This is a genomic window from Marinobacterium sp. xm-a-152 (assembly GCF_013282965.1).
GTDB lineage: Bacteria > Pseudomonadota > Gammaproteobacteria > Pseudomonadales > Balneatricaceae > Marinobacterium_E.
On record NZ_WBYI01000004.1, the window covers coordinates 57,672 to 115,342 of the forward strand.

Sequence of the window (57,671 nt, forward strand, 5' to 3'; positions counted from 1 at the left end):
GTTAATTGATCGTTTAAAACATGCTGTATTTGTCCAGTCCACGATCCCGATGTGTAAATATCACAATCATATTGCTCCCCAGTAGTTGTGCAAACTTGATATGTTCCAGACTGAGAGTCGTCACAGCTTCCATCTTCTTGAACATAACACGCTGTTATATAGCCACTTGGAAATTGATCTGTAGAACTTAAGATTGCATTAGAAGCGGATAACCCTATGCTAGAAGCAGCAGCAACTGCGCCGGAGACAGAACCAGAAATTGAGATTTTCGAAGCTGAAACTGTTGCAACCCCAATAGAAACAATTTGATTTGGACAATTCTTAGAACCTTCTATATCCAAACAAACATAATCTCCTTTATTACCTAAAAAATTATTAAATGCAGCACCTACCACACCCGAGAATAAACTAGTGTACTCAGAATTATTAATTGCTGATGACGTGGCTTGTAGCGGAGTAGTGGTACTTTCGGCCAACACGAAATTGTGCCCTGCAACCCTGTCAGGTTTGTCCGACCCATAGCCATAAATATCGCCAGGTTCAAGACCTTTTGAGATTAAAATTAAATTTCCATCATTATCAAATAGTGCTCCCCCATCACCGAAAGCAACCGAATATCCACGGTAAATTCTTTGGTTATTGTCTGCCCATTCTGGAGACCGAGAATCCAAATTAGTTACATTGCACAATATAGGATTATAACTCGCATCACTTGTATCACAGGTCGGGTCACCCACTACAGATTGTGAAGTATCCGAGCCTATAAATATAGGAATGTTCCCGTACCAACCACCGCCAAAGAAACACACATACTCGATAAATAATCCATTTACACCATTTTGTATTGGCCCTTTTGGACATACACCAGTATCAGAGGGTTTGATTACAAAATTAGAGTCATCTGGCGAAACATCGATCTCATCAAGAACGTAAACGATACCTCGAACTTCCGCAAAACCTGCAGAGTCAGTTGTAACTAGCAACTCTTTTTCTTCACCATTGATAGTCGAAATTAAACGAATTTCATTAGATCCTTCAGCTTGTGAAACAACCACGTTTTTAAGTGTCACACCAACTGGTAGCACTCCTCCTGGTGCGTCGTCACCATAACTTGCATTGCCGGTTGGCGGATTAATATTTGTTCCCAACCCACTAAGATCAACTCCAGTAACAGTACCACCAACCAAAGAAATATCGAAAGCATCAGCAACTACTACAGTAGAAAGGTTGATGTTATTTTCTGAATCGCATTCAGAGCCACCCCAGTAAACGTTAACAACTCCCATAACAGAATCAGTAGTTGTGTCAGGGGTTAATGTTCCATTGATTGAAAAAGTTTCGCTCGATCCATTAACGATTTCACATGCAACTTCTGATGGCCAAGACCATGAAGAGGTTCCAAGTGATGCTAACTCAGCCTGCCCAGAAAGCTCTCTAAGCTTATCAATCTTTGCTTGAGCTAATAGAAGAGCCTCAAATCTTGCCTTCGTATCTGTGGATTCAGAAAACAGAGTTGTTGTGAAAAATGCCACGCCAAGCAGCCCAACAGCTGATACAACAAGTGCTATTAGGGCTTCAATAAGAACAAAACCACTACCTTTCTTTTGATGTAACATTACCAATCTCTCCAGCTGCCGACTAATGTCGATGCACTAGCGCCATCTCCCAATCCATTTGTGTAATTAGAATCAAACTCTATATTTATTCCTCCATTACCCATATCTACTGCGCCATAAGAAATAAGTGAGCCTTTAAATTTAGGACTATCAAACGACCCACCATTACCATTGAACTTGTCAACATTTCCCGAAACGAAAACTAAACCCGTTATAGCTGGTGGATTTCCAGCTGACCAGTCATCGTCAATTACGATTACTTTTTGATCTACTCCTAAATCTGTCGAGCTAGGAATACTCACTCCCGTCGTACCTGTCTCTTTAGTGTTTTTGAGGCAAATAACGCTACCGGCATTTTCAATTGCTTCTTTAAAGGTTTCAAAGCCATTAAATGTACTATCGTCATTTTCATCAATAAAATTCTCTTCACCTCCACAGAAAGTTACGATTTCTGACCCCAGAAATGCCTCTTCAAACTCGGTTTTATCCAAAGTGCTTAGAGCTGGATCATTTTCAATTAAATCACTACCTCTGACATTCTTATTGGAAGATTCGATATAAGTACCAAGTTCACTTGGGTGAGGTACATAGCTACTCCAAGTACCTCCACCTGATGAACCTATATCAACAGAATCACCACTCCATATGGTAAAATTCCCGGAGTTGTTTTTTATTGTAAAGTTCCCAGAAAGAGTAGTACCGCCTGCGGCAACAATAGGAACTTTCGGCGGGTTTAATTTCTGATAGCTAATTACGGCACTAACTATCCGCGAAACAGATCCATCACCACTATCACCTTGTGCGTATAACTTTAAAACATCCCCCTCAAATTCACCCCAATAAGCCCAAGTTGAACCTGTTGTATCAAGAGAGCCAGAAGTTCTTTCAGAGTAACTTGGCAATTCCATTGTTTCTCTGAAAGCAGATACACCCAGTGACAAACCAGACTGCGCAGCTTCAAAAGCAGCGATAGCACGTTGCTCATCTGCCACCACTTGTTTTTCATTGATAATAGAAGAAGAAATCGTGAAAGCTGTAATAGTTGTAGCCATTAGCAGAACGATAACTGTAACTAGTGTCGCTATGCCTTTTTGATTTTGTATTCGGTGAGAAATGATCATGTTCAGTCCTCAACGTAGTTGTTAGGTATTAATACAGAGACTGATTTTGTAGAGCTTATTGATTCAGTCGCATGAGATGCAGCAATAGATATATCTACCGATCGAGAGTAGACGGTAACGCTACCGTTAGCTGTGGACACGGTATTCAAAGTAAACGTTAGGTCACTAATATTCATAACCGTTTTATCTGTAAAAGCAGTCCAATCAGAATCATCACAACCGTCCAATGATCCTGACTTTGTATAAATGACGTTATCTAATAACTTAAAGCCCTTTTGATCAGGTAAAACCTTTGGATCAGATGAAACATTGGTCTCGTCATCTGAATTAACATCGTAACCATACAAAATGCAGTCTCCACTCACATTAACATCTAGAGCGGAGCTAGTTGTCTGGTAGTAACTATTACTACCTTGAGCCGAATAGCCATGACGACGAATCTCGCCGCTCATAGTATCTAGAAGAATGCTCAATTCTCGGTTGAGTTGAGTAGAAGCTAGGGTTGTTTTACTCACATTAAATATCTGCAGGTAGAGAAACAGCGCTCCAGAAAGAACGATAAGACCCACCGCCATACCGATCATCAGTTCAATCAAGGTATAGCCAGACTGAAACTTCATTCTCAATCTACTCATCTACCACCCTAATCAACTGATTATTGGAAATGAATATTTTTCGAGAGTCACCGTTTGCACCAGTGACTGGAATAGAGACTGACGCAGCTGACAATGCCGGCATTACAAACGCTGTACTTACTCCGGTTGAAACCGTGACGCCAGGGTAATCACGTCCGTGAGCATAGATCGGGGCATCAGACGATGCACATGTTGCATTACTCACACTGGATGCATACGCACACCAGTCACCCGAATCATCGCTGACAAAGAAGTATCGAGTGCCATTGTTCGATACAGCTTGGCGCCTAGCCAATATAGCCTGACTGTAGATTGCCTGAGCTGCACCTAACAAACGCTCTCTAGCGATGTAATCTTGGTATGAAGGTATAGCGATAGCCGCAATGATTCCGATAATGGCGACAGTCACCATTAATTCGATTGCACTGACTCCTTTTTGATACACAAAATAAGACATTGCTATCTGCCCCAACAGTCCAAATCAACGTAGCTACCAGCTCCAGAAGTCGGGCCATTTCGATTGACGGCAAAGGGCTCTTCACATTCGTCATCAACATGTCCTGCAACGGCCTTTATCTCAAACGAACTAGTTGAATTACTGACTACAGTTAAAGTGTAATAACCATCGTTAGAGGAAATACTATTAGTCCCCCAAAGTTCTAATGAATCAGCAAATTCGGTGTTATTGGCTCTAAACTTTTCTTGATCAATTCGCGCTTGAGATAGCGAGTTCATAGCGTCTGACCTCTTAGCCTGTATGGCATAATCCTGATAAGCCGGATAAGCGATAGCCGCAAGAATTCCGATGATCGTCACTACGATCATCAGTTCAATCAGAGTAAAGCCTTTTTGGTGACGCATTGAATCCCTCCGTTACATTCATTAAATATAGCAGAGGAACAGAAAATGGAGGGGGTTTTACTGAATATTCAGAACCTGAACTTCGAAAAGAATCGTTTTTCCTGCAAGAGGGTGATTGAAATCAACCTCCACACGCTCGTCATCGAACTCGACGATGACACCGGGCAGTTCGCCACCGGGCTCTTGGAATGAGATGACCAAGCCTGGCTCTAGCTCCATATCTTTGAAGTCTGAGCGTTTCATGGTTTGGATGTTGCTTGGATTGTGCTGACCAAAGCCGCGCTCTGGATCGATGGTTAGATCGAGATGATCGCCCACTTTCAGCCCAGACAAAGCGGCTTCAAAGCCTTCGGGGATATTACCATCGCCCACTTCGAATTCGACAGGAGCACCTTCGAAGTTCGAGTCCACGATCTGTCCATCGGTGAGTTTGATCGCGAAGTGCATGGTCACTTTACGGCCCTGTTCAATGGTAAGTTCGCTCATCTATTAGCTCCGGTCTTTTGATAAAAATAGTGCATCAACAATCAATGCGATGGCGCCAAGGGTGATACCCACATCGGCGATATTAAAGGCTGGGAAATACCAACCTGCGTAGTGAAAGGACAAAAAATCCACTACATAACCGTGAACAATACGGTCAAAAAGATTGCCCAGAGCACCGCCTAAAATAGCGGCATAGCCAAAGGCCTGTATCTTTTTCTGTGGCTCCGTTTGGCGAAGCCAGTGAACGATCAACCCACTCACGACAACCGCAATGGCCACAAACAGCCAGCGCTGCCACCCTGCTTCACTGGCTAAAAAGCTAAAGGCTGCGCCCGTATTATGCAGCAGTCTTAGATCGAAGATGGGAAGAATAGCGATCGGCAGGTTGTAGCTCAGCATACTGGATGCCAACGCTTTACTGCCAAGATCAAGCACTACAATGGCTAGGCTGAGCCATAGCCACTGCAGTGCTGAAGGGTTACGCGTAGTGACGCTGCTCACCTTCGCCCTCTACGTTATCGACACAACGTGTACACAGCTCTGGGTGATCGGCGTTTTGACCGACATCTTCACGGTGGTGCCAACAACGAGCACACTTCGCCTCTTCCGACGCTTTAACTGCGACTTTAAGGCCTTCAACCGCCGTTTCACGAGCGTCTGCACCATTCGCTAGCGGCTCAATGCTGGCAGTCGATGTGATCAATACAAAACGAAGTTCATCACCTAGGCGATTCAGATCGGCTGTGATCTGCTCATCGGCATAGAGTGTTACTTCAGCAGCTAACGAGGCTTTGACTAGCTTCTCGTTACGCGCCTCTTCCAGACACTTGTTAACCGCCTGTTTAACCTGCAGCACACGCTCCCAGTATTCACGACCAAAGGCATCATCTGCAGTCATCTCAAACAAGCCTTCGTACCAGGTCGTTAGCATGGCACTTTCAGGGTTGTTACCTGGCAGCACTTCGATGATCTCATCAGCGGTGAAGCTCAAGATCGGTGCAATCCAGCGAACCAATGCCTGCGCAATATGGTAAAGGGCTGTCTGACAAGAACGACGAGCCAAGCTATCTGGCTTAGTCGTGTACTGACGATCTTTAATAATGTCTAGGTAGAAACCACCCAACTCTTGTGCACAGAAGTTGTGAACTTGCTGGTAAACATCCAAGAAACGGTAGCTGTTGTACGCATCGATCACTCGCTGCTGCAAACGGTAAGCAGAATCAACTGCCCAACGATCCAGCGCCAGCATCTCTTCTGGTTTTACGCTGTGCGCTTCTGGGTCAAAGCCGTTTAGGTTCGCCAATAGGAAGCGCGATGTATTTCGGATACGACGGTAGCTGTCTGCCGTACGCTGAAGAATCTGATCCGATACAGCCATATCACCCGAGTAGTCGGTAGAGGCAACCCAAAGTCGAAGAATATCCGCACCTAGTTTGTCATTCACCTGCTGTGGTGCAATGACGTTACCCAGTGACTTAGACATCTTGTAGCCCTTCTCATCGACAGTAAAGCCGTGAGTCAGAACCTGCTTGTACGGTGCACAACCGTTAATCGCAATCGATGTTTTCAGTGACGACTGGAACCAACCACGATGCTGATCCGACCCCTCTAGGTACATATCAGCCGGGAAGTGCAGGCTCTCTTTGGTACGCAGAACTGAGTGGTGCGTGACACCCGAATCGAACCAAACGTCCATGGTATCGGTCACTTTATCGTAATCCGCTGCTTCTTCACCCAACAGCTCTGCTGGATCTAGATCAAACCATGCGTCGATACCGGTCTCTTCGATACGCTGCGCAACCTGCTCGATCAACTCAGTCGTGCGTGGGTGAAGTTCACCTGTCTGCTTGTGAGTGAATAGCGTAATCGGCGTACCCCAAGTACGTTGACGTGATACACACCAATCTGGGCTCTGACCAACCATCGCTTCGATACGTGTCTGACCCCAATCTGGGAACCACTGTACGCCCTTGATCGCATTCATTGCGTCCGCTTTCAGGTTCTCTTTCTCCATAGAGATGAACCACTGCGGCGTTGCACGGTAGATCAGTGGCGTTTTGGTACGCCAGCAGTGTGGGTAGCTGTGTTGGAAACGTTTCAGGTGCACCAATTTACCTTCACGCTCTAGCGCTTCCGTCACTGGTGCATCCGCTTTGTAGACATGGATGCCAGCAAACTCACCTGCCGCGTCAGTGTAGACACCATCCGCTTGAACAAGGTTTAGGGTTTTAAGGTTGTAGCGGTTACCGACAACGAAGTCGTCCATACCGTGATCAGGCGCCGTGTGAACCGCACCGGTACCTGCATCGGTTGTAACGTGATCACCCAAAATCACAGGCACCTCACGATCAAACACAGGGTGTTCAAGTTGAAGCAGCTCCAGCGCCGCACCGTTTACACGGCCTAATACTTCAAACTTATCTACGCCCCAGCGCTCCATGATCGACTCAACCATTGACTCGGCTAGAACCTGGTAATCGACACCGCTCTCAAGGTGCACTTCAACCAGGGCATACTCCAACTCACCGTTAACCGATACCGCTTGGTTAGCAGGAATGGTCCAAGGTGTGGTTGTCCAGATGACGAGTGAAACATTCTGTTTGTCGGTACCGAACAGTGCATTCACTTTGGCTTGATCGACAAAGGTGAAGCGCACATCGATTGCAGTAGAGGTTTTGTCTTGGTACTCAACCTCAGTCTCAGCCAAGGCTGATTTACCGACCACACTCCAGTAGACCGGTTTGTAACCTTTCACTAGATGGCCACGTTCTGCAATTTTACCCAATGCACGAACGGTATTCGCTTCGGTTTTGAAGTTCATCGTTAGGTAAGGGTCATCCCAATCACCCTGAATACCTAGACGAATAAAGTCCTCTTTCTGACCGGCGATCTGCTCAGTCGCATAGGAGCGACATTTAGCACGGAAATCCGCGTAAGAGACTTTCTCGCCCGCTTTACCGATCAATGTCTCAACCTTGTGCTCGATCGGTAGACCGTGACAGTCCCAACCTGGCGTGTAAGGCGAGTCAAAACCACTTAGGGTTTTGGATTTGATGATCATATCTTTGATGATCTTATTCACCGCGTGACCAATGTGAATACTGCCGTTAGCGTAAGGAGGGCCATCGTGCAGAATAAATTTTGGTCGACCTGCGCTCACTTCACGAATTCGTGCGTAAAGATCCATCTCTTTCCATTTAGCAAGACGCTTAGGTTCAGCAGATGGCAGGTTGCCGCGCATTGGGAACGCAGTTTCCGGCAGGTTTAGAGTCGGTTTGTAATCGGTCATCAATCCAGTCCCAGTTTAGGTATTTGCGGCAGCGAACCAAGCGCGCGCTGCAGCGATATCTTTTGCGATCTGTTCTCGCAAAGCATCCAATCCATCAAAGCGTTGCTCCGCACGCATTGGATGTAAAAATTCAACACTGAGCAGCTCACCATAGAGCTGCCCCGAAAAATCTAGCAGGTGCACTTCCAATACAGGACGCACACCATTGAGTGTCGGCCGACTGCCAACATTGCAAATCGCGTTGTAGGCCTTACCCGCCAAGTGCGCCCTTACCGTGTAGACACCTCGCATAGGGCAGGCGTACTTGTGCATGCGTACATTAGCTGTCGGAAAGCCGAGCTCACGACCCACTTTTTGCCCATGTTGTACACGGCCGGTGACGCGATAGCGACGCCCTAACAGACGAGCAGCTAAGGATAAGTTGTTAGCGGAAAGTGTTTCACGCACGCGTGAACTGCTGACGCGCTCATCCTCTAAAATCAGTGTCGGTGTATCGGCAACGGTAAAACCGTGCGACTCGCCCGCCGCCTTCAACAGTGTGTAATCGCCACGGCGATCACAACCAAAACGAAAATCGTCACCCACTACAAAGTGCTTTACATCCAAGCCTTTCAGCAGCAGCTCATCAATAAACGCCTCAGCTGACAGCGAACGTAAACGCTCGTTGAAGCTCAGGCACAGCACGCGATCAACCCCTTCAGCTTCTAACAGGCGAAGCTTCTCGCCGAAACGGGTTAGGCGAGGTGGCGCTGACTCTGGCGAAAAAAATTCACGTGGTTGCGGTTCAAACACAATCACAACAGAGGGCAACCCCAGTTGTTGCGCTTTTTCTCGCACACCCGACAGTATCATCTGATGACCTAAGTGAACGCCGTCAAAGTTACCGATCGTCGCAACGCAGCCGCGATGATGATCGCGTAAATTGTGAAGCCCTCGAATCAGTTCCATTGCGTTATCAGTTTCACCCAAGCATCAGACAAATAATAAACGCGCGATTATAGCGCATGCAGGCCCCTCTAATTAAGACCTAAAGCGCTATGTTTGAAGGAAATTGTTGGCTTTAGCCACGCAAATGACGAATTCGTACACCGGAAAGGATCAAAGAGACGCAGTAAACCAGAACAGCACCCGCCACGAGCAGGAACATCCACTCGACTCTCTGCCATAAACCAGCCGATAACCAGTCGGTAGCAGCAGGTGCGAACAGCAGAATAACCGCCGCCATCAATGCATTGGCAAACAACAACTGCATAGACCACCTTAACCAGCCAGTTTGCCACTTGAAGACACCCTGTTTAATTAGGCCATGCAACAACCAACCCGCATTCATGAAGGCCGACAGCGCGGTTGCTAAAGCAAGCCCTGCATGCGCCAGAGGGAAGATAAGAATCAAGTTGAACACCATATTCACCACCATCGCTTTAACAGCGATTTTGACGGGGGTTTTCGTATCTTGGCGAGAGAAATAGCCCGGTGCCAGCACCTTGATGAGCATAAACGCGAGCAGACCTAAGCCATAAGCACGAAGACTCATGGCGGCCATGCTGACATCGCGACCGGTCATCTCACCGTAGTGGAACAGCGTCGTTAACAGAGGTTCCGCCAACAGAATCAGAGCCACAGCCGAAGGAATGCCGATCAAAAGCACCATTCGCACCGCCCAATCCAACATTTTGGCGAACTCTTCCCCTGACTTTTCAGCGTGCTTACGAGAGAGGCTTGGCAGAATCACCGTCGCAATCGCGATACCAAATACCCCCAAGGGTAACTCTGCCAGACGATCTGAGTAGTAGAGCCAAGAGACACTGCCCGTCTGCAAGAACGAGGCAAGCACGGTATCCAGTAGCAGATTAATCTGTGCAACCGATACACCAAATAGAGCCGGCAGCATCAGTTTCAGGATGCGCCGAACCCCTTCATCCTTCCAACCGGCTTGCGGCACGGGCAACAGACGCAGTCGCGCTAAAAACGGCAACTGGAACAGCAGTTGGACGGTACCGGCCATCAACACACCCCAAGCCAGCGCCATAATGGGCGGATCAAACAGGGGGCTTAGGTAGACCGCTGAACCGATCAGACAGACGTTCAGCAACACTGGGGTGAACGCGGGCACCGCAAATCGCTCATAGGAGTTCAGAATGGCACCACAAAATGCGGTTAGGGATATCAGCATCAGATAGGGGAAGGTAATGCGCAGCATGTCAGCCGCAAGACCAAAGCTCTCGGAGTCTGACATATAGAACCCAGGCGCAAACAGCATCGCTAACAGTGGTGAACCCAGACTACCCACCAGCGTGACCAGCAACAACACCGAACCCAAGCTGCCGGCGGTGCGATTTACGAGAAATTGAACCGCTGTTAAATCACGTTGCGATCGATACTCAGAGAGCACCGGCACGAAAGCCTGAGCAAAAGCCCCTTCGGCAAAAAGACGTCGTAAAAAGTTAGGGATTTTAAATGCGACAAAAAAAGCGTCGGATGCACCGCTGGCACCGAAGTAACCTGCAACCACCACATCACGAATTAATCCCAGCACTCGCGAGATCATGGTCATGATGCCAACTACAGCACTTGAGCGCAGCAGACCGCCGCCAGATGTCGCTTTTTGACTCAACTTTTAACCTCAAAGTGCTGAATTAATCCGTCGATTATCGCCTACCTAAGAAGAAGGTCAACTAAAAGTGCATTTCTTCTGTGTTTAATGCTTGACAGACGGCAACGATATCGGAATAATTTCGCATCCAATTTTGAGAGACACTTGTCTCGTTTGTTTAACTCAAATTTAAGGAGCTCAGCTGTGGCAAATTCCGCAGGATCTCGTAAACGTGCTCGCCAGGCGGAAAAGCGTCGTCAACATAACGCTAGCCTGCGCTCCATGGTACGTACTTACATCAAGAAAGTACTAAAAGAAGTTGCTGGTGGTGACCAAGCTGCTGCTAACGAAGCATTCAAAGTTGCTCAGCCTATCCTAGATAGCTCGGTAAACAAAGGAATCTTCAAGAAGAGCGCTGTTGCACGCACTAAGAGCCGCCTAAACGCACGAATCAAAGCGATGGCTGCATAAGCGACTGCTAAAAGCTTTTCTAAAAACCCGCTACTTAGCGGGTTTTTTGTTGCCTAAAATCTGGAAGATGCTGACAGAGCACATACCGGTGACAGTAATTTGCTCCTGCAATTACTGTATACATCACATCCGTGTGCTTAACAGGCTTTAGCCTGTCATCCGCTGGTAGACATTACTGACAGTCTGGAAAACACCGATAAAGCAGATGACAGGCTGAAGCCAGTCACTGGTGCTTTTAGATAAACTCTAATAAATACCAATCGCGGCCTTTCAAGACCGCTCCAAAAGTGCCTGATTCTAATCTCGTGCCAGTCGTCCACGTCCGATCGAGACGTGAGTACGATGATTTTTCACGGTTAAGAGTTCAATCGGCTGAGGCCCGGATGGCCGAAGTCTGCAACGGAGGCAGGAGCCGACTTAGTGCCATGGAAGGCATGTATTCCGTTAATGCAGGAGCAATTAACGGTTTGCAGTGTCCTATTGGACTTCAGTGAAAAATCATTGAACGGAGCGTGCCGCAGGCCGAGTGAGCGTGGTCAGTTTGATCCACAGGATGTGGTGAATACCGAAAGTGCAGGAGCACACTTTGGGTGCTGCTTACTTTTTGCTGACCAAAAAGTAAGGCTGGTCGCCTTTAGGCGAGTAGAAAGCTTTTGATCTAGATTTAAAATGATCGCGACCTCTGCGAGATCGCTCCTACAAGATAAAAATCGTGGCCTTTTCAAGACCTCTCCAACGGTTTAGGCCAACGCCATATTATCGCGATGGACTAGCTCTGGATCGGTGATGTGACCGATAAGGGACTCTATCTCTTGGCTGGCGTGACCTTTGATACGGTCCGCCTCATCGAAGGCGTAGTTAACCAAGCCGCGTGCGATAACCTCACCGCCAGTATCGACCAGCTCGACCATCTCACCCCGTGAGAAATCACCCTCTACTTTGACAACACCCGCAGGCAGCAGTGATTTGCCACCCGTTTTAAGCGCTTTCACCGCGCCAGCATCCAAGACTAGACGACCACGCGCCTGAAGATGCCCTGCAATCCAGTGCTTACGCGCAGCTTGGCGACCGTGATCAGGTACTAGCAGCGTACCAATCTCTTCACCCGAGAATATTCTTAGTAGCGCACTCTCTTCACGACCGCTAGCAATAACCGTTACGGCACCTGAACGAGCCGCAAGTCGAGCTGCACGCACTTTGGTTGCCATACCACCACGACCCAACTTACCGCCACCACCGGCGATCTGCAGGAAGTGATCATCTTCAGCACGTCCTTCAGCAATTAATTCAGCATTAGGGTTAGAGCGAGGATCCGCAGTGAACAGCCCTTTTTGATCCGTCAGCAGGATCAGCGCATCGGCCTCAATAGCATTAGCCACCAACGCACCAAGCGTGTCATTGTCACCAAACTGAATCTCACTGGTCACGACCGTGTCATTCTCATTAACAATGGCTACGACACCCAGATCGATCAGGGAGCGCAAGGTCGAGCGTGCATTTAGATAACGTTTACGGTTAGAGAGGTCATCATGAGTCAGCAATACCTGAGCGGTATGAAGGTTGTGTTGCTGAAAGCTAGATTCATACGCTTGAACCAAACCCATCTGACCGACAGCGGCGGCAGCTTGTAGCTTATACATCTCGCTTGGGCGTTCTGACCAACCCAAACGATTCATCCCCTCTGCCACAGCACCTGAAGAGACAAGAACCACCTCAACACCCTGCTGCACTAGTTTAGCGATCTGCTCAACCCAACCAACAATCGCTTGTTGATCCAGACCTTTACCATCATCCGTCAGCAGCGCACTGCCGATTTTGACGACCCAACGACCCTTTTCTGTTAACCGTTGACGTGATGCAGACATGTTACTTTACGTACTCCACTTCAACATCGTAATCGTCATCATCGAAGTCATCCCAATCATCAGCTTCGCCCGCTTCACGACGCGCACGCATTTCGGCACGCATACGTTCAAGATTTTCACGCGCTTCACGGTCAATCTGCATCCGTAGCTCACGCTCTGCATCCACCAATTCTGGATTCTCAGCAAGCGCCTCTTTCTTCTCATCAAGATAGTCTTGCAGCTGATGAACCAAAAGATCAGTGCCTTGCTTGTTGATCGCAGAGATACGGAATACCGGACCATCCCACTCCAACGCATCGATGACTGACTGACAACGCTCTTCAAGCTCCTCTTCTGGCACCATGTCGATCTTATTCAACAACAACCAGCGAGGCTGATCAGCCAAGGTAGGCGAGAACTTATTCAGCTCATTAACTGCAGTGACCGCTGCTTCAGCTGGCGTTACCTCGTCCCAAGGCGCCATATCAACCAGGTGCAACAGTACACGGTTACGCGCCAAGTGTTTTAGGAAGCGAATACCAAGACCGGCACCCTCTGCGGCACCCTCAATGATTCCAGGGATATCGGCAACGACGAAGCTGCGGTGAGCTTCGGTGCGCACAACACCTAGGTTAGGTACCAAGGTAGTAAATGGGTAATTAGCCACTTTAGGCTTAGCGGCTGAGATCGAACGAATCAGCGTCGATTTACCGGCATTTGGCAGACCAAGAAGGCCGACATCAGCCAGGACACGCAACTCCAGACGAACGTTACGCAACTCACCCTCGGAACCTTTAGTCGTTTGACGAGGTGCACGGTTCACACTGCTTTTAAAACGCGTATTACCCAAACCGTGCCAACCGCCCTGAGCGATCTTTTCGACCTGACCGACAGCCGTCAGATCCGCCAACACCTCATCGGTATCCACATCCACAATGGTGGTACCGACTGGCACTTTAAGCACCAGATCTTCACCTTTGGAACCGGTACACTGACGACCCTGACCGCCCTCACCGTTTTGTGCTTTGTAGTGACGCGTAAAGCGGTAATCGATTAGCGTATTAAGACCTGAATCGGCTTCGACAAAAATAGAACCACCATCACCACCGTCGCCACCATCTGGGCCACCTTTTGGAATGTACTTCTCGCGACGGAAACTCATACAGCCGTTTCCGCCTTTACCGGCTTGTACGGTAATCAGTGCTTCATCAACAAACTTCATCTCTTTCTCCTAAATGGAGGAAAAATAGGGCCAGATCGTCTGTCAAACCTAACGACATGATCCTATTTTCCCTCAGTGGGCTGATTTTACTCTGGTAAGAATCAACCTTACATGCTTTTTTGAACTTAATAGCTTTTCAAGCCCTGTCTGGCTTCAGCCTGACACGCTGACACGGCCTAAAAAACAAAAAAACCCGCCTAAGCGGGTTTTTTACGTAACAACGAAACTTAGGCAGTTTCGATGCTAACGAATTTACGGTTGTAAGGGCCTTTAACTTCGAACTTAACAACACCGTTTGCTTTCGCAAATAGAGTGTGGTCTTTGCCGATGCCTACGTTTGTACCAGCGTGGAATTTAGTACCGCGCTGACGAACCAGGATGTTACCCGCAAGTACTTCCTGACCACCAAAACGTTTAACGCCTAAGCGTTTCGACTCCGAATCGCGTCCGTTACGCGTTGAGCCGGCTGCCTTCTTATGAGCCATTCTCTAATCTCCTAGATTCGTTGATCAGCCGTTAATGCCAGTGATTTTAACTTCAGTGTACCACTGACGGTGGCCCTGACGCTTCATGTGGTGCTTACGACGACGGAACTTGATGATTTTCACCTTGTCACCGCGACCGTGTGATACCACTTCAGCAGAAACTTTAGCACCTTCAACAACTGGCGCGCCAACTTTAACGTCGTCGCCGTTGCTAACAAGTAGTACGCGATCGAAATCAACGTTTGAACCAGCTTCAACCGCTAGCTTTTCTACTTTAAGGGTCTGACCCTCTTGTACGCGGTACTGTTTACCACCGCTTACGATTACTGCAAACATCTGTGTTCTCCAATATTTTGCTTACCCGGCTACTAATACGAAACCTGCTCTGAAGGGCTGATGTCTTACGACACCCTCGCACAGGGAGCGTTATTTGGACAAGCTAGGGCGCAGAATAATACAGAACCCCCCACTCAAACTCAACCCTTATTTACACTAAATTGAGGCATTGGAAGGCCTATACACCAGAGTCATATTGACACCCCCGCTCTCACCCCCTAGCATCCGTCTGTCATTTATAAGTAGTAACCAAAATGCAACCACACCAACTCAACCCACTGATCGAGCCTCAATTCGATGCCGTTACGGATTACATCCTTAACAATCTTGGCTCCAATGTCCCTCTAGTAGAGAAGATTGCACATCACATTGTTGAAGGTGGCGGTAAGCGCTTGCGTCCGTTGTTGGTTCTACTGGCTGCCAATGCCGCTGGCTATAAAGGGGAACAACACATTCCACTGGCAGCGGTCATCGAATTCATTCATACGGCAACACTGCTGCATGACGATGTGGTCGACAACTCTGAGCTACGTCGCGGTAACGCCACCGCAAACGCTCAGTGGGGTAATGCGCCGAGCGTATTAGTCGGTGACTTCCTCTACTCTCGCTCATTCCAGATCATGGTTGAGATTGGCCGCATGGAGATCATGCAGGTCATTTCACACGCCACTACGATCATTGCCGAAGGCGAAGTTCTGCAGCTGTTAAACCAGCGCAACCCAGATACCAGTGAAGAGTCTTACCTTCAGGTCATTCTTGGCAAAACGGCCATGCTGTTTGAAGCAGCAACAGAGGTCGGAGCAATTCTAGCGGACAGCTCTGCAGAGAATCGTGAAGCCCTAAGACTTTATGGTCGCCACCTTGGCATCGCCTTCCAAATCGTCGATGACCTACTCGACTATCTATCTGATAGCGAAACCATGGGTAAGAACGTTGGTGATGACCTCGCTGAAGGCAAAGCCACACTGCCACTAATTCATGCAATGCGCGTCGGCAGCGATGAAGATAGAGAGTTGATTCGACAAGCGATCCGCAAAGGCGGACTGGATGATTTATCACCGGTACTCGAGATCGTGCAACGCAATGGATCGATAGACTACTCGCGCCAAAAAGCAGCCGAAGAGATCGATAAAGCGAAAAACGCGATCGCCTCTTTACCAGACACTTCGTTTAAAGAGACGCTGAATCAGATAGCTGATTTGGCTATCGCAAGAACCCAGTGAACACTTAGGTGACAGGCCTTCAGCCTGTCATCCGCTTTCCAATAACATGAAATATCTGGAATACGCCGAAATAGCCGATGACAGACTGAAGTCAGTCACGGTTCTTGGCCGGTGACTGGCTTTCAGCCTGTCACCTAAATTGATTCGACCTATCGACGCACCAACCGATAAACCACTTCACGCTGATTTTCAAAACGCCCTTCACTTAGATCAGCGCTATCAAGCTCTTCAATCTCAAACTCAGCAGAGAATAGACGTTGCACTTCATCACCTTTTACTGAAAAAGGTGGTTCGTTTCTAGGATTGTCATACTCGAGCGCAATCAACAAAATCTGATCGCCTACCACTGTGAGCCTTGCGATGTGCGCGGCGTAGTCGATTCGCATCTCGGGCGGTAGTGCTATTAGTGCCGCTCGATCGTAGATGGCTCGTGGGTGATTAAGCGCAGCGCGGGTGGTTTTAAAGACATCACCAGCCAACAGAGAGATTCCATCACGCTCACGACGGTGAAAAGCACCCTCATCAATGGCATCGATATCGACACCCTGCTCTGCAAAAAAGTCACGGCACGCCAGATCACTCAACTCAACACCGGTCACCTTATGACCCTGTTCACGCAACCAGAGCATGTCACGGCTTTTACCACAGAGCGGGACAAAGACAGACTCCTCTCCAGAGAGCTCAAGTGTGGACCAATATTTCGTCAACCAATGGTTAAAATCTGACTGGTGAAAACCGATGCGATTTTCAGTCCAGCGCTCATGCCAGAAGGCGTGTTTCATAGGGGTTTTTCCTTAAAATGGGGTGATTCGGGTAATTTAACTGATCGATGTCGTGCTTAGCGAGCCCTAAAAAGGTATAATCCGGCAAATTTTTGTAATTAAGACTGTGAATTAGAACACCATGACTAGACAATCATCTTTTAACCGTGACGAACTTCTAAGCTGTGGCCACGGCGAAATGTTTGGCGAAGGCAATGCCCGCCTACCTGTTGGCAACATGCTTATGATGGACCGTATTACCAAGATCTCTGCTGAAGGTGGTGAGCACGGTAAAGGCGAAATCATCGCTGAACTAGATATTCGTCCAGATCTTTGGTTCTTCGACTGTCACTTCCCTAGCGATCCTGTTATGCCTGGCTGTCTTGGTCTAGACGCAATGTGGCAGATCGTTGGCTTCTACCTAGGCTGGAAAGGCAACCCAGGTCGCGGTCGCGCACTGGGTTCAGGTGAGGTTAAATTCACAGGTCAGATACTACCGACTGCTAAGAAGGTCACTTACAACATCCAGATGAAACGCGTGATTGAGCGTAAATTGGTTATGGGTATTGCAGACGGTTCGGTATCAGTGGATGGTCGCGAGATCTACACAGCAACGGATCTTAAAGTCGGTCTATTCACCAGCACCGAAAACTTCTAAGAGCGTTAACGCTTAGAAACACAATTAGAGAGAGAGTAAACATGCGTCGAGTAGTTGTTACCGGAATGGGTATCGTTTCTTGTCTAGGTTCTGACAAAGAGAGCGTTCTGGAATCACTAAAAGAGGGCAAGTCAGGCATTAAATTCCAGCAGGAATACGCTGATCTTGGCTTCCGTAGCCAGGTTGCAGGCAGTATTGATGATCTGGATCTGGATGAACTGATCGATCGTAAACTGCGCCGCTTCATGGGTAATGCAGCAGCTTACTCATACATCTCAATGGAACAAGCTATTAAAGATGCGGGTCTATCAGAAGATCAGGTTTCGAATGTACGTACTGGCCTGATCGCAGGTTCTGGTGGTGCTTCGTCGGCTGACATTGTTGAAACCGCTGACATTCTTCGCGATAAAGGTGTTCGTCGTGTCGGTCCATACCGTGTGACTCGCACCATGGGCTCTACCGTATCAGCCTGTCTTGCAACCCCATTCAAAATCAAAGGTGTGAACTACTCAATCACCTCTGCTTGTGCGACCAGCGCACACTGTATTGGCAACGCGATGGAGCAGATCCAACTCGGCAAACAGGACATTGTCTTTGCCGGTGGCGGTGAAGAGCTACACTGGTCTTTGAGTGTCATGTTTGATGCCATGGGCGCCCTATCAAGCAAATACAACGAAACACCAGAAAAAGCGTCTCGCGCTTACGATGCAAACCGTGACGGTTTCGTGATCGCAGGTGGCGGCGGCATGCTGGTTCTTGAAGAACTAGAGCACGCTAAAGCGCGCGGCGCGAAGATCTACGCTGAATTGGTCGGCTACGGTGCAACCTCAGATGGTTACGACATGGTTGCTCCATCCGGCGAAGGCGCTGTTCGTTGTATGCAACAGGCTATGAGCACGGTTGATGGCAAGATCGATTACATCAACTCACACGGCACTTCGACACCCGCAGGCGATATTCAAGAGCTGAAAGCGATGAAAGAGACCTTCGGTACAGAGATGCCACCGGTCAGCTCAACTAAGTCACTGGCGGGTCACTCACTGGGCGCTACAGGCGTACAGGAAGCGATCTACTGTCTACTGATGCAAGAGAACAACTTCATCTGTGCCTCAGCGAACATTGAAGAGATCGACCCAGAAGCTGAAGGCCTACCAGTTGTGACAGCACGCAAAGATGGCGTCGACCTACAACGCGTGATGTCGAACAGCTTCGGCTTTGGTGGTACCAACTCGACTCTAGTGTTCGAGAAGTACAACGGTTAATCGCCTCGCCACTCAATAAGAAAGCGACCCAGGGGTCGCTTTTTTTGTACCTATTAACCACAACTCAATCCATGCTATAACTAAAGCTGTAAATAACTGGAGATAAAAATGGTTACAGCGATCATATTGTTAAAAGTTCAAAGACAAAAAATTCAAGAGACCGCTACGCTTCTCGCTGGAATGGAAGGTTTTACAGAAGTTTTCTCTGTCAGCGGAAATTTTGATTTAGTTGCGATGGCTCGTGTTGAAAATAACGAGGCGCTATCTGATCTGATTACCAACAAATTAGCTGAGGTTGATCATATTGAAGAGACTGAGACGATGCTGGCTTTTAAAGCCTATTCAAAACACGATTTGGAGGCAATGTTCGGCCTAGGCTTTGAATGATTAATGTAAATAGATGGGCCGTACTAACTCTACGACCCACTGCTGTCTATTTGTCTCGTCCTCGATTAATAGAGATTCATTAGAGTAGTGTTTCAACTCCACTAGACCGTCGGTACGAGTCTCCAAAAGCTTATCGCGCTCAATTAGCATCACTACATCATCATCAAGTTCGCTAATAAAAGAGACGAGCTCATGATCAACAATGACCCCATCTCTATTAATCTCAACTTCAACAATATCTGGACCTGACCTTTCCAAGTGATCAAGCAGATCATTCCAGTGAGTCTTGGGAAAAATGCCTCTAAACACTCTTAGTTAAACACCTTTAATAAATTTACTGAGTTATACGCCCAACCACTGCTTCTGGACTTCGGTATTGGCCTTAATCTCTTCCGGTGAACCTTGCCACACGATCTGTCCTTTACCCACCACACTGACATCATCGGCTAAGCTAACCGCAAAGCCAAAATTTTGTTCAACCAAAATAATCGTCAAACCTGTCTCTTTTAGGGACTTAAGCTGAGCATGAATCTGCTTTACGATGATTGGAGCAAGCCCCTCTGTTGGTTCGTCAAGAATAAGCAGCTTAGGGTTCATTAAAAGCGCACGAGCAATCGTTAGCATTTGCTGCTCACCGCCCGACAACTCATTACCAAAATTGTTAGCACGCTCAGACAGACGCGGAAAAACGTCAAACACTCGTTCAATCGTCCAACGTTTCTGCCCACCATTGTCAGCGTCAACATAACGTTTAGCGGTTAGCTCTAAATTTTCGAGCACGGTTAAAGAGGGAAATATATCACGCGTTTCAGGCACGTAGGCGATGCCTTTTCCAGCAACGGTATAGGGCTCCAATTTTTGAATTTCGGTCCCTTCCAAAGCGATACGACCCTGCTTGGGTTTAACAAGTCCCATTATGGTTTTAAGGGTCGTTGACTTGCCCGCACCATTTCGACCTAGTAGAGCATGAACTTTGCCCGCTTGAGCTGTAAACGACAAGTCAAAGAGAACCTGTGTCTCACCGTAGCCGGATTCTAAACCTTTAACATCAAGCATCTTCAAAAGTCCCCAAATAAATTTCTTGCAGTAAAGTGCTTTCGCGGGCTTCATCAGGACTCCCTTCAAACACCACTTCACCATAATTAAGAACCGTCATGCTATCAGCCACATCAAATGCCAAGCCCATATCATGCTCTATGATAACGATGGTTAGCTCCTCTGGCAGACGCTTTAAAAGGTGATGAAATGCGCCAATCATTTCAGGCCCAACACCAGACGTAGGCTCATCCATCAGCAACACACGTGGTTGAGTAGCAAGGGCAATACCAACCTCTAGCTGACGACGAATACCATAAGCCACATCAGAAACACGCTTATTCAGATGCTCTGTAAGATCAACTTGAGCAGCAGTCTCTCTTACTAAGGCTCGCACGTCAGGAGAAGTGAGCGAGTCACGCCAAAGTGTGGTTGATTTTTTAGTTTTAACGGACGCTGCTAAGCCTAGATTTTCAGCAATAGTTAGACCATCAAACAAAGTATTTTGTTGATAGCTTCGACTCAAACCAAAATTAGCGCGTTTCGCTACACTCCAGGAGGTCACATCTTCGTTATTGATTTTGATACTTCCTGAGTCTGGCATAAATTCACCGACCAACTGATTGAACAGAGTTGTTTTACCCGCACCATTCGGCCCTAGAATGACTCTTCGCTCACCTTTGGCAACACTCATAGACACATCACGTGTCACATGAAGAGCACCAAAGTGCTTAGATAAATTAGTTACCTCAAGCATGATTACTCCTCGCTCAACACTTTTCGTGGACCAGCCGCTTTCGTTCTGCGCTGCTCGATATAACTTTCCAACATGCCGTAGATCCCTTTGGCACCGCCCATAACAACCAAAATGAGAATAATGCCAACAATCAAATGCCAATGGTCGGTGTAATTACTAATCTCATGTTTCAGCACGACAAAGGCAGTTGCGCCAATAATTGGGCCTACCAGGGTTCCCAATCCACCCAGTATGACTACAACTAGCACCTCACCTGAGTGAGTCCATGAGAGTAGGCTGGGCGATATAAACATAAAGTGCTGTGCAGATAGGGAACCCGCTAGACCTAACACAATACCTGAAAGCCCAAATATATTGGCCTTAATCAGCGTGACTGGCTGACCCAGCGCTCTAGAACGTTTCTCGCTGTACATGATACCTACCATGCTTCGACCCAAGCCTGAGGAGAGTACTTTAGCGACAAAAAGATAGGAGATAGCCAAACAAAACAAGCAAAACAGAGCAAAGTTGGTTGAGTCGAATAGATCGATACTGATGGGCGTAAGGTCTAGGCGAGGGATACCTGCCATACCGTTGTCGCCCCCTAAGTAACTTGACTCAAATACAAAAGAGTAGGCCATTTGACCAAAAGCCAAAGTTGCCATAATGAAATAGATGCCATGGGATTTTGAACAGATCAGGCCGATTAACCAAGAGACCATCCCAGTCAGAACACATGCTATCAGTACCGATTCTAAAGCCCCAAAACCCAACTTAGTACACAAAGTTGCAAAGACATAGGCACCTAGACCGGCCAGAGCACCGTGACAGAGCGACACCATGCCGCCGAACCCTGCAACCAAATCAAGCGCCAGAGCGATCATCGCTAAGATGAGCAATTCAGTGAGTATCTCGACACCAAAATAGTCGGCTGTCATTGCGATGTACGCGCAAATCAATAGATAGCCAATCATTATAAAATTTCTTAAAGGCGTTTGAAAAAACATGATTTACCCTCCTTTTGCTGGGAACAGACCAGCAGGTTTGGTGACCAAAATAAACGCCAAAAGAAGGTAGATAACAACTGACGCAAACTGAGGAGCAAAAACAGAGCCAAAGGTTTGTACAAAACCATATATAAGCGAGCCAGCAATAGCCCCTTTTAAAGAACCCAATCCGCCAATAACAATAACGATAAGCGTGGGTATAAGAATTTCTAATCCCATCTCGGGAACAACCGATAGCAAGGGAGCCGCCACTGCGCCTGCTAGGCCTGCCAAGGCACAGCCCACACAGAAGACTAAAAAGAATAGACGTTCAACGTTGATCCCCAAGCAAGAGGCCATCTTATCGTTATCAACCCCCGCACGAATCATGGCGCCAATTTGTGTTTTATTTAGCACTAAATTAAGAATGATAAGTGCAGTCAAGCCAACCAGCATCACAAAGAAGCGATAGGCAGGATATTCAACACCTAACAGCGACACTCGGCCGGAAAGAATCTCTGGCACATCCAGAGCCAAGGCTAGGTCACCCCAAATAATTCGAGTAATATCCAATAATGCGAAGATCAACCCAAAGGTCACCAAGACCTGAGCCATTGGACCACTGGAGCGCATACTTTTGATCAAAAATTGATAGAGTACCAACCCAAGAACAGCGACGGCTAAAGGCGCGACAAACAGCCCTACCCAATAACCCATGCTGGCTGCGATCGTAGCAGCAACATAAGCACCGAAGGCATAGAGCGCACCGTGCGCAAGGTTAACGAAGTGCATTAGACCGAAAATTACGGTCAAACCCACTGACAAAAGAAACAAAAGCATCGATAGCTGCAACGCATTCAGCAATTGCAGAATCCAAAAACCGGTATCCATTGGAAGGCCTCGAAATGAGCTGGGCTTGCGCCCAGCTTTTATTGCAAATTGAAACGAAATTAGAGTGAACAACTACCCGCTGGGTCACGTTCACTCGGAAGTTGAGCAACAACTTTCTGAGTCAATTTTTCACCATCTTTTACGGTTTCATACACGTAAAGTGGCTGCACAATGTTGTTTGTCTTAGGATCAATAGAGACTTCGCCACGTGGACCCGAGAACGAAACTTTCGAGATGGCTTCTGCAATAGAAGCACGATCATCTGCACCGCCTTTGAGTGCAAGCGCTAGAGCCTGAGCAGCGTCATAACCCGCCACAGCAAACTCAGATGGGGAACGACCATCGTTCATTGATTGGAATTTTTGAACAAAGGCATTGTTCACATCAGTGTCAATCGTTGGCGCGTAGTGCAGAACGGTTGTAACACCGACAGCAGCATCACCCTCAGCCTTCACGTAAAGTGGTGAAGTCAGGAAGCCTGAGCCGTATAGTGGCATAGTCTCATCTAGACCGAAGCTATCGTATTGCTTAACAAAAGCAATGGCTTCACCGCCAGCATAGAAGCTGTAAACAGCATCTGCACCCGACGCTTTGGCTTTGGCCAAGTACGGACCAAAATCTTTTGTCTTGCGGAATGGTGTGTATTCGCCACCAACGACTTCGCCGCCTGCAGCCTCAAACGTACCAACAAAACCTTCAATCATTTCACGACCCGCTGTGTAGTCAGGTGCTAGTGTGTACACTTTTTTAATGCCATTTTCTGCCATCCATGTACCCATTGGACGGTTGATTTGGCCATTAGAGAAAGAGAAGCGAGAGATGTAAGGGCTACACTTCGCACCAGTAACAGAGTTATCACCCGCGTTAGTGATTAGAAGCGGGACTTTAGCACCATGAACAAAATCACGAAGCGCACCAGCAACGGCAGAAGAGACCAAACCAGTCATCACATCGACTTTATCTTGAAGAACCAGCTTACGGGCCTTGGCAACTGATTTACCTGGATCAGCTTCAGAATCCTCACGAACATATTCTATGTCTAGACCTGAACCAAACTCTTCCATACCCAATGCAAAACCTGCATCTATCTCTTTACCCAGTGCCGCATAAACACCGGAAAAAGGAAGAAGAACGCCAACTTTAGTCGTCTCAGCTGACGCAATTGAGGCACTTAGCACACCTGCAGTTAATGCCGAAATCATTGCTGTTTTTTTCATGATTGACTCCTTTTTTTTATTGTCATCATTAGACCTATGTGTGCCTGACTAAAAACGGTCAACTTCTAGCCAGGTAGAATTCAGTGAAGGAAAGCTCCTGCCGTTTTTTTAAGTTCTGCTAAACACTCGGATTCAGTTCGGCCTGTCGTATCAAGAGTATAATCAGACAGTTTGTAGCCCGATTCACGCTCTTCTAAGATCAGTTTAAGATCCTCTATCGCCTCTTTAAGACCAGCCATTGGACGAGTATCACCTTGATCCATAACTCGAGAAAGATGCTCTTCTGGCGAAGCTTTAATCCAAACCGAGAAGAAGTTATCGAGGAGTAATTTGAACGACTCAGTTTGAGAGACCAGTGAACCACCCGTTTCTAAAATAACCGGTTCATTCAGGTTTAAAACATATTCAAGCGCTTGCGCTTCAATACGACGGAATTTCTTCTGCCCACCAAGATCTAAAATCTCTCCGATAGACATATTTGCGAGTTCTTCGATTAGAGCAGTCAGGCGGATGAAGCGAACATTCATCTCTTTGGCAAGCAGTTGGCCCAAAGTGGTTTTACCTGCTCCGCGAAGGCCAACCAATGCAACACCATGCCCCGATGCTAAGCTGCTTGCGAAATGTCGTTTCAAAAGCTGTAAAGCGCTATTTTGTTGCTCCTCAGTCAAAGAGGATACAAAGCTAGCAAACAGTGGATTAATACCGTCACGGCATTGATCAGGAATAATCTCTGAAAACGGAATATCAAACGCCTCAGCGACTCGCCACAAGACACTCAGTGTGATGTTAGCTTTACCCGTCTCCAACTGAGCAAGATAACGTTCAGAAACGTCAGAGTGCTTAGATAAACTCTTACGAGTCATGCCGCGCTTAGCTCTGAGAGATCTGACTCTATTACCAATCTCTTCTATGTATTGTTGCAACGCAAGTTCATCGAATTGGGTATCAATATCTGAGTTATTCATCAATACCTCCACAGGCCTGCACATAAGACTCGAGTCGCTTACGATACTTTTCAGGAATATCGATCTTGGTCATCGACTGATTGTTGACGAACACGTTGACCGTTTCAGCAACCACACACTTTAAACTTTCATCATTCAAAATGGTGACGTGAAACCCAACAGAGGTTTGTCCCACCTTGTTTACAAGAACTTTACAGTGGAGATCAGATCGAGGGGTCAACGGTGAAAATATATCGTATTTGACCGAAACAAAAGGCGTACCAATGTGCTCATCTATATTGAGTTCAAACCAGGGCATCTCTAACACCTCACGCATGAAGTGATCGATCGCTTCTAAAATGTAATCAGCAATCCGGCCTGTAAAGACTATTTGAGCAGCATCTGTGTCGCCCCATTGGGGGCGACGCTTATAAATCAGAGGAGCATTCATTGGAAAGACTCTTAACGAATTAATAGGTCTCTATATGATACCTACCTTCCGATTTAAGTGACGAACGAATTTCACTCCAATCCATGCCATTATCTGCACAGATCTGTGTAAAGCTAGATTCAACACCCTCTTCCATGCCTTTCAGACCACAGATGTAAATTTGAGTGTTGTTATCTTTAAGAAGTGCTGCAACATCGTCTGAACGCTTCAACATACGATCTTGAACGTACTCTTTATCGTTCTCATCAAGTCGGGTCATTCGTGAGAAAACAAGCTCTTGATCAAGAAGGTCTGCAGGAACCTTTTGTAGTGGCCCGAAATAAGGTAACTCGCTAGCGGTGCGGGCCCCAAAGAACAGCATCATCTTGCCTTTGCCATTGGCAGCTAAACGACGACGGCGCTCTGTCATACCGCGGAATGGTGCCGCGCCTGTACCTGTACAGATCATCATTAGATTCGCATCCGGATCATTAGGCATTAGGAAGGTACTACCAAATGGTCCAGTTACTTGAACCTCATCGCCTTTCTGTAGGTCACACATGTAACCTGAACCGACACCTTGACGTGATTCGCCATCAACATCGAAAGTAACGCGCTTAATAGTAAGCGCTAGATTGTTGTAACCAGGACGCTCGCCGTCACGGGCACTCGCAATTGAGTAGAGCCGAACCAAATGCGGCTTCCCTTTATCATCTACGCCCGGTGGAATAATACCAATTGACTGTCCCTCTAAAACAGGGAAACTCTGCGAACCAAAATCCAAAACAATGTGATGGATATCAGACTCTGTACCCTCTTCAGTAATACGCATATTACCTGTTACCTTAGCCTTAGCTGGGTTATCACGGGTCCAGAGATTAATCTGTGGTTTTGATGCTGTTGCTGGAGCTGGCACTGCGCCGCTAGAAGCGTGGGCAACATCAAGAATATCATTAGCTTCAGACTCTGATGCTTCAGACTCCGAATCAACATTAACAAGCTCAATCTCTTCAGGCAGCTCATCCCAAGAGTACTGTTCCTCTAGAGAGTAAGGCACATTAACTAGTTGCCAACTATCAATTGCACCTGTAGGGCAAGGAGCTATACAGCTCATACAGTTGTTACAAAGCTCGGCATTCACAACGTAGTTATCATCGTTATGCTCGATTGCTCCATCTACTGGGCAGTTCTCTTCACAGGTATTACAACGAATACAAACTTCAGGATCGATAAGGTGCTGTCTAAGTGAAGTCATGACTGATTGCTCTTGTTATAAGTGAATAAAATGCCCGGTTCTGTTGGAACCGGGCAGAGTGAGTTACGCTAGTTTTACGTACTCAAAGTCAGACGCTTGCTGGTTTACGCCCACTTTCGGAGGAGCAATCCAGTTTGCATACTTGCCTGGCTCAGTACACTGAACCATGAGGCTGTTGATAAACTCTAGATCAGAGTCATTAGGCAACCAGTTAGCAAGGTTTGCCTCAAACGTCTGCGCATCAACAATTTCACCAGATGGGGTAACATTGATATCAGCGAACGTACCAATCTTACGGTTGAAGGCTTTGTGTGGTGGTACCAATTCGAACTCAATACCAGCTTTAGCAATCGCCTTGTTCCAACGCTTAATGCCGCTCGTCGCATCTTTGATGTAATCATCAAGTAGACGACCGTTAATAGCTGAAATTGCGTCTTCCTCAACCTCAACTAGCTGACCATCAACAACTTGAAGTACTGGATACTTCTCATTGTAAAGCTGGTGATCGTCATCAAGCTTTTCTTCCATGTAACGACCTTTGATACCTGCTTCGAAGGCAGCAGCGCCGTTAGTCGACAGCTCAGCACCGAACAGATCCAGTGTAACCGCCATATGGAAGTTCAGTTTTTTCTGAATAGTCGGCAGATCGATTACGCCAAGTGCGCGCACAGCTTCGATATCGTTAGGATCAGTAATGCCCGCTTCCTTCATCGCTGCACAAGTACGCTCTAACACACGCATAACACCCGACTCACCAACAAACATGTGATGCGCTTCTTCAGTCAACATGAATCGACACGTACGTGACAACGGATCAAAACCAGACTGAGCTAGGGATTCAAGCTGCATCTTACCGTCGCGATCAGTAAAGTAAGTAAACATGAAGAATGACAACCAATCTGGAGTCTCTTCATTGAAGGCACCAAGAATACGTGGTTTGTCTTCGTTACCAGAGTTACGCTCTAGCATCATCTTAGCTTCTTCACGACCCTCTTTGCCAAAGTACTTCATTAGAAGGTAGACCATTGCCCAAAGGTGGCGACCTTCTTCAACATTGATCTGGAAAAGGTTACGCATATCATACAATGATGGTGCCGTAGAACCGAGATGGCGCTGCTGTTCAACTGAAGCCGGCTCAGTATCACCCTGAACAACAATCATTCGACGCAACAGTGAACGGTATTCAGCTGGGACTTCTTGCCAAGCAGGCTCGCCTTTATGTTTACCAAATGGAATGGTACGACCCTCAACTTGAGGTGCTAAAAGCACACCCCAACGATACTCCGGCATTTTAACGTGGCCAAATACAGCCCAGCCTTTAGGGTCAACACCAACAGCTGTGCGCAGGTAAACTTCTTTATCATTGAAGCCGTCTGGACCAAGATCGCCCCACCACTCAAGGAATTTAGGGTGCCACTCTTCAAGCGCCTTTAAAAGACGACGGTCACTTGATAGATCAACATTGTTTGGAATTAAATCGTCGTAGTTAACTTCTACGCGGACGTTTTCAGTAGTCATTTTTATACTCTCCAACACTTCGTTCAGTTATACACGTTTAAAATCATATTCAGCACGGGTACCCGTACCGTAGAGCTTCAATGCACCGCCCTCGGCAACTGCATTTGGACGCTGGAAGATCCAGTTTTGCCATGCTGTTAAGCGACCAAAGATTTTAGTTTCCATTGTTTCAGGACCCGCAAATCGCAAGTTAGCTTCAAGGCCTGTTAATGCATCTGGTGAGTAACTGGCACGTGATTGAATGACATGAGGGACTTCATCTTCCCAGTCAATGTCATCAAGCGCGTCCGTTACAAGACCCAACACAGCACAAGCAGCTGCGTCTAAACGGTTTCCTATTGTTGCTTTTGCTTTTTCAACAGATTCTGGCTCACCTAAAAATCGCGTATCCAAACGGGAAATATCATTACTCATTGGCAGTGTTCCAAAGTTCATCGCACTCAGCTCAATAGAGGCTTCTGGGGTATCATCACCCTCAAACTGACCTTCAAGCATGTAAGTACGATCTGACGCAAACATCAGTTCCGCTAGGAAGCCACCAAAACAGCTTCCTGGCTCAACAAGCGTCACAAGAGTACGTGAGGTCATGTCAACACGCTTCATAACGCGTTTGAAGTAGGCGGTCACTTCACGAATGAACCAATGATCAGCGTTTGCTTGCAAGAAGGCATCAGCTGCCATTACGGCATCCAAATCACCTTGGGTTTTCAGAGATAAAACGCCCTGCTCTAGCTCGTTAGCACGCAAGTGAAGGATGGCATCATCCAATTCACGAGTCATACGAAGAACCCAGAACTCAGCACCTTGAGCTAGCGCAGCATCGGCTGTAGCTGGCATAGATGAATCGTTTGTTTTGATGGTAATTTCTGCTGTGCGTGCATCGCGGTCAACGGCAACAGAGACAGTAGAGTACTCAACTGCATTATCAGAAATAGTGCGGTTAAGCTGAGTCAAATCACAACCCTGACCACCTGGACGATCTGACAAAGAGGCCAATTCCTTCGCACGCACATCGACTGCCTCAGCGAATTTAGAGCGAGGCACAGCAGCATCCACCAAACGCCAATCGACTGCTTTCTGACCAGCAGCACCCTCTTCAATAGAACAGAAAATATCAGCACGGTCACGACGCACTTTACGCTTATCAACGACACGAGTTAGACCGCCAGTACCTGGCAGAACAGCTAGGAGCGGCACTTCAGGCAGTGAAACAGCTGTACTTCCGTCATCAACCAAGTAGATTTCGTCAGCAGCAAGAGCCAATTCATAACCACCGCCTGCAGCAGTGCCAGAAACCGCACACAAGAACTTAAGACCAGAGTTCTGACTAGAGTCTTCGATTGAGTTACGAGTCTCATTAGTAAATTTACAGAAATTTACTTTGTGTGCATGAGTAGAGAGACCTAACATTTTAATGTTAGCACCGGCACAGAAGATCTTATCATTACCTGATGCAATGACAACCGTCTTAACTTCAGGATGCTCAAAACGGATGCGCTGCAATGCGTCATTTAACTCAATATCAACACCTAGGTCGTATGAGTTCATTTTAAGCTGGTAGCCCTCTGCAAGAGTTGCATCAGGATTAACGTCCATAATCAGGCGACAAACATCACCTTCAAATTCTAGTTTCCAGTGATTGTAGTCGGCTGGTTTGGTTTGAAAATCGATCATCTGTCCTTTCTCCGGATACACTTATTATCGTTTTGTCCATTCAATAAATGCACTATAGTTCATCTTTTATTGATTTACTACAGTTTTTTATCATTTATTTGAATTAAATTTCTGATAATAGAAATGAAACCGGAACTCTAGTTCATTAAGCACACTAGACTCTCTCGATAATGGCAGCAATACCCTGCCCCACACCGATACACATGGTACACAGTGCATATCTACCTCCGCTACGCTCAAGCTGAGTCATAGCAGTTGTGACAAGACGTGCACCGCTCATGCCAAGTGGATGACCCAACGCGATAGCACCACCCTGAGGATTAAGTCGAGTATCATTGGGATCAATATCGAGTCCCCTCAATACGCCCAATGCCTGAGAAGCGAAGGCCTCGTTTAACTCAATAAGATCCATTTGATCCAATGTTAGACCAGATAGTTTCAGTACTTTATTGACTGCTTCGATTGGGCCAACACCCATGATTCGAGGATCGATACCAGCGGTTGCCATAGCAACAACACGCGCTCGAGGTGTTAACCCGTTAGCAGCGGCACCGGATTCGCTGGCCAGCAGCACGGCACAGGCGCCATCATTTATGCCGGAAGCGTTGCCCGCAGTCACCGAACCATCACCACCATTAACTGTTCTTAATTGAGCTAACTTCTCGAGTGATGATTCACGCGGGTGCTCATCGACATCAAAATAGCTAATGTTGCCGCGACGGTCTTTAATTTCGATTGGTACAATCTCATCAGCAAAAAGACCCGCTTTTTGAGCAGCCGCTGTTTTAGCCTGACTGTTAAATGCAAACAGATCTTGCTCTTCACGGCTGATACCATATTCAGCCGCTACGTTATCAGCCGTTTGTGGCATGGTATCAACGCCATACATCGCTTTAAGCGCAAGGTTAGTAAATCGCCACCCCATCGTGGTGTCTTCTAAAATTTGAGAACGCCCAAAAGAAGTTTCAGACTTACCCATAACAAAGGGAGCTCGCGTCATCGATTCGACGCCGCCAGCAAGTGCAACATTCAGCTCACCCGCTTTAATGCCTCTAGCCATGGTACCAATGGCATCCAAACCAGAACCACATAGGCGGTTGATGGTTGAAGCAGGAACCGAAGTGGGCAAACCTGAGAGCAATACTGACATGCGAGCAACATTTCGATTATCCTCACCTGCCTGATTAGCACAGCCCATCAGCACATCATCAATTGACGCTGTATCTAAAGAGGGAACCTCAGCCAGAGTTGCTTTAATAACCTGAGCTAATAAGTCATCAGGGCGAACGGTGGCCAGTGAACCTGCGTAACGACCAATAGCAGAGCGTTTTGCTGCACAAATAAAAGCTTCAGCCATGTTTAAATCCTTGTTTAATCAATCTGATGAAAAGGGGCATTTACGAATGCACGCTGGAGCAGCGCAGGCGATACTCGGTAACGATCATCGCCATAATATAGGCTGATGTTATCCAACACATCGGCTACGAAACTGGTGCCTAGCTTATCGGCCCATGCTAATAGACCGGTCGGATAGTTCACACCTGCCTGCATAGCGGCATCTATTCCAGCGGCATCAGCAATTCCTAAATGAAGCGCATCAGACGCTTCATTAATAAGCATAGCGACTGTTCGCATCACTATCAGACCTGGCAAGTCCTTTACAACCCGAGTTTTGACACCCAAGAAATCGAACATTGCATAGACTTCAGTCCAAACCTCTTCAGGCATTTCCGGATGTGTTGATAGCGCTAGAGATTCACATGTCGAATAGTCGATAGCGAGATCCATTTGAATAAGGTTGCGATTATCTTCAGCCAGAGAACGCTCTAGGGTTGTGCGACCATCCGTCAAAACCAGTGTTGCGCCGTTAGCAAACACGATTTCGCCCTCATCACCTTCAGTCTCGGTAGGAATCTCTATTCCACGCGCCTTAATTCTATCAATAAGCGACTTAATCGCGGGTGATACCACAGCACTGCTAATATTAAAGAACCCACCAAAACGGATATCATCCCACTCAAGGTTTGGGACTAACTGTTTACCCTCAGGGTACTGATAAAAGCCACGACCACTCTTACGTCCAAGCCAACCGGCATCAACTAACTCTTTTTGCATGAGCGATGGTTTAAATCGAGGATCAAAATAGTAAGATTCAAATACTGAGCTCGTCACTGCGTAGTTAACGTCCTGCCCGATAAGATCAGTCAACTCGAAAGGCCCCATACGAAAACCGCCGGCTTCTTTTAATAAAAGATCGATTCGCTCAGGTTCAGTGACACCCTCTTCAGCCATTCGAAGCCCTTCAGCGTAAAAAGGACGTGCTACTCGGTTAACAATAAAACCTGGCGAGGATTTAGCAGCCACACCCACTTTGCCCCACTGCTTAGACAGTGCAAGTAATGTTTCAACAACCTTAGCGTCGGTCGCCAAGCCATGAATCACCTCAACCAACTTCATAATAGGTGCAGGATTAAAAAAGTGCAGACCTGCTAAGCGAGCAGGATCTTTCAACGCCGATCCAATAGCAGTCACGGAGATTGAGGAGGTATTAGTTGCTAAAATAGTTTGGTCTGAACAGATCGACTCCAGTTGTTGAAACAGCTGTTGCTTAATGTCCAAACGCTCAACAATAGCTTCTACAACCAGATCGGCCCGTTCCATAGAGTTGATATCATTGACGTAGGAGATTCGATCGCAAATGCCCTGTGCATCTTCCTCACTGAATTTACCGCGTGAAACCAGCTTATCCATCGATTTTTTTAGATTCGCTTTTGCAGCCTCGAGTACCGATTCACTCAAGTCAAAGAGCACTACATCTAAACCAGCTTGAGAAGCGACCTGAGCGATTCCTGCACCCATAGTGCCTGCACCAACTACGCCCACCTGTTTAATTTGGTCAACCGTTTTGTATTGTGTGGTCATATCATTACTTCTTATCTAAAAATTGCTGAACTTTCTGCCAAAATTCCGGATTGCGACCGGCTAGCTTCTGGCATTGACTTTCCAGTTCCAGTTGAGCGGCAAAGTCATTATCAAAAGCGCGATAGAGGCTACGTTTAATGAGCTCCAAGCCCAACTTAGGCTTACCCTTTAAGTTGGAAACAATATTATCTACCTCTGATGAGAACTGATCCTCTTCTACCGCTTTCCAGATGAGTCCATATTCAGCTGCCTCTTCACCCGTAACAACCTCACCGAGCATGGTAATAGCCATAGCTTTAGCCTGACCGGCATTCCTCACCAGCGTCGCTGTTGCACCAGCATCAGGCACCAAACCTAAATGACTAAAAGGAAAAGTGAACTTTGCCTGTTTCTTTGCAATAACAATGTCACAAGCTAGCGCGAGCGATGCACCAGCTCCAGCAGCGACACCATTAACTGCAGCAATGACAGGAACAGGCAGATTTCTCAATCTAATAACCAGAGGACTGTAGGTGTTTTTTAGAGAGTCCCCCAAATCAGGCTTGGGTTCTCCATGAGGAATACGACGCTCCTCAAGGTCCTGCCCTGCACAGAAACCACGACCCTCGCCTGTCAAAATGAGACAGCGTAAAGACTCCAAACGCTCAATCTCTCTAAGAGCTACTTTTAACTCTGCGTGCATAGTTTTACTGAACGCATTGAGTCTGTCAGGACGGCTCAATTTTAATTCAACAACACCATCTGTCTCTGTAACTTGAAGACATTCGTAGTTATTTGATAAAGACATCACTCACCTCTTAACGCAGTTGCCCGCGCTAGATTAGTCTGCACAGCAGTTGTCACATGGTAGAAGTCTAATCCTCGTAAACCACCTAATTCTTGACCACCGCCTGCACGACCCGGGCCACCGTGAATACACATCGGCATCACATTGCCATGACCTGAATGACCGCGACTAACACTGTCATCAACAATCAAAAGACGCCCATGAGTCGAGCCGAGCTCGACCACTGCGTTCATAGCAAATTGATCATCGTTAGTGAAAATTGAACTCACCAATGAACCTCCACCTCGGCGCACCAACTCGAAAAGTTCTGTTTCGCTGCTGTAAGGCATCAGTGTTGCAACAGGACCAAACACTTCTGTTTCATGTACTTGAGTAGCTGATTTAGGGTCCTGACACACCAATAGTTTTTGCGTGACGTAAAAACCAGATGATTCGCCATCTAATGTTCCAATATCACCTTCAAAAGCTATCTCTGTCTCACTTAGCAGTGCTTTGACACCCTCTTCTGCTGCTAACTGTTGCGCTGCACTGACTAATGGACCATAAGTAACACCTTCATTAGCGGGGTTACCTGGTTTTCCTTTAGAAAGCTTTGCAACCAACGCTTCCTTCGCAGCCTCTAACTCCGAATCAGGCACAAAGATGCGACGAACAGCGGTACATTTCTGCCCCGACTTAATCGTCATCTCTTTAGAGACCTCGTGAATAAATGAATTAAATCCGTCTGAACCTGCAGTAAGATCGGGTCCAAGGATGGATGAATTAATACTATCGGCTTCGGCATTGAATCGAACTGATTCACTGATAACCCTTGGGTGCGATGCAAGCATGGCCGCGGTATCCGCTGAACCTGTAAACGCTACCGCGTCTGCAGATGTAATGTGATCCATTAAATCTCGACCACCTCCCGCCAAAAAGCTAAATGCACCTTTAGGAAGAATGTCTGCATTAATAATATCGCGCGCCATGACCCATGCAACCGGCAAAGAGACAGCCGCTGGTTTAACCACCGCGGGCACACCAGACAGAAGCGCAACACCGAGCTTTTCTAGCATGCCCCATGCTGGGAAATTGAATGCATTTATGTGAACAGCAGCACCTCGCAGTGGCGTCTTTACATGAATCGCTCTGAAGTTCTCATCTTTTGTGAGCTGTTCAAATTCACCATCTGCAATCCATTTACGATCACCAAGCTTCTTACCCAATGAAGCGTAGTATTTTAGTGTACCGATACCGCCTTCCACATCTAGAAATGTATCCATTGCGGTGGCACCATTATTTTTTGCGCTGAGTTCAGCGTACTCCTCTTTGTTCTCACCCAGAACAGCGGCTATCTGTTTCAATAGGCCGGCACGCTCTAAATAGGTCATGCCACGTAGCGCTGAACCGCCCTCTGTTCGAGCAAAATCGAGAATATCACCCCCACTGACTTCGTAACCTGCGATGTTACCCATTACTGAGCCATCCAACGCGCAATAAACGTCTGCTGCGGTGCTACCGTTATCTTGCCACTCACCTAATAGGTAACTCATCATTCGCATGGTTATTTACTCCTTAACGTCTTATAAACTGTGCTTAAATTCTTTTATTGCAGCAATTAACTGCTCCGGCGCATCTCTATGGATAGAGTGACGACAATTTGGGATGACTAATGACTCGGATCTAGAACCGGCCTGTGAGACAATTGCATCAACTTGATCAAGTGTTCCATACTCATCTAGATCACCTTGAACAACGAGCAAAGGCACTCGGATCGACTCCAAGTAGGACTCGATATTAAAATCGAGAAAGTCTGGATCAAGCCAAGCCTTATTCCATCCCCAAAAGGCGCAGTCAACATTGTCACCATGGTAACGGGCCAACCCTTGGCGAAGACCGCCTGACTCATAAGCGTCACGGGCCTTCTCGATACTTGCTACACAAACAGGTTCGTTAAACACATGGGCTGCAAGTGTTACAACACCGATCACACGATCATCCGTTGAGGTGCCTGCAAAAATCAACGCGATTGAACCGCCATCACTATGGCCAACTAGAATAAATTGATCGTACTCAAGTTGCTGCATAATTTGGGGCAGCCAGACTGTGGCTTCTTCAGCCATGTAGTCCAATCGACGAGGTACCTCAACGGGAGACGATTTACCGTACCCACCCCTGCTATAAGAAACAACATCCGAACCGGTTTGATCCGCAAGTTGCTGAGGAAAATCCTTCCACAACTCAACACAACCAAGCCCCTCGTGCAACAAAATAAAGGCGACGCTATTTCTAGCGCCACCTGCTGGTGTTGTTATAACCGCCTCATGCTGGCGGCCATCTACTTCAATAAAATTAACCACTAACCAAGCTCGCGCAATTTGAACCGTTGAATTTTACCGGTCGCTGTTTTTGGTAAATCCGTGACATAAATAAACCAACGCGGATATTTATGCGGCGCAAGATTAGCCTTAACAAAGTCTTTCAACTCTTGATTTAACTCTGGAGTCTCTTGAACAGACTCTTTGAGAATGATGTACGCTTTCGGCTTGACCAGGTCGTTATCATCCATCGCTCCGACAACGGCGGCTTCAAGTACCGCAGGATGCCGAATAAGTGTCGCTTCTACTTCAGCAGGAGATACATATATTCCGCTCACTTTGAGCATGTCATCTGAGCGACCTGCGTAGACGTAATTACCCTCTTCATTGATGTAGAACTTATCGCCACTGCGAGTCCATTCACCTTGGAAGGTCGCAGTACTTTTTGCACGGTTATTCCAATACATGATCGCTGTAGAGGGCCCCTTGGTTACAAGATCACCAATTTCACCAGAAGGTACTTCATTATCGTCAGCATCCAACAACTTAACCTCATAGCCCGGCACCGGTTGACCTGTAGTACCGGGTGCCACGCGACCTGGAGCATTAGATAGGAATATGTGAAGCATCTCGGTAGAACCGATGCCATCAATAATGTCGCTACCCATTTCCTCTCTCCACTGTTCTAACAATTGAGCAGGTAGGGCCTCACCAGCCGAGGTACTCATACGTATAGGCAATAAGCCTTTTGCAGGTTTATCTTGTTTTGCCAACATTCCGGCATACAAAGTAGGTACGCCGCAGAATACCGTTACCGAATGCTTCTCAAGACGCTCATAAACGGAATCAGGCGTTGGACGACCAGAATAGAGAATCGTTGTAGCCCCCACCGATAGTGGAAAACTAAACGCATTACCTAAACCATAGGCAAAGAATAATTTAGCCGCCGAGAAAACAACATCATCCTGCTGAAGATCAAGAACGCCCTTGCCAAACAATTCCGCCGTTTGAATGATGGAGGAGTGAATATGAACCGTACCCTTGGGTGCACCAGTCGAACCTGACGAGTACAACCAAAAACAGGGATCATCACAAGTCGTCATAGGCCCTACGAATGAGTCGGTGCCTTTTGCTTCTAAATCCGCCACCGAATCACACCCATCCACAGACTCTGATCCCGTTACAATCAGAGTTTCTAACGTAGGTACTTTACCTAGAAGTTCTTTAAACGTCGGAACAAAACTAGGATCTATAATAGCCACTTTAGCGCGACTATCATTAAGCATGTACTCATAATCTTTAGAAGTGAGTAGCGTATTGACTGCTATTGGCAATACACCCGCTTTGATACAACCCAAGAACGATACGGGCCAATCAATAGTATCCAGCGCACACAAGAAAACCCTTTGCTCAGCCTGAACGCCTAGCGAGTTAAGTGATGAACCGAGACGATTGGACCTTCGGTCTAATTCTGAGAAGGTAATTGTCGCTTGATCATCAATATAAGCAAGCTTATCACCGAAGCCAGCGTTTAAGTTACGCTGCATCAAATCATAGGCTGCATTATAGTTTCGAGGTACATTGACCACAGGCGGATTTTGCGAGTGATCGCAGCTGCTTAATTCAAAATCCATTGCTTGATTCCTTTATTATTAATGACAGTTCTAAGGACCGTCTTAAGAGAAATTATTTTTAGAATTATCGAGTAAACTCTATTGCACCATCAGGCAACAGATAGATGACAAAGGCTTCACCGTTGGCCACTGTCGGTTTATGCGCACTGCCAGGTGAGTAAACTTTCCAACCATGATCGGTGCCATCAAATGCAGCGCCTTCGTTCAATGGAATAACCAGATCCACTTCACCATTAGGATGCGAGTGATGCGGACCAACCACATCATTCATCAGCACAACATCGACGCTGAAACCTGCAAGGTCATTACTAGGCTTAAACACCCGACCATATTTGATGCCGCCAGCCTCGTATTGGCACAGCCACCCCTCATCTACACCGATGGAGCAGAGACTTTTGAGTTCAGAAAACCATTCACTGTCACTGGAAAACTCTGAGTTGAGGGAGTCGGTTAGGGCAGGAGAAATATCACGGCCAGCCAACCACTGGGTCACCGGCGCAATAAGGTCGTGGAAACGCGCTTGATTCATAATCTGAAGCCTATTTTATATATTGTTATAGGCTATATGTTGCATTATCTTTGAGATAAGTCAATGCAATATATTTCATATTGTTATTTCCCCTGATAATTAGGGCGTCGTTTTTCCTTAAAAGCAGAAATACCCTCATGCTTATCTTCACTGTCAAGAAGACGAGAAAATGATGAGCGCTCAGCATCCAAACCTGCATCAAGTGGCAGATCAACGGCTGCTTTAATAGCTCTCTTATTTTCGATAACTGCAAGTGGTGCTTTGGTTGAGATCAACTTAGCAATATCCAAAGTCTTTTCGATCGTTAGCTCGGGTTGACAGACTTCTGTTACCAAACCACAAGAGAGAGCCTCATTGGCATCAATAAACTCGCCCGTTAAACACCAGCGCATCGCTTTCCCCTTTCCAACAAGGGTAGCAAGTCTTTGAGTACCCCCTGCTCCCGGCAAGATAGCAAGATTAACCTCGGGCTGTCCGAACTTAGCATTATTGCCTGCTACCAAGAAATCACACAGCATAGCCAATTCATTACCGCCACCCAAACAAAAGCCGTTAACGGCACCGAGTAAAGGCTTTTGTAGTTGTCGTATAGCTGCCCAGTGTTGATTTCGCGGATCGGTTGCTACGTCCGCGCCTGTTTTACGTTGCAACTCATCAATATCAGCACCCGCAGCAAAAGCTCGTTCATCACCCGTTAGGACCATCACCGAAATGTTGGTATCAGCATCCGCCTCGACCAAACACGTCGCTATTTGACCCAACATATCAGTCGATAACGCATTGAGCTCACGAGGTCTGTTGAATTGAATCAACAACACGGATCCATGAAGTGAAAGATTAAGCGACGGAAAACGATCGCTATTAAGATTTTCTAGAGTATCCATACCAAACCTTCGAACTGACTATCAATAAAACCAAACATGCAATATATTACACATTCAATCAAAATAATATTGGTAAAGTAACATGCCCATCTATCAATTAGCAGGTGTCACACCCGTCATTCACCCTAGCGCCTATGTTCATCCAACAGCTGTCGTTTTGGGTGATGTACACATTGGTGAAGATTGCTACGTAGGACCTCTGGCAAGCCTGCGAGGTGATTTTGGAGCCATCAAACTAGGCAAGGGTGTCAATATCCAAGACTGCGTAGTGGTCCACAGCTTCCAAGATATCACGGTTGTTGTCGAGGATTATGGCCACATAGGGCATGGTGCAATATTGCATGGATGCACCATCCGTGAAGGTGTACTGGTAGGTATGAGCGCAACCGTCATGGATAAAGTCGAGATCGGTGCTAGAAGCTTTGTCGGGGCTCACAGCTTTGTAAAAACAGGGGACTCTTTTCCTGAGGGTTCGATGATTTTGGGAACACCCGCAAAAGTAGTGCGCGAACTATCAGAGCAAGAGATGGCTTGGAAACACAAAGGCACAGAGGCTTATATTGCACTGGCGAAAGAGTCTCTCAAATCATGTGTAGAAGTAGAGCCACTCACAGAAGCTGAGCCAAATAGAAAAACGATCAGTATTGGTGAGAAAGTTTTACCAAAACAGGACACCGTTAAGTAGTTAAGGAATTAAACATGTCACTAACCCGCATTGATGGAAAAAAGGTATCCAAGCTCTGCCTAGGCACTATGACTTGGGGTGAGCAGAACAGTGAAGCAGAAGCCCACGAACAGATCCAATACTCAATGGATCAAGGCATCAACTTCATGGACTGTGCTGAAATGTACCCTGTTCCCCCTGTTGCTGAGACAGCTGGCCGATCTGAAGAGATCATTGGTACTTGGTTTGCAAAGAATGGACATCGAGAGGATTGGGTAATAGCAACTAAGGCAGCTGGATCCGGCGCCAGCATGGAGTATCTCCGCGGCGGCCCAAAACACAATTTAGAGTACTTAACCAAAGCGGTCGATGACAGTCTTCGCAGAATGCAGACAGATTACATTGATCTTTACCAGCTACACTGGCCAGAGCGAAGTACGAATATATTTGGTCAGCTTGGCTATCGCCACCGCGAAACCGATGACACCCCGATTCATGAAACTCTAGAGGCTCTGAACATACTGATTAAGAGCGGAAAAATTCGCTCAATTGGGCTTTCAAATGAGAATCCGTGGGGAACTATGCGGTATTTAGAGCTCGCTCGAACACAGGGACTCCCTAAAATCGAAACGGTTCAAAATCCTTACAACTTGTTGAGTCGTGTGTATGAAATTGGCATGGCCGAAGTATCCCATAGGGAGGACGTCGGTTTAATGGCCTATTCGCCCATGGCATTTGGAGCCCTGAGTGGTAAATATCGAAATGGAGCCAAGCCTGAAAACGCTCGAATCACTCTTTTTGAACGTTTCGCGCGTTACTCAAGCAAAGAGTGTGAAACAACAATCGAAGCGTACTGTCAGCTTGCAGAGCAGTGGGGGATGGAACCTTCCCAAATGGCACTGGCATTTGTTAACCAACAACCCTTTGTTCTCTCAACGATCATTGGTGCAACTACAATGGAACAACTGAAATCCAACATTGTTAGTGAAGCGTTAGTGTTGGATAAAGATCAGCTAAAAGCAATTAACAAGATTCATAACTCACAACCAAACCCTGCACCTTAGCCCTGGAATCCAAATTTAAACATTAATGCCGTCGAATCTATTCAAAAAATCATTGGATATCGGCGGCAATTTACCCTGCCTCCCCTCTAACTCATTGATAATCCAATGATGGGCCGCCGGTGTCAGTTGCTTATAAAGTGATGCACATAAGCTTCTAGCTTCATTGCCTAGCCATCGGCTGCCGAGTATTTGATCAGGAAAAGAAGGGTCTCTTAGTGCCAGTTTTCGATATTCATGAATCATGAGCGTTCGAGTAATGAATGCCGTTTTGGGATCTTGAAGCTGAGCATGCATCGCAGGGGCATTAAGAGACTGATAGAAATCGACAAAATCAATATAGGCGTCATTCAAAGACTTCAGACCCCAGCCCTGCCAAATAAGATTTCGAAGAGCTTGTTCACTTTCATTCACTACCTGAGATTCGAACAGAACCACTCTATCAGCTAATCCATTTTCTCTCAGGATTGATATGACGTCATCGCGATCGGCTTGAGGAAAGGCTAGTACAGAGTTACTGAGTGAGCCAAAGCCGCTGAGTGATAAATCATCTGAAAGCGACTTTTTCTCATCTGCAGTTAGAGCGGAGATTAGCAATAACGTCCAAACTCCTTGCCACTGAGGGACATTCAGCCGATAGACGCGATTAAACGCTGCACTAAAACGGTACTCACCATCAGGGCTTAGTCGATAAAAGCTTTTGCGTCCCACTTTATGGGATAGGAGCCAGCCCTCTTGTGTCAGGCGAAAAACGGATGTTCGCATCAAACGTTCATTGATACCAAAGGGTTCCAAAAGTCGAATCAGACTTCCGAGCCATACTTCACCACCATGGGCAACAATCGAATCTCCCCAAACACTAATAATAAGAGAAGGCACCCTGAGAGGTGTTTGAGATTGAAAGCGCTGGATGCACAAATCGGCGCATAAGGTTTGTTGCATTAATCTATTTCCAAATAAAGCGATACAAAAATACAGAAAGCATAATTTGAAATGTATCTTTTTTTACGGCATATTTAGATACGTTAACAAAGTATCCAGTACACGGGTACTTAATTTCTGTGCATTAATGAATAACGACAAGAGCACGAGTCTAAGTAATGAATTTAACCGATATCATATATGAGGTGTCTGAGGGTGTAGCTATGATTACACTCAACAGACCAGACACTTTAAACAGTTTTAATGAAGCAATGCATCATTCGCTGCATTTAGCATTGGATTCAGCCGCCAAGGACTCTCAAGTAAGAGCTGTTTATTTAACCGGTGCTGGACGTGCTTTTTGCGCTGGTCAGGATCTCTCTGATGCTATGGTTAAGCCTGCTGAGCCAATGCCAAACCTCGGAAATGTTATCGAGTCCTACTACAATAACACTGTAAAACGTCTCTACCACATGGAAAAACCCGTCGTTTGTGCAGTCAATGGCATCGCAGCAGGCGCAGGTGCCAATATTCCACTGGCGTGTGATTTCGTTATCGCTGCTAAATCCGCTAAGTTTGTTCAAGCCTTTTGTAAGATAGGTCTGATACCCGATTCAGCCGGCACATGGCTATTACCTCGTTTGGTTGGCCTGGCACGTGCGAAGCAACTCGCTATGCTTGGGAACCCTTTAAGCGCCGAACAAGCCGTTGATTGGGGCCTAATATTTAAAGCCGTTGACGACGACCTCCTTCATGAAGAATCGATCGCGTTCGCAAAGCAACTGGCGACACAACCCACACTAGCGCTGGCCAAAACAAAGCAGGCACTGGACCTAAGCTTTAACAATTCCCTTGAGGATCAATTGGACGTTGAACGAGACATACAGACCCGTCTTGGCAATTCAGATGATTATAAAGAGGGTGTTAACGCCTTCATTGAAAAGCGCCAGCCTGACTATAAAGGTTGCTAATTATGAAGGATTCAAGATCTCAAACAGCACAAGAGCTTGCTGAAGCCTGCGCAAAGGAGCTCTATTCCCGTGATACTGCAACCAATCATCTTGAAATGAAGATGAGCAGCGTGTCACCTGGTCAAGCCTCTATGTCGATGTTCGTTAAAGACTTTATGGTACAGGGCCACAATACATGTCATGGTGGTTATCTGTTCACACTGGCTGACTCAGCCTTTGCACTCGCCTGTAATACCTACAATCAGCCCTGCGTTGCGATAGGTTGCAGCATCGACTACGTTGCACCTGGTTTGATGGGTGATCATTTAACTGCAACTGCACAAGAGAGAAGTCGATCAGGGCGTACGGGTAATTATGATGTTGAGATACGTAATCAAGATAATAAATTAATTGCGATTTTTAGAGGCAAATCCTATGCCTTAAAAGGAACTGTTCTTCCGGAAAGTGAGCACTCATAACAAGATTTTAAAAGGAATTAAGCAATGATGGTTGATACCTCTTTCACACCAGATCAACTGGACCCGATGGAACGGGCCAGTATTGATGAGCTTCGCGCCACACAACTAGATCGTTTAAAGAAAAGCGTATCTCACGCTTATGATAATGTCGCTCTATACAAAAAGCGCTTTGATGATAAAGGTATACACCCTTCAGACATCAAAACACTGGATGATTTATCTATTATCCCATTTACCACCAAGAGTGACTTGAGAGACCACTACCCATTTGGGTTGTTTGCAACGCCCATGGATCAGATCGTGCGACTTCATGCTTCAAGTGGCACAACAGGTAATCCAACTGTGGTGGGTTATACTAAAAATGATATCGATCACTGGGCCAATCTCGTAGCACGATCGATTCGTGCGGCAGGAGGAAAACCGGGCGATAAGGTTCATGTATCGTATGGATACGGTCTATTTACGGGTGGTCTAGGCGCCCACTATGGTGCAGAGCGGCTTGGCTGTACTGTCATCCCTATGTCCGGTGGACAGACAGAAAAGCAGGTTCGCTTAATTAGGGATTTCAATCCTGACATCATTATGGTCACACCCTCTTACATGCTCAATATTGCCGATGAGATGGAGAGACAGGGTATCGACCCACATCAATTGAGTCTAAAACTCGGGATATTTGGTGCTGAGCCTTGGACAAATGATCTTCGTCTTTCCATGCAGCGACGTCTTGGCATCACGGCTACCGATATCTACGGTCTCTCAGAGATCATGGGACCAGGTGTAGCACAAGAGTGTGGCGAAACACAGGATGGACCCACAGTATGGGAAGATCACTTCTACCCCGAGATTATTAACCCTGAAACCGGTGAAGTACTGCCCGATGGTGAGCTTGGTGAATTAGTCTTCACAACCCTGAGCAAAGAAGCTTTGCCTATGCTGCGCTATCGAACGCGAGACCTGACAAGGCTTCTTCCGGGTACCGCTCGCCCTATGCGTCGAATCGATAAAATCACCGGCCGTAGTGATGACATGATGATCATTCGCGGTGTAAACGTATTTCCTACTCAAATTGAGGAAGAGGTTTGTAAAGTTCCGCAATTCTCGGAAAATTACGAAATCCACCTGCACCGCGAAGGAAACATGGACAGCATGATGGTTCATATAGAGTTACGTTCAGAGTTTGCTCAACAACCTGAGGAGACAACGGCTCAACAAATCGCGGCATTGAAGCATCATGTAAAATCGTCAGTCGGCATCAGTATCGGTGTTCAACTTCGAGACATAGGGTCCATAGCTCGTTCAGAAGGTAAAGCACAGCGCGTATTTGATGAGAGATAAATGAACACACGCAATATCGTGTGAACTTGAGCCCAAATGCGATACAAAAATTTAAATACTTGTTATTTTTTAGTGTCGCTTTTGATATGATGACTTGAATCATTTAAAGAGAGGTCTGTTATGTACGCACAGATGGTTGAAACCGGTGTTAAAAGTGTCAAATCAACTACAGAGATGTCATCAGAAGAACAGGCATTTCAGGCTCGTATTGACGCGGAAATAAAGATTGAACCTAAGAACTGGATGCCAGAGGCATACCGGAAAACACTGATACGTCAAATTTCACAACATGCGCATTCAGAAATCGTGGGCATGCTGCCTGAGGGTAACTGGGTTACTCGCGCACCCACACTGAAGCGAAAGTTGCAATTGATGGCCAAAATTCAAGATGAAGCCGGGCATGGTCTGTACCTGTACAGTGCTATGGAAACACTGGGCGCTGATCGTGATGAAGAGGTCCAAAAAATGCACGAGGGCAAGGCGAAATACTCCAGTATTTTCAACTACCCTACTTTGAACTGGGCTGATATGGGAACCATTGGTTGGCTTGTCGATGGTGCGGCCATAGTGAACCAAGTACCTTTGCAAAGAACCTCTTATGGACCCTACTCTCGAGCAATGATCCGAGTCTGCAAAGAGGAGAGTTTCCACCAACGCCAGGGCTATGAAATTCTTCTGCACCTTATGCGCGAAGGAAACGACGCTCAAAAGGAGATGGTTCAAGACTCCATTAACCGTTTCTGGTGGCCTGTACTGATGATGTTTGGGCCATCCGATGCTCACTCACCCAATAGCGCCCAATCAATGGCTTGGAAAATCAAACGTCACTCAAATGATGAGCTACGCCAGCGTTTTATCGATCAAACCATTCCACAACTGCAAATTCTAGGCTGTACTGCGCCTGACCCTGATCTGAAATTTAATGAAGAGACCGGACATTGGGAATATGGAGAAATCGATTGGACAGAGTTCTTCGAAGTACTCAAAGGTAACGGCCCTTGTAATAAAGAGCGTGTTGCCCAGCGTAAAAAGGCGATTGATGAAGGCGCTTGGGTTCGTGAAGCTGCTGTTGCTTACGCCAACAAAAAACAACAGCGTAATGCTGCTTAATTTGGAGAACTACTATGGCTGATTGGACCCTATTTGAAGTGTTTATCCGAAGTAAACACGGCCTAAACCATAAGCATGTCGGGAGTGTGCATGCCGCGGATTCTGAGATGGCTATCGAGAACGCGCGCGATCTATATACACGACGCAACGAGGGAGTGAGTATTTGGGTCGTACCATCTGCATCGATAACGGCCACAGCAACGGATGAAAAAGAGGCGTTATTCGATCCATCCGATGACAAAATTTACCGACATGCTGGCTTTTACAAACTGCCTGATGAAGTTGGACACATGTAGAGGCCCCTATGAAACGTTTTGATGATACAACGGAACTTCTGCTTCAACTTGGCGATAGCGCCATGATACAGGCCCAGCGTCTGTGTGAACTTGTTGGAGGAGCACCCGCTCTTGAAGAAGAAGTCGCATTGATGAATGTCGGCCTTGATCTAGTCGGACAAGCGCGTAACTGGTTAGAGTATGCCGCTGAACGTATTGGTGATGGTCGCACAGCCGACGATCTGGTCTTCCTGAGAGACCAAGGCGAGTACAGAAATCTTCTAATTGTTGAACAGCCAAACGGTGACTTTGCGATGACGATGGCTAAGCAGTTTCTATTTGATGCTTGGCACTATCCTCTTCTTGAAAAACTGTGTAGTTCATCTGATGAGAAAATAGCGGGCATCGCGGCTAAGTCCCTTAAAGAGTCTAGTTATCATATCCGTCGTTCGAGTGAATGGATAAAACGACTGGGCGACGGCACTTCTGAAAGCCACGAACGCATGCAATCCGCATTAGACAAAATCTGGCATTTCACATTCGAGCCAGCCAAGCCGTGCGAACTGTTCAAGACATTGGATTCATCTGGTATTGCACCAGGTGTAAATGATCTTTGCAGTGATTGGCACGCGATCATCTCAAAGACATTAACTGAAGCAACACTGATGCAACCTGAGGCTGCTGATAACAACTACCTCAGTGGAGCTAAGGGTCTGCATACAGAAAGCCTTGGTTTTATCTTAGCTGAGATGCAGTTTTTACAACGAGCATACCCGAATGCAAGCTGGTGAGTTGATTGCAACTGATCGACCTGAGCTGACAGAAGAGTCAATTAAGTTAGCTTGGTCAGTTCTGGATGAAGTCATGGATCCGGAAGTACCGGTTGTGAGTCTTACTGACTTGGGTATTGTTCGCGAAATCACACCCGTTGGTGGACTATTACAAGTCGTTTTAACGCCAACCTATTCCGGTTGTCCAGCCACAGAGCACATTGAACAGAGCGCTAAACGAGCCCTTGAAGATTCGGGGTTCAATGCCGTTACTATTGAGCAAAGACTTGCACCCGCTTGGACGACAGACTGGATCACAGAACGCGGTCGCCTCCGTTTAAAAGAGTATGGCATAGCACCGCCCATCGGCAGTGCTGACAAGCCACAACTCGATCAAGCGATTCCTTGTCCAGTTTGTGATAGTAGCAATACGAAAGAGATTACAGAATTTGGTTCCACAGCGTGTAAAGCGCTGTACCAATGTAACGACTGTCTAGAACCATTTGATTACTTCAAATGCATCTAAGCTAGGGAGATAAAATGAGCAACTTCCACCGTTTAAAAATTGCTGATCGCACAGAAGAGACACGCGACTCAGTCTCGTTAGCTTTCGAAGTACCGTGCGAGATTCAGGAACGTTTTCGATTTAATCAAGGTCAATACCTAACATTAAAAGCTAACATCAATAACGAAGAGGTACGCCGCTCTTATTCAATCTGCAGTGGTGTCCATGACAACGAGCTTAGAGTTGCTGTAAAGCGAGTGCCTGACGGTTTGTTCTCCAACTTTGCCAATGATCAGTTGGCAATTGGGGATGAAATTGATGTCATGGAACCCATGGGGCACTTCTATACCGATCTTAATGAAGAGCGCTCAGGTAACTATCTTTTAATGGCAGCAGGCAGTGGTATCACACCTATTCTATCGCAGGTCAAAACCATTTTGAGATCGGAGCCAAAAAGCCGCGTCACACTGATATATGGCAACAGAGCGACGGGTTCCACCATGTTCAAAGATCAATTGGAAGATCTTAAAAACAGTTACATGGGACGTTTAAATCTCATTTTCATCTTCAGTCGCGAACAACAGGACATAGACCTTTATAACGGTCATATCGACGCAGAGAAATGTGAAGCCCTCTTCTCTAAATGGATCGATGTTAAGCAATTAACGGATGTCTTTATTTGTGGTCCTCAATCAATGACAGAAACCGTGAGTGAATCACTTATTAAAGCGGGAGTCGCGAAGCAAAACGTTCATTTTGAGCTCTTCGGAACGACTCAGGGTAGTGAAAAAAGAGCACAGCGAACAGAAGCCGCTGAGCGTGCAACACACCTATCTAGCATTGAAATCATGCGCGATGGGCATGTTAAGCAGTTTGATCTTGCCCAGAACACTCAAAACATCCTAGATGCAGCGAATGAACAAGGTGCAGAGTTGCCCTACTCTTGTAAAGCAGGCGTCTGCTCAACCTGCAAATGCAAGGTGGTTGAGGGTCAGGTTGAGATGGATGTTAGCATCGGGCTTGAAGACTATGAGGTCAAAGAGGGGTTTGTACTCTCCTGCCAATCATACCCAATAAGCGACAAAGTCGTTCTAGATTTCGATCAAATATAAAAAACTATAATCAATAAACGGATTTATCATGTCATCAACACCAATCGTTCAAAGTTTCATCGCAGGCCAATGGATTGGTCAGAATGCTCATCAAACACTCAATAGTGCAATTAATGGTGATGCCGTCTTTTCTACTCACTCTGAAGCAATAGATTTTAGTTCAAGTCTGGACTACGCAAAGACGATTGGTCACAAAAGTCTGTTGGCTCTCGATTTTCAACAACGAGCCACGGTGTTGAGAAACCTAGGCAAATATCTGATGGAGCACAAAGAGTCTCTTTATCAGATTTCTGCTCATACTGGTGCTACAAGAAATGACAGCTGGATCGATATAGAAGGTGGTATTGCAACACTGTTTGCTTATGCAAGCATGGGGCGTAATGAACTCCCCTCTGGCAATACACTTCACGAGGGAGATCCTGTCCAACTGGGTAAGGTCGGACAATTTTTTGGCAGCCACATCCTAGTTCCGAAGCAAGGTGCTGCGGTTCACATCAATGCATTTAACTTTCCTATTTGGGGAATGTTAGAAAAATTCGCCCCCAATTTTCTTGCTGGCGTGCCCGCTATCGTTAAACCTGCCTCGCAAACCTCTTACTTAACCGAGGCGTGCGTGAAGCTGATGCATCAATCTAATCTGCTTCCATTAGGATCTATACAACTGATCATAGGGTCTACAGGTGACCTGTTGGATCGACTTGATTCTCAAGACATCGTAACCTTTACCGGCTCTGCAGACACCGCTCGGATGTTAAAAAGCAATGCGAACATTCTAAATCACTCTATTCCATTCAATGCAGAGGCAGACTCATTAAACTGTGCGATCCTAGCACCTGATGTGACACCAGAGGATGCGGAATTCGAGCTTTTTGTTAAAGAGGTGGCGCGTGAGATGACGGTCAAAGCAGGACAAAAATGTACTGCAATCCGTCGTATCCTAGTCCCAGAGCATCTTATCGAACCGGTTTCAGGTGCATTAACACAGAGACTGGGTAAAACGACTTTAGGTGATCCAACGATTGAAGGTGTTCGAATGGGAGCCCTTGCTTCAATAGATCAGCAGCGTGATGTACAAGAAAAACTAGAGATGTTGATGTCCAGCAGCGACGTGCTTCTTGGTAGAGGTGCAGAGTGCAAACCCTTTGGTGAAGGCACTGAAAAGGGCGCGTTCTTTGAACCTACATTGCTACTAAACACCTCTCCAGACGCAGAGGGAGGGGCTCACGATATTGAACCTTTTGGACCTGTTAGCACACTGATGCCGTACAGAGACGTTGATCACGCTTGCACACTCGCTGCACGCGGCAAAGGCTCTTTGGTGACAACATTAACCACTAAAGACCCTGCCATCGCAGGCGTGGTAGCACCTAAACTGGCTGTATGGCATGGACGCGTTCACATTTTGGACGAACGTTCATCAAAAGAATCTACTGGTCACGGGTCACCGTTACCCATGCTTAAACATGGCGGACCAGGTCGAGCTGGCGGCGGTGAAGAACTAGGCGGAATTCGAGCGGTTAAACACTACATGCAACGTGCTTCTGTTCAAGGATCACCAACGATGCTGATGGCGGTGACAGGCCAATATGTCCGTGGCGCAGACAAAATCGAAAAACCGCTTCATCCATTCCGTTACCATTTCGATGAGCTCGAGATCGGTCAGACTCTATTAACTCACAGAAGAACGGTTACAGAAGCTGATATTGTTAATTTTGGATGCCTCTCAGGCGATCATTTTTACATGCACTTCGATGAGCAAGCGGCCTGTGACTCCATGTTCGAGAAACGCATCGCTCATGGCTATTTTGTGCTTTCAGCGGCCGCTGGCCTATTCGTTGATCCGGGTGTAGGGCCTGTCCTGGCCAACTATGGTTTAGACACACTCAGATTCGTAAACCCTGTTGGTATCGGCGATACCATACAAGCTAGAATCACATGCAAGACGAAAATTGACCAAGGTAAAGTCAACAACAAAGGCGATGCTATCGGTGTTGTCTCTTGGGATGTCGAAGTCGTTAATCAAAACGGTGAGCTTGTCGCAAGCTACGATATCCTGACCCTTGTTCAAAAATCGCAAAAGCCATAATTTTTTGTGAATTAGTTGGAAAAGTGCATAGATTTAGAGACGACACGTGATATGTTGTACACCTAAACAATAAGCTTCGTATCCAAAAACTACAGATAATAAATAGAGTATAGCGTTAATGGATATTCCACAGTTAAAGCACTTCGCATCACTGCGTGTTGAAATTGCTACACCCCAGGAGATAGGTGCAGCACAATTTGGCACGCGCAGAGTGATTCCGATTACAGGTGGCACCGTTCAAGGTAAGGGCTGGAATGGCCGTGTTTTACCTGGTGGTGCTGACTTTCAACGTATCGTTTCACCAAGATTAGCCGAACTGGATGCACGTTATGTGCTTGAGTCGGATGATGGCGAGACCATATTTGTACAGAATCGAGCACTGCGCGCTGCTGATCCAGAAGTAACACAAAAGATCATCGATGGAATCCCCGTCGATCCAAGCGAAGTCTACTTCAAGTGCACCCCTATTTTTGAAACCAGTGCCGAACGCTTTCAGTGGATTACGGAACGTCTGTTTATCGGCACGGGTGTTCGTAAACCTGACTGTGTAGAGATCGATTTTTTTGAGGTCATATGAGTAACGAGACTACCCTTAGCCGCGCGGAGTGGCTAGATCAACACTACCCAGAGCCCGGCCCCTTCAGATGGATCGCTTTTGGCTTAGAAGTCATAGCGGCTTGTGGCCTCTTCTTTTTAATGATGTTGACCGTTGCCGATGTCTTCGGCCGTTACCTCTTCAACAATGGGGTTGATGGTGCTTTTGAGATCACCCAACTAGGTCTTGCCATCATTATCTTCGCCGAAATGCCTGTTGTGACATGGCGTGGAGGACACATTTTAGTGGACCTTTTAGACTCAACACTTGGCCACAAAATCGTGCGTATTCTGGCTATGTTTTCGGCACTGGCGATCTCAACCTCCTTCTACGTTGTCGGTGTACGTATTTGGCAACTGGGTGCACGAAAACTGCGCCGAGGCGAGGTAACAGAATACTTGGAACTACCAGTAGGCTATCTAATTGAGTACATCGCCGTCATGAGTTGGTTCACTGCACTGGGTATGATCACCTATGGCATCTATCGTATATACAAAGAGAAGCATTAAGGATTTATCACGATGACCGCAGTAATTATAGGCTTCGCGCTCCTTATCTTTTTAATTCTAGTCATCCGAATGCCCATCGCCTTTGCGATGGCGATCGTCGGGTTCTTTGGTTTCGCTATTTTACAGGGCCTAACTCTTGATAACCTTTTCGACTTCCGTTGGAAAGCATCACTGACTTTGGCTTCTAACCGTGTCATTGAGACGGCACAGGAGTACTCTCTCTCAGTAGTCCCTCTGTTCATATTAATGGGTAACTTTGTCACTCGCTCAGGCCTGTCTCAAGAGCTATACAACGCCGCTTATACTTTTTTGGGTCATCGTCGCGGCGGTCTCGCCATGTCTACGGTTGTTGCGTGTGGTGGCTTCTCTGCTATTTGTGGCTCCAGCCTAGCAACGTCGGCGACCATGGCCAAGGTTGCACTGCCACCAATGCGTAAGTTTGGTTATGCCGATTCACTTGCAACCGCATCCATTGCAGCGGGCGGTACACTTGGCATTCTGATACCACCGTCAGTCATCCTTGTTATTTACGGCCTACTGACAGAGACCAGTATCCGCGAACTGTTTGCGGCAGGTTTTATACCAGGTCTTTTAGGCGTCATTCTTTACATGTTAGCTGTGCGCTGGGTCGTTATGCGCAATCCTAAATCGGGCCCAGCCGGTGAGAAATTCACCTGGGCAGAACGCATGCAGGCACTGAAAGGCATCTGGGGTGTACTTCTGCTGTTCACGATCGTAATGGGCGGTATCTACTTAGGCGTCTTTACGCCTACCGAAGCAGCCGGTATTGGTGCGGCAGGCGCATTCTTGATCGCCCTACTTCGTGGACAACTCAATCTGGTGAAAACCTACGAAGTACTGTCGGATACCGTTCGAACATCGACCATGCTATTTGCCGTGATCATCGGCGCATTGATCTTCTCTGACTTCATCAACCGTGCCGGTCTACCCGTTTGGCTTCTTGAGTTTGTGCAGTCGCTTGATGTCTCTCCCATGGCCGTCATTATCGTTATTCTTTGCATCTACATTCTTTTGGGAATGGTATTTGAAAGCCTATCAATGCTGCTGCTAACGGTCCCTGTGTTCTACCCGTTGATTGATAGCCTAGGATTCGATCTTGTCTGGTATGGCATCGTGGTGGTTGTAGTGACAGAGATCAGTCTGATTACACCGCCGGTGGGTATGAATGTCTTTGTCCTCAGCGCTGTTCTCAAAGACATTAAAACCGGCACGATCTTTAAAGGCGTAACACCATTCTGGTGTGCCGACATTGTACGCTTAGCACTGATCGTCGCTTTTGTACCGATCACCCTATTCTTGCCGGATCTGCTATATCGTTAACAGTTTCGACTAAGGTGCAGTGGAAGTCATCCCTAAAATAACTTTTACTGTTTTTTTACTATAAAAATAACCATTTAAAATGAGAGCAATAAACATGACCAACCTAAAACTTAAAGCAATCGGCCTAGCGGTAGGCGCTGCAATCTCAATGAACGCAATGGCTGAAACAACCATGCGTGTTGCGACTTGGCTACCACCTACTCACCCACAAAACTCTGTTGCGATGCCAGAGTTCAAAAAGATGGTTGAAGAGGCAACTGAAGGCCGCGTTAAGGTTGTTATCGAAAACTTCCAAGGTCACCCAAAGACAATCTACTCGTCAGTAGAAGATGGCATCATTGATGCCTCTTGGGGTGTAAACGCTTACACGCCAGGTCGCTTTGCTTTAACCGGTGTTGCTGAAATCCCAGGTGAAATGTCGGATGCAGAAGATGCATCTGTAGCATTATGGAAGGTGCAGCAAGAGTATTTTGCTGATGCCAACGAATACGAAGGCCTAGAACTACTAGGCATGTGGGTACACGCACCTGGCATTATCCACTCTAAATTCCGTATCAACAGCTTAGACGACCTCAAGGGTAAAAAGATCCGTCTTGGCGGCGGTATGGTCAATGAACTAGCTGCACGCTTGGAAGTGACCCCTGTCGGCGGTTCAGCGCCTAGCTCTTACGAGAAGCTGCAGCAAGGTGTTGTTGATGGTACCTTCCTTCCAGCTGGTGAACACAAGTTCTTTAAACTGGATGAAGTCACTGACCACCTAACCGTCTTCCCAACAGCGCTTTACACCATTGTGTTCAGCTTCGTAGCTAACCAGGAATTCATGGAAGATCTAGATCCAAAAGATGCTGAAGCAATCCGTGCAGCTCTAGGTGAAAATCTATCTCGAATGCAAGGTAAGACATGGCAGGATATGGATGCGATCGGCATGACGCATGCAAAAGAGGTAGGTACTAACATCCATATGGTTGATAGCTACGAAAAACTCGCTGCAGACATGCGTAACACTATGAAGGGTCTTGACGCAATGTGGATGGAATCGGTAGCCGATCGCGGTGTCGATGCAAAAGCCGCTCTTGAAGCGTTCCGTAACTACCAAAAGTAATCTGTTCTAAATAATCAAAGGGAAGCATATGCTTCCCTTTTTATTTCAAGGCTTAAAGGCTAATCTGGCCTACCTACAGTGAAGCTAAGCCTGTACCTGTGATCGCCAATGATCAATCCCCGCCTGGGCACACTCCATATCCTGTGTAGGCGTACCCGAGCTTAAACCGATCCCCCCAACGACTTGGCCATCATGTTCTATCGGCAAACCGCCCCCTACAACACATAGACGACCACCTAGGGCGGTATGTATACCGAACACCAGTGAACCTGGTTGACACACAGCATTGTATTCATGGGTCGCTTTCTTCGCCGCCGCCGCCGTGAATGCTTTGTCTTGAGAGATGGTTACACTGGTAATTTTCCCGCCATCCATACGCTCAAAAGCGATAAGGTTACCCGACTCATCGACAATAGAGATACACATAGGAATACCTATCTCTTTAGCCTTCAGGCGAGCACCCTCAATCAAAAGCCCCGCATCAGATATATCTAAGCGTGTAATATTTAACATATGTTTCTCCAATTCAATCTGATTTCGAGTGTTACTGGTTTAATGCGCCAGCTGTTTAAATTGCTGATTTCCATCTCGCGCTTCAACAACAGCCGCTGTCACTAGATCAGCGGTCGCTGCACTGAGCGTCCAACCAAGGTGACCGTGTCCTGTGTTGTAAAAGACGTTAGAACGACGACCTGGTCCAACCTTTGGCATCATGTTTGGCATCATTGGTCGCAATCCAGCCCATGGAACAACACTTTCAGTTGATACATCTGGGAAGTGTTGTTGACACCAATCCACTAAAGGTTTGATACGATCTGAACGAATATCTCTGTTATAACCGTTAAACTCGGCTGTACCGGCTATGCGGAAACGATCAACCCCTAATCGACTGGTTACAATTTTAGCTTTGTCATCAAGCAGTGAACGAATAGGCGCCCCTTGCTGACTCTGCTCATCGCGCAAGTTCACGGTAATCGAATAGCCTTTAACCGGGTAGATGTTTACACGATCGCCAAGTTTTGCAGCAAGCGCACGGCTGCCGACACCAGAACAGACAACAATGCCGTCAAACTCGTAATATTGGCCCTTGTCATCTTTAAGTCTAACCACATTGTTGTCCGATTTAACGTCAACAAGTTCAGTCTCCATTAGGAAGTTCACACCGTCTTTGCGAATTGCTTCAGCAAGACTAAATGCGTACTTATGGATATCGCCGGTAAAATCACTCGGTGTCCAGAAACCACCGACGAAATCACCACGAAGTTGTGGTTCTTTTTCAATGATCTCTGAAGACGAAAGCTCAAAGCGTTCTAAACCACCTTTAGCCAGCAACTTATTAACACGTCGAGCGTGATCGAAGTCTTTCCTGTCAGAGTAAAAATGAAGGATACCGCAGTCTGAAACGTCATACTCAACACCCCAACGCTGAGCAAGATCACGTAAGTGTGTCCGCGCAGCCACTGCTAATTTTGTCGTTGCGATCGTATTGCGTTCATAGCTGGGAATATTACCCATGAACTCAAGCATCCAACTGATTTTGTGCCATGAGGGTTTTGGGTTAACTAGTAATGGAGCATCCGATTGAAGCATCCATTTTAGACCTTTCATGATCGTCGACCAGGTGTTCCACACTTCAGCGTTTGAAGCAGATAACTGCCCACCGTTTGCGAAACTAGTATCCATCGCAGCATAACGCTGACGATCAATCACAGTAACGTTGAAACCTTGTTCATGAAGTTTTGCAGCAGTCGTTATGCCTGTAATACCGGCACCAAGAACAGCAATAGTTTGCATTGGATTGCACTCTTTTTTGCGGACAATAGTTGATGAGCAGAATTGCTCATATGTCCGACTGCCCTCTCCGTCATGGTACCTGAGAGATTCACGCTCGCCGCCCCTTTGACGACTGCGCTTGCTCCTTCGGTGGATCTGAAAGTGCGCAGATCACTCTTCGGATGTTTTAAAGATCGCCGGTCCTTTTGCCTGAGAGTTTGCGGGGCACGTGCTCCTTCGGCGGTATTTTATGCGCTATAAAATACTCTCTCCCGGACGATCCATTGAGATCAAACTATCTCATCGTTTTGTAAAGAACAACCCTATACCAATTTTCCAGACAATTTATGGAACACTGTTTTTGAGGGGAGTCATCCACGGATTTATTAACGAAAGGAAATTTATAGGAGTTAATTTTTTGAATTAAAAATAGGAATAAAGAGCCTGAGCCCTTTATTTTATTGGATATCCAGCCCGTTTAGTCATTAGATACACCTTAGTGTAAGGACTATTATTGGTAACCTACTTTTAAGAAATATTAAAAAAACAGATGCAAAGGGATGACATCAATTTTAGATCATCTAGTTAAAATAAGTCTAACCACGATATAGCTAAAAGATAAGCTACTGCAGCTCTATTATGACAACTGGCTCACTACTCTTTGAGATGGAAGAATTCACCTAATGGCTGACGACTAGACTCTAAACTATTAATAAACGCCTCTTTATCTTCGTATCCAACAGCTAAACCGCAGGCTAGCATCCACTCAGTACTCGCTTCAGTAACTGAAGTGACCGTCTCGTGCAAAAAGCTCCAATAACCTTGAGCACAACTACTCAACCCTCTCTCTTCCAACAACAACATAAGACTCTGAATGTACATCCCCAAATCCATCCACTGCCCAGGTCCAAGACGGCGATCTATATAAAAGAATAGACCCAAAGGAGCGCCAAATAGTTCGGCATTCTTTGCAAACTGAGCCTGTCGTCCAGCTTTATCCTCACGCGCCACACCAATCGTCTTGTAGAGGGCTTCTCCTACAGCGAAACGGTGAGATCTATAGGGTTCTGGCATAGGTGAAACATAGACTTGGTACTCTGGTTGTTCAAAACCATCTTGCTGAAGTTTCTGCACAGCCTTGGTTTTTAAAACCTCCAGCGACTCTCCACTCAGAGCAATAACACGCCAAGGTTGTAAATTCCCGTTGGATGGTGCGCGATTGGCAATCTCAACCAGCTCTTCGATTAACGCTTTCGGAACAGGATCAGGTTTAAAGGCCCTAACGGTTTTTCTGTTAAGCAGTGCTTTTTCAACGGACATAATTGTTCTCAACATTGAATCCAACTTCATCTAAGAAGAGGTGATTAAAATAAAATGTATCTAACTAGATCTTTACACAATATTAGGATCGCTTAACTCTTTTGAAAAGTCACTGCCTAACAACCTTTGAGCCATAGTCTGAAGATACTGTGCTGCAGGGGTTAACGGAACACCCCTTACTTTGACGATACCCAACTGATTTTCTGGAGGCAATTTATCAACAGAGAAGGGCTCTACCCCTGCTCCAGAAAAGCGATCAGTGATGTATCTCCCAGGCGCATAACCTATTAAGTCGGTTCTTCGCATCATCTCCAGCATCACTTGCGGAGAGGTACACTGAACAACCTCTTTTGGCCTTGGCAAACCCTCCTCTTCTAACCATTGGAGTAAGGAGTTTGAACTACTACCTAGTGACATATTAAGAACCCAAGAGGCATCCAGTAGCTCACACCAGTCATTAGAGTGTGCAAGAGGATGTCCAGCCCTTCCAGCAACCACTGTTTTAACGTTGCATAAGGGTTCGAACACTAACTCAGACGGTATGGACTCTTTGGATGCAAGTGCAATACCAAAATCCAGGGCCCCTTCAATCAATCCTGGAACAATTGTCGTCAACAAGCCCTCTGTCAGAACCAACTTTGCTTCTGGCATGCGAGAGTGAAACCCTTTGTAGATATCCGCTAAGATCGTTGCAGCAACAACAGGAGTGACGCCAATTGAGACCTTAGCGCCTCGTCCACCACCGATCTGCTGAACCTCATCCTTGGCTCTTTC

The 57,671-nt window shown here is 46.6% G+C and carries 59 protein-coding genes and 1 riboswitch (2 of these 60 cut by a window edge); of the genes, 20 read left to right on the forward strand and 39 right to left on the reverse strand.

Features of this window, described 5'->3' with window-relative positions; all coding sequences use genetic code 11:
• The 10 genes from XMA152_RS04640 to murJ all read right to left on the reverse strand — a co-directional run.
• On the reverse strand, window positions 1-1,616 hold the 5' portion of the coding sequence (locus XMA152_RS04640) for a hypothetical protein (RefSeq protein WP_173482874.1). Its footprint begins 388 nt before the window's first position; 1,616 of the gene's 2,004 nt are visible here — the first part of the coding sequence; its start codon is at window positions 1,614-1,616; its stop codon lies beyond the left edge, outside the window.
• Window positions 1,616-2,737 carry a pilus assembly PilX N-terminal domain-containing protein gene (locus XMA152_RS04645; RefSeq protein WP_173482875.1) on the reverse strand — a complete coding sequence of 374 codons (1,122 nt, stop codon included), beginning with the start codon at window positions 2,735-2,737 and terminating at the stop codon, window positions 1,616-1,618. The genes XMA152_RS04640 and XMA152_RS04645 overlap by 1 nt, the downstream gene beginning before the upstream one ends.
• A gap of 2 nt (window positions 2,738-2,739) precedes the next feature.
• Window positions 2,740-3,372, reverse strand: a complete 633-nt coding sequence (locus XMA152_RS04650; protein ID WP_173482876.1) for a PilW family protein — start codon at window positions 3,370-3,372, stop codon at window positions 2,740-2,742.
• Window positions 3,365-3,829 carry a GspH/FimT family pseudopilin gene (locus tag XMA152_RS04655; RefSeq protein WP_173482877.1) on the reverse strand — a complete coding sequence of 155 codons (465 nt, stop codon included), beginning with the start codon at window positions 3,827-3,829 and terminating at the stop codon, window positions 3,365-3,367. Before XMA152_RS04655 ends, XMA152_RS04650 begins: the two co-directional genes overlap by 8 nt.
• A gap of 2 nt (window positions 3,830-3,831) precedes the next feature.
• Window positions 3,832-4,233, reverse strand: coding sequence for a type IV pilin protein (locus tag XMA152_RS04660; protein WP_173482878.1), 402 nt, complete (start codon window positions 4,231-4,233; stop codon window positions 3,832-3,834).
• A 57-nt stretch (window positions 4,234-4,290) separates the two neighbouring features.
• The gene (locus XMA152_RS04665; protein ID WP_173482879.1) at window positions 4,291-4,719 is read right to left on the reverse strand and encodes a peptidylprolyl isomerase; all 429 of its coding nucleotides are present in this window, start codon (window positions 4,717-4,719) and stop codon (window positions 4,291-4,293) included.
• Between the two features lie 3 nt (window positions 4,720-4,722).
• Window positions 4,723-5,220 carry a signal peptidase II gene (lspA, locus tag XMA152_RS04670; RefSeq protein ID WP_173482880.1) on the reverse strand — a complete coding sequence of 166 codons (498 nt, stop codon included), beginning with the start codon at window positions 5,218-5,220 and terminating at the stop codon, window positions 4,723-4,725.
• Window positions 5,198-8,008, reverse strand: coding sequence for an isoleucine--tRNA ligase (gene ileS, locus XMA152_RS04675; protein WP_173482881.1), 2,811 nt, complete (start codon window positions 8,006-8,008; stop codon window positions 5,198-5,200). Before ileS ends, lspA begins: the two co-directional genes overlap by 23 nt.
• 15 nt (window positions 8,009-8,023) lie before the next feature.
• Window positions 8,024-8,956 (reverse strand): bifunctional riboflavin kinase/FAD synthetase, encoded by a 933-nt coding sequence (gene ribF, locus XMA152_RS04680; RefSeq protein ID WP_173482882.1) that lies wholly within the window; start codon window positions 8,954-8,956, stop codon window positions 8,024-8,026.
• A 112-nt stretch (window positions 8,957-9,068) separates the two neighbouring features.
• Entirely contained in the window at window positions 9,069-10,562 is a 1,494-nt protein-coding gene (gene murJ, locus XMA152_RS04685; RefSeq protein WP_173482992.1) for a murein biosynthesis integral membrane protein MurJ, read from the reverse strand.
• Window positions 10,563-10,805: 243 nt separating this feature from the next.
• On the opposite strand from murJ, the gene rpsT reads away from it, so the two are divergent.
• Window positions 10,806-11,072, forward strand: coding sequence for a 30S ribosomal protein S20 (gene rpsT / locus XMA152_RS04690; protein ID WP_173480367.1), 267 nt, complete (start codon window positions 10,806-10,808; stop codon window positions 11,070-11,072).
• A gap of 740 nt (window positions 11,073-11,812) precedes the next feature.
• On the opposite strand, the gene proB is transcribed toward rpsT, so the two are convergent.
• The 4 genes from proB to rplU form a co-directional block, all read right to left on the reverse strand.
• Window positions 11,813-12,937 carry a glutamate 5-kinase gene (proB, locus tag XMA152_RS04695; RefSeq protein WP_173480366.1) on the reverse strand — a complete coding sequence of 375 codons (1,125 nt, stop codon included), beginning with the start codon at window positions 12,935-12,937 and terminating at the stop codon, window positions 11,813-11,815.
• Window position 12,938: 1 nt separating this feature from the next.
• On the reverse strand, window positions 12,939-14,138 hold the full coding sequence (gene cgtA / locus XMA152_RS04700; RefSeq protein WP_173480365.1) for an Obg family GTPase CgtA: 1,200 nt from the start codon (window positions 14,136-14,138) through the stop codon (window positions 12,939-12,941).
• Between the two features lie 227 nt (window positions 14,139-14,365).
• Window positions 14,366-14,623, reverse strand: a complete 258-nt coding sequence (gene rpmA / locus XMA152_RS04705) for a 50S ribosomal protein L27 (RefSeq protein ID WP_173482883.1) — start codon at window positions 14,621-14,623, stop codon at window positions 14,366-14,368.
• A gap of 24 nt (window positions 14,624-14,647) precedes the next feature.
• Complete coding sequence (rplU, locus tag XMA152_RS04710) at window positions 14,648-14,959, reverse strand: 50S ribosomal protein L21 (protein WP_173480363.1); 312 nt, start codon at window positions 14,957-14,959, stop codon at window positions 14,648-14,650.
• Window positions 14,960-15,213: 254 nt separating this feature from the next.
• Here rplU and ispB point away from each other — a divergent pair, with 254 nt between their 5' ends.
• Window positions 15,214-16,182 (forward strand): octaprenyl diphosphate synthase, encoded by a 969-nt coding sequence (gene ispB, locus XMA152_RS04715; protein ID WP_173480362.1) that lies wholly within the window; start codon window positions 15,214-15,216, stop codon window positions 16,180-16,182.
• Window positions 16,183-16,331: 149 nt separating this feature from the next.
• Here ispB and tmpT read toward each other — a convergent pair whose 3' ends face one another.
• On the reverse strand, window positions 16,332-16,964 hold the full coding sequence (tmpT, locus tag XMA152_RS04720; protein ID WP_173482884.1) for a thiopurine S-methyltransferase: 633 nt from the start codon (window positions 16,962-16,964) through the stop codon (window positions 16,332-16,334).
• 121 nt (window positions 16,965-17,085) lie between these two features.
• On the opposite strand from tmpT, the gene fabA reads away from it, so the two are divergent.
• From fabA to XMA152_RS04735, 3 genes are all read left to right on the forward strand, one after another.
• Entirely contained in the window at window positions 17,086-17,601 is a 516-nt protein-coding gene (gene fabA, locus XMA152_RS04725) for a 3-hydroxyacyl-[acyl-carrier-protein] dehydratase FabA (RefSeq protein WP_173480360.1), read from the forward strand.
• A 41-nt stretch (window positions 17,602-17,642) separates the two neighbouring features.
• Entirely contained in the window at window positions 17,643-18,863 is a 1,221-nt protein-coding gene (gene fabB / locus XMA152_RS04730; protein WP_173482885.1) for a beta-ketoacyl-ACP synthase I, read from the forward strand.
• 108 nt (window positions 18,864-18,971) lie between these two features.
• A complete protein-coding gene (locus XMA152_RS04735; RefSeq protein ID WP_173482886.1) occupies window positions 18,972-19,250 on the forward strand; it encodes an Lrp/AsnC family transcriptional regulator in 279 nt (92 codons plus the stop codon).
• Here XMA152_RS04735 and XMA152_RS04740 read toward each other — a convergent pair whose 3' ends face one another.
• The 19 genes from XMA152_RS04740 to XMA152_RS04830 form a co-directional block, all read right to left on the reverse strand.
• On the reverse strand, window positions 19,251-19,559 hold the full coding sequence (locus XMA152_RS04740; RefSeq protein ID WP_173482887.1) for a hypothetical protein: 309 nt from the start codon (window positions 19,557-19,559) through the stop codon (window positions 19,251-19,253).
• A gap of 33 nt (window positions 19,560-19,592) precedes the next feature.
• On the reverse strand, window positions 19,593-20,306 hold the full coding sequence (locus XMA152_RS04745; RefSeq protein WP_173482888.1) for an ABC transporter ATP-binding protein: 714 nt from the start codon (window positions 20,304-20,306) through the stop codon (window positions 19,593-19,595).
• Complete coding sequence (locus XMA152_RS04750; protein ID WP_173482889.1) at window positions 20,299-21,042, reverse strand: ABC transporter ATP-binding protein; 744 nt, start codon at window positions 21,040-21,042, stop codon at window positions 20,299-20,301. Before XMA152_RS04750 ends, XMA152_RS04745 begins: the two co-directional genes overlap by 8 nt.
• Window positions 21,043-21,044: 2 nt before the next feature.
• Window positions 21,045-21,995 carry a branched-chain amino acid ABC transporter permease gene (locus XMA152_RS04755; protein ID WP_217361976.1) on the reverse strand — a complete coding sequence of 317 codons (951 nt, stop codon included), beginning with the start codon at window positions 21,993-21,995 and terminating at the stop codon, window positions 21,045-21,047.
• 36 nt (window positions 21,996-22,031) lie between these two features.
• The gene (locus XMA152_RS04760) at window positions 22,032-22,898 is read right to left on the reverse strand and encodes a branched-chain amino acid ABC transporter permease (RefSeq protein ID WP_173482891.1); all 867 of its coding nucleotides are present in this window, start codon (window positions 22,896-22,898) and stop codon (window positions 22,032-22,034) included.
• Between the two features lie 59 nt (window positions 22,899-22,957).
• On the reverse strand, window positions 22,958-24,115 hold the full coding sequence (locus tag XMA152_RS04765; RefSeq protein WP_217361975.1) for an ABC transporter substrate-binding protein: 1,158 nt from the start codon (window positions 24,113-24,115) through the stop codon (window positions 22,958-22,960).
• Between the two features lie 80 nt (window positions 24,116-24,195).
• Window positions 24,196-25,080, reverse strand: coding sequence for a helix-turn-helix transcriptional regulator (locus XMA152_RS04770; protein WP_173482892.1), 885 nt, complete (start codon window positions 25,078-25,080; stop codon window positions 24,196-24,198).
• On the reverse strand, window positions 25,073-25,510 hold the full coding sequence (locus XMA152_RS04775) for a thioesterase family protein (RefSeq protein ID WP_173482893.1): 438 nt from the start codon (window positions 25,508-25,510) through the stop codon (window positions 25,073-25,075). Before XMA152_RS04775 ends, XMA152_RS04770 begins: the two co-directional genes overlap by 8 nt.
• A 19-nt stretch (window positions 25,511-25,529) precedes the next feature.
• Window positions 25,530-26,744, reverse strand: coding sequence for a benzoyl-CoA 2,3-epoxidase subunit BoxA (gene boxA, locus XMA152_RS04780; protein ID WP_173482894.1), 1,215 nt, complete (start codon window positions 26,742-26,744; stop codon window positions 25,530-25,532).
• Between the two features lie 63 nt (window positions 26,745-26,807).
• Window positions 26,808-28,262, reverse strand: coding sequence for a benzoyl-CoA 2,3-epoxidase subunit BoxB (gene boxB, locus XMA152_RS04785; RefSeq protein WP_173482895.1), 1,455 nt, complete (start codon window positions 28,260-28,262; stop codon window positions 26,808-26,810).
• Window positions 28,263-28,289: 27 nt separating this feature from the next.
• Window positions 28,290-29,936, reverse strand: a complete 1,647-nt coding sequence (boxC, locus tag XMA152_RS04790) for a 2,3-epoxybenzoyl-CoA dihydrolase (protein WP_173482896.1) — start codon at window positions 29,934-29,936, stop codon at window positions 28,290-28,292.
• A gap of 154 nt (window positions 29,937-30,090) precedes the next feature.
• Complete coding sequence (pcaF, locus tag XMA152_RS04795) at window positions 30,091-31,293, reverse strand: 3-oxoadipyl-CoA thiolase (protein ID WP_173482897.1); 1,203 nt, start codon at window positions 31,291-31,293, stop codon at window positions 30,091-30,093.
• 14 nt (window positions 31,294-31,307) lie between these two features.
• Window positions 31,308-32,858, reverse strand: coding sequence for a 3-hydroxyacyl-CoA dehydrogenase (locus XMA152_RS04800; RefSeq protein WP_173482898.1), 1,551 nt, complete (start codon window positions 32,856-32,858; stop codon window positions 31,308-31,310).
• A 4-nt stretch (window positions 32,859-32,862) separates the two neighbouring features.
• Window positions 32,863-33,645, reverse strand: a complete 783-nt coding sequence (locus XMA152_RS04805) for an enoyl-CoA hydratase-related protein (RefSeq protein ID WP_173482899.1) — start codon at window positions 33,643-33,645, stop codon at window positions 32,863-32,865.
• Window positions 33,645-35,186, reverse strand: coding sequence for a 3,4-dehydroadipyl-CoA semialdehyde dehydrogenase (locus XMA152_RS04810; protein ID WP_173482900.1), 1,542 nt, complete (start codon window positions 35,184-35,186; stop codon window positions 33,645-33,647). Before XMA152_RS04810 ends, XMA152_RS04805 begins: the two co-directional genes overlap by 1 nt.
• Before the next feature lie 21 nt (window positions 35,187-35,207).
• Window positions 35,208-35,984: an alpha/beta fold hydrolase gene (locus tag XMA152_RS04815; RefSeq protein WP_173482901.1), complete on the reverse strand. Its 777-nt coding sequence runs from the start codon at window positions 35,982-35,984 to the stop codon at window positions 35,208-35,210.
• Entirely contained in the window at window positions 35,984-37,576 is a 1,593-nt protein-coding gene (locus XMA152_RS04820) for a benzoate-CoA ligase family protein (protein ID WP_173482902.1), read from the reverse strand. Before XMA152_RS04820 ends, XMA152_RS04815 begins: the two co-directional genes overlap by 1 nt.
• 64 nt (window positions 37,577-37,640) lie before the next feature.
• Complete coding sequence (locus tag XMA152_RS04825; protein WP_173482903.1) at window positions 37,641-38,105, reverse strand: DUF4863 family protein; 465 nt, start codon at window positions 38,103-38,105, stop codon at window positions 37,641-37,643.
• Window positions 38,106-38,188: 83 nt separating this feature from the next.
• A complete protein-coding gene (locus XMA152_RS04830) occupies window positions 38,189-38,989 on the reverse strand; it encodes an enoyl-CoA hydratase-related protein (RefSeq protein WP_173482904.1) in 801 nt (266 codons plus the stop codon).
• An 82-nt stretch (window positions 38,990-39,071) separates the two neighbouring features.
• Here XMA152_RS04830 and XMA152_RS04835 point away from each other — a divergent pair, with 82 nt between their 5' ends.
• Together XMA152_RS04835 and XMA152_RS04840 are read left to right on the forward strand one after the other, a co-directional pair.
• Complete coding sequence (locus XMA152_RS04835; protein ID WP_173482905.1) at window positions 39,072-39,674, forward strand: transferase hexapeptide repeat family protein; 603 nt, start codon at window positions 39,072-39,074, stop codon at window positions 39,672-39,674.
• A gap of 14 nt (window positions 39,675-39,688) precedes the next feature.
• Window positions 39,689-40,717, forward strand: a complete 1,029-nt coding sequence (locus XMA152_RS04840) for an NADP(H)-dependent aldo-keto reductase (RefSeq protein WP_173482906.1) — start codon at window positions 39,689-39,691, stop codon at window positions 40,715-40,717.
• 15 nt (window positions 40,718-40,732) lie between these two features.
• Here XMA152_RS04840 and paaX read toward each other — a convergent pair whose 3' ends face one another.
• Entirely contained in the window at window positions 40,733-41,656 is a 924-nt protein-coding gene (gene paaX / locus XMA152_RS04845; RefSeq protein ID WP_173482907.1) for a phenylacetic acid degradation operon negative regulatory protein PaaX, read from the reverse strand.
• Window positions 41,657-41,814: 158 nt separating this feature from the next.
• On the opposite strand from paaX, the gene paaG reads away from it, so the two are divergent.
• The 13 genes from paaG to XMA152_RS04910 all read left to right on the forward strand — a co-directional run bounded on the left by paaG (window position 41,815) and on the right by XMA152_RS04910 (window position 53,804).
• Window positions 41,815-42,606, forward strand: a complete 792-nt coding sequence (paaG, locus tag XMA152_RS04850; protein ID WP_173482908.1) for a 2-(1,2-epoxy-1,2-dihydrophenyl)acetyl-CoA isomerase PaaG — start codon at window positions 41,815-41,817, stop codon at window positions 42,604-42,606.
• Window positions 42,607-42,608: 2 nt separating this feature from the next.
• Window positions 42,609-43,064 (forward strand): hydroxyphenylacetyl-CoA thioesterase PaaI, encoded by a 456-nt coding sequence (gene paaI, locus XMA152_RS04855; protein ID WP_173480345.1) that lies wholly within the window; start codon window positions 42,609-42,611, stop codon window positions 43,062-43,064.
• A 27-nt stretch (window positions 43,065-43,091) separates the two neighbouring features.
• Window positions 43,092-44,399: a phenylacetate--CoA ligase PaaK gene (gene paaK, locus XMA152_RS04860; protein ID WP_217362003.1), complete on the forward strand. Its 1,308-nt coding sequence runs from the start codon at window positions 43,092-43,094 to the stop codon at window positions 44,397-44,399.
• Window positions 44,400-44,519: 120 nt separating this feature from the next.
• Window positions 44,520-45,509, forward strand: coding sequence for a 1,2-phenylacetyl-CoA epoxidase subunit PaaA (paaA, locus tag XMA152_RS04865; RefSeq protein ID WP_173480343.1), 990 nt, complete (start codon window positions 44,520-44,522; stop codon window positions 45,507-45,509).
• Between the two features lie 14 nt (window positions 45,510-45,523).
• The gene (paaB, locus tag XMA152_RS04870; protein WP_173480342.1) at window positions 45,524-45,805 is read left to right on the forward strand and encodes a 1,2-phenylacetyl-CoA epoxidase subunit PaaB; all 282 of its coding nucleotides are present in this window, start codon (window positions 45,524-45,526) and stop codon (window positions 45,803-45,805) included.
• 8 nt (window positions 45,806-45,813) lie between these two features.
• Window positions 45,814-46,575, forward strand: a complete 762-nt coding sequence (gene paaC / locus XMA152_RS04875) for a 1,2-phenylacetyl-CoA epoxidase subunit PaaC (protein ID WP_173482910.1) — start codon at window positions 45,814-45,816, stop codon at window positions 46,573-46,575.
• Entirely contained in the window at window positions 46,562-47,080 is a 519-nt protein-coding gene (gene paaD / locus XMA152_RS04880) for a 1,2-phenylacetyl-CoA epoxidase subunit PaaD (RefSeq protein WP_173482911.1), read from the forward strand. Before paaC ends, paaD begins: the two co-directional genes overlap by 14 nt.
• A 14-nt stretch (window positions 47,081-47,094) precedes the next feature.
• Entirely contained in the window at window positions 47,095-48,171 is a 1,077-nt protein-coding gene (gene paaE / locus XMA152_RS04885) for a 1,2-phenylacetyl-CoA epoxidase subunit PaaE (RefSeq protein WP_173482912.1), read from the forward strand.
• Between the two features lie 28 nt (window positions 48,172-48,199).
• Entirely contained in the window at window positions 48,200-50,257 is a 2,058-nt protein-coding gene (paaZ, locus tag XMA152_RS04890) for a phenylacetic acid degradation bifunctional protein PaaZ (RefSeq protein WP_173482913.1), read from the forward strand.
• A gap of 118 nt (window positions 50,258-50,375) precedes the next feature.
• Complete coding sequence (locus XMA152_RS04895) at window positions 50,376-50,834, forward strand: DUF3237 domain-containing protein (protein ID WP_173482914.1); 459 nt, start codon at window positions 50,376-50,378, stop codon at window positions 50,832-50,834.
• Window positions 50,831-51,361 carry a TRAP transporter small permease gene (locus XMA152_RS04900; RefSeq protein ID WP_173480336.1) on the forward strand — a complete coding sequence of 177 codons (531 nt, stop codon included), beginning with the start codon at window positions 50,831-50,833 and terminating at the stop codon, window positions 51,359-51,361. Before XMA152_RS04895 ends, XMA152_RS04900 begins: the two co-directional genes overlap by 4 nt.
• A 12-nt stretch (window positions 51,362-51,373) precedes the next feature.
• Window positions 51,374-52,702, forward strand: coding sequence for a TRAP transporter large permease (locus tag XMA152_RS04905; protein WP_173480335.1), 1,329 nt, complete (start codon window positions 51,374-51,376; stop codon window positions 52,700-52,702).
• Between the two features lie 94 nt (window positions 52,703-52,796).
• The gene (locus XMA152_RS04910; protein WP_173480334.1) at window positions 52,797-53,804 is read left to right on the forward strand and encodes a TRAP transporter substrate-binding protein; all 1,008 of its coding nucleotides are present in this window, start codon (window positions 52,797-52,799) and stop codon (window positions 53,802-53,804) included.
• Window positions 53,805-53,888: 84 nt separating this feature from the next.
• Here the strand turns inward: XMA152_RS04910 and XMA152_RS04915 are convergent, their stop codons facing one another.
• From XMA152_RS04915 to XMA152_RS04930, 4 genes are all read right to left on the reverse strand, one after another.
• Window positions 53,889-54,317, reverse strand: a complete 429-nt coding sequence (locus XMA152_RS04915; protein WP_173482915.1) for a heme-binding protein — start codon at window positions 54,315-54,317, stop codon at window positions 53,889-53,891.
• 39 nt (window positions 54,318-54,356) lie between these two features.
• Window positions 54,357-55,598, reverse strand: a complete 1,242-nt coding sequence (locus tag XMA152_RS04920) for a D-amino acid dehydrogenase (protein ID WP_173482916.1) — start codon at window positions 55,596-55,598, stop codon at window positions 54,357-54,359.
• Window positions 55,599-55,766: 168 nt separating this feature from the next.
• Window positions 55,767-55,862: riboswitch (glycine riboswitch) on the reverse strand.
• A gap of 369 nt (window positions 55,863-56,231) precedes the next feature.
• Window positions 56,232-56,912: a nitroreductase gene (locus XMA152_RS04925; RefSeq protein WP_217364000.1), complete on the reverse strand. Its 681-nt coding sequence runs from the start codon at window positions 56,910-56,912 to the stop codon at window positions 56,232-56,234.
• Between the two features lie 57 nt (window positions 56,913-56,969).
• A protein-coding gene (locus tag XMA152_RS04930) for a LysR family transcriptional regulator (protein ID WP_173482917.1) crosses the window boundary here: on the reverse strand, window positions 56,970-57,671 show its 3' portion. The gene runs 225 nt beyond the window's last position; the window shows 702 of its 927 coding nt (coding positions 226-927); the start codon falls outside the window, past its right edge; the stop codon is at window positions 56,970-56,972.

Coding starts and splice junctions, on each gene's coding strand:
- XMA152_RS04645 (WP_173482875.1), bottom strand. CDS start 2,737: ATGATCATTTCTCACCGAATACAAAATCAAAAAGGCATAGCGACACTA.
- XMA152_RS04650 (WP_173482876.1), bottom strand. CDS start 3,372: ATGAGTAGATTGAGAATGAAGTTTCAGTCTGGCTATACCTTGATTGAA.
- XMA152_RS04655 (WP_173482877.1), bottom strand. CDS start 3,829: ATGTCTTATTTTGTGTATCAAAAAGGAGTCAGTGCAATCGAATTAATG.
- XMA152_RS04660 (WP_173482878.1), bottom strand. CDS start 4,233: ATGCGTCACCAAAAAGGCTTTACTCTGATTGAACTGATGATCGTAGTG.
- XMA152_RS04665 (WP_173482879.1), bottom strand. CDS start 4,719: ATGAGCGAACTTACCATTGAACAGGGCCGTAAAGTGACCATGCACTTC.
- ileS (WP_173482881.1), bottom strand. CDS start 8,008: ATGACCGATTACAAACCGACTCTAAACCTGCCGGAAACTGCGTTCCCA.
- ribF (WP_173482882.1), bottom strand. CDS start 8,956: ATGGAACTGATTCGAGGGCTTCACAATTTACGCGATCATCATCGCGGC.
- murJ (WP_173482992.1), bottom strand. CDS start 10,562: ATGACCATGATCTCGCGAGTGCTGGGATTAATTCGTGATGTGGTGGTT.
- proB (WP_173480366.1), bottom strand. CDS start 12,937: ATGTCTGCATCACGTCAACGGTTAACAGAAAAGGGTCGTTGGGTCGTC.
- cgtA (WP_173480365.1), bottom strand. CDS start 14,138: ATGAAGTTTGTTGATGAAGCACTGATTACCGTACAAGCCGGTAAAGGC.
- rpmA (WP_173482883.1), bottom strand. CDS start 14,623: ATGGCTCATAAGAAGGCAGCCGGCTCAACGCGTAACGGACGCGATTCG.
- rplU (WP_173480363.1), bottom strand. CDS start 14,959: ATGTTTGCAGTAATCGTAAGCGGTGGTAAACAGTACCGCGTACAAGAG.
- ispB (WP_173480362.1), top strand. CDS start 15,214: ATGCAACCACACCAACTCAACCCACTGATCGAGCCTCAATTCGATGCC.
- tmpT (WP_173482884.1), bottom strand. CDS start 16,964: ATGAAACACGCCTTCTGGCATGAGCGCTGGACTGAAAATCGCATCGGT.
- fabA (WP_173480360.1), top strand. CDS start 17,086: ATGACTAGACAATCATCTTTTAACCGTGACGAACTTCTAAGCTGTGGC.
- fabB (WP_173482885.1), top strand. CDS start 17,643: ATGCGTCGAGTAGTTGTTACCGGAATGGGTATCGTTTCTTGTCTAGGT.
- XMA152_RS04735 (WP_173482886.1), top strand. CDS start 18,972: ATGGTTACAGCGATCATATTGTTAAAAGTTCAAAGACAAAAAATTCAA.
- XMA152_RS04745 (WP_173482888.1), bottom strand. CDS start 20,306: ATGCTTGATGTTAAAGGTTTAGAATCCGGCTACGGTGAGACACAGGTT.
- XMA152_RS04750 (WP_173482889.1), bottom strand. CDS start 21,042: ATGCTTGAGGTAACTAATTTATCTAAGCACTTTGGTGCTCTTCATGTG.
- XMA152_RS04755 (WP_217361976.1), bottom strand. CDS start 21,995: ATGATTGGCTATCTATTGATTTGCGCGTACATCGCAATGACAGCCGAC.
- XMA152_RS04760 (WP_173482891.1), bottom strand. CDS start 22,898: ATGGATACCGGTTTTTGGATTCTGCAATTGCTGAATGCGTTGCAGCTA.
- XMA152_RS04765 (WP_217361975.1), bottom strand. CDS start 24,115: ATGAAAAAAACAGCAATGATTTCGGCATTAACTGCAGGTGTGCTAAGT.
- XMA152_RS04770 (WP_173482892.1), bottom strand. CDS start 25,080: ATGAATAACTCAGATATTGATACCCAATTCGATGAACTTGCGTTGCAA.
- XMA152_RS04775 (WP_173482893.1), bottom strand. CDS start 25,510: ATGAATGCTCCTCTGATTTATAAGCGTCGCCCCCAATGGGGCGACACA.
- boxA (WP_173482894.1), bottom strand. CDS start 26,744: ATGACTTCACTTAGACAGCACCTTATCGATCCTGAAGTTTGTATTCGT.
- boxB (WP_173482895.1), bottom strand. CDS start 28,262: ATGACTACTGAAAACGTCCGCGTAGAAGTTAACTACGACGATTTAATT.
- boxC (WP_173482896.1), bottom strand. CDS start 29,936: ATGATCGATTTTCAAACCAAACCAGCCGACTACAATCACTGGAAACTA.
- pcaF (WP_173482897.1), bottom strand. CDS start 31,293: ATGGCTGAAGCTTTTATTTGTGCAGCAAAACGCTCTGCTATTGGTCGT.
- XMA152_RS04800 (WP_173482898.1), bottom strand. CDS start 32,858: ATGACCACACAATACAAAACGGTTGACCAAATTAAACAGGTGGGCGTA.
- XMA152_RS04805 (WP_173482899.1), bottom strand. CDS start 33,645: ATGTCTTTATCAAATAACTACGAATGTCTTCAAGTTACAGAGACAGAT.
- XMA152_RS04810 (WP_173482900.1), bottom strand. CDS start 35,186: ATGCGAATGATGAGTTACCTATTAGGTGAGTGGCAAGATAACGGTAGC.
- XMA152_RS04820 (WP_173482902.1), bottom strand. CDS start 37,576: ATGGATTTTGAATTAAGCAGCTGCGATCACTCGCAAAATCCGCCTGTG.
- XMA152_RS04825 (WP_173482903.1), bottom strand. CDS start 38,105: ATGAATCAAGCGCGTTTCCACGACCTTATTGCGCCGGTGACCCAGTGG.
- XMA152_RS04830 (WP_173482904.1), bottom strand. CDS start 38,989: ATGGATACTCTAGAAAATCTTAATAGCGATCGTTTTCCGTCGCTTAAT.
- XMA152_RS04835 (WP_173482905.1), top strand. CDS start 39,072: ATGCCCATCTATCAATTAGCAGGTGTCACACCCGTCATTCACCCTAGC.
- XMA152_RS04840 (WP_173482906.1), top strand. CDS start 39,689: ATGTCACTAACCCGCATTGATGGAAAAAAGGTATCCAAGCTCTGCCTA.
- paaX (WP_173482907.1), bottom strand. CDS start 41,656: ATGCAACAAACCTTATGCGCCGATTTGTGCATCCAGCGCTTTCAATCT.
- paaG (WP_173482908.1), top strand. CDS start 41,815: ATGAATTTAACCGATATCATATATGAGGTGTCTGAGGGTGTAGCTATG.
- paaI (WP_173480345.1), top strand. CDS start 42,609: ATGAAGGATTCAAGATCTCAAACAGCACAAGAGCTTGCTGAAGCCTGC.
- paaK (WP_217362003.1), top strand. CDS start 43,092: ATGGTTGATACCTCTTTCACACCAGATCAACTGGACCCGATGGAACGG.
- paaA (WP_173480343.1), top strand. CDS start 44,520: ATGTACGCACAGATGGTTGAAACCGGTGTTAAAAGTGTCAAATCAACT.
- paaB (WP_173480342.1), top strand. CDS start 45,524: ATGGCTGATTGGACCCTATTTGAAGTGTTTATCCGAAGTAAACACGGC.
- paaC (WP_173482910.1), top strand. CDS start 45,814: ATGAAACGTTTTGATGATACAACGGAACTTCTGCTTCAACTTGGCGAT.
- paaD (WP_173482911.1), top strand. CDS start 46,562: ATGCAAGCTGGTGAGTTGATTGCAACTGATCGACCTGAGCTGACAGAA.
- paaE (WP_173482912.1), top strand. CDS start 47,095: ATGAGCAACTTCCACCGTTTAAAAATTGCTGATCGCACAGAAGAGACA.
- paaZ (WP_173482913.1), top strand. CDS start 48,200: ATGTCATCAACACCAATCGTTCAAAGTTTCATCGCAGGCCAATGGATT.
- XMA152_RS04895 (WP_173482914.1), top strand. CDS start 50,376: ATGGATATTCCACAGTTAAAGCACTTCGCATCACTGCGTGTTGAAATT.
- XMA152_RS04900 (WP_173480336.1), top strand. CDS start 50,831: ATGAGTAACGAGACTACCCTTAGCCGCGCGGAGTGGCTAGATCAACAC.
- XMA152_RS04905 (WP_173480335.1), top strand. CDS start 51,374: ATGACCGCAGTAATTATAGGCTTCGCGCTCCTTATCTTTTTAATTCTA.
- XMA152_RS04910 (WP_173480334.1), top strand. CDS start 52,797: ATGACCAACCTAAAACTTAAAGCAATCGGCCTAGCGGTAGGCGCTGCA.
- XMA152_RS04915 (WP_173482915.1), bottom strand. CDS start 54,317: ATGTTAAATATTACACGCTTAGATATATCTGATGCGGGGCTTTTGATT.
- XMA152_RS04920 (WP_173482916.1), bottom strand. CDS start 55,598: ATGCAAACTATTGCTGTTCTTGGTGCCGGTATTACAGGCATAACGACT.
- XMA152_RS04925 (WP_217364000.1), bottom strand. CDS start 56,912: ATGTTGAGAACAATTATGTCCGTTGAAAAAGCACTGCTTAACAGAAAA.